General features: G+C 71.4%; 41 protein-coding genes, 1 tRNA gene and 1 pseudogene. 17 read left to right on the forward strand and 26 right to left on the reverse strand.

Annotated elements, in window-relative coordinates:
• Positions 1-101: 101 nt before the first annotated feature.
• The gene (locus tag ACIHAD_RS28425) at positions 102-1,121 is read right to left on the reverse strand and encodes a glycoside hydrolase family 26 protein (protein ID WP_397357673.1); all 1,020 of its coding nucleotides are present in this window, start codon (positions 1,119-1,121) and stop codon (positions 102-104) included.
• A 348-nt stretch (positions 1,122-1,469) separates the two neighbouring features.
• Here ACIHAD_RS28425 and ACIHAD_RS28430 point away from each other — a divergent pair, with 348 nt between their 5' ends.
• Genes ACIHAD_RS28430 through ACIHAD_RS28455 form a run of 6 tightly spaced genes read left to right on the forward strand, consistent with a single transcriptional unit; the run spans position 1,470 to position 7,920 of the window.
• Positions 1,470-2,786, forward strand: a complete 1,317-nt coding sequence (locus ACIHAD_RS28430; RefSeq protein ID WP_397357674.1) for a Wzz/FepE/Etk N-terminal domain-containing protein — start codon at positions 1,470-1,472, stop codon at positions 2,784-2,786.
• Entirely contained in the window at positions 2,783-4,048 is a 1,266-nt protein-coding gene (locus tag ACIHAD_RS28435; protein ID WP_397357675.1) for a hypothetical protein, read from the forward strand. Before ACIHAD_RS28430 ends, ACIHAD_RS28435 begins: the two co-directional genes overlap by 4 nt.
• Entirely contained in the window at positions 4,045-4,941 is an 897-nt protein-coding gene (locus ACIHAD_RS28440; RefSeq protein WP_397357676.1) for a hypothetical protein, read from the forward strand. The genes ACIHAD_RS28435 and ACIHAD_RS28440 overlap by 4 nt, the downstream gene beginning before the upstream one ends.
• Entirely contained in the window at positions 4,938-5,792 is an 855-nt protein-coding gene (locus tag ACIHAD_RS28445; RefSeq protein ID WP_397357677.1) for a sulfotransferase, read from the forward strand. Before ACIHAD_RS28440 ends, ACIHAD_RS28445 begins: the two co-directional genes overlap by 4 nt.
• Positions 5,780-7,033 carry a lipopolysaccharide biosynthesis protein gene (locus tag ACIHAD_RS28450; protein ID WP_397357678.1) on the forward strand — a complete coding sequence of 418 codons (1,254 nt, stop codon included), beginning with the start codon at positions 5,780-5,782 and terminating at the stop codon, positions 7,031-7,033. The genes ACIHAD_RS28445 and ACIHAD_RS28450 overlap by 13 nt, the downstream gene beginning before the upstream one ends.
• Complete coding sequence (locus ACIHAD_RS28455) at positions 7,030-7,920, forward strand: sulfotransferase (RefSeq protein WP_397357680.1); 891 nt, start codon at positions 7,030-7,032, stop codon at positions 7,918-7,920. Before ACIHAD_RS28450 ends, ACIHAD_RS28455 begins: the two co-directional genes overlap by 4 nt.
• Here ACIHAD_RS28455 and ACIHAD_RS28460 read toward each other — a convergent pair.
• The 12 genes from ACIHAD_RS28460 to ACIHAD_RS28515 all read right to left on the reverse strand — a co-directional run bounded on the left by ACIHAD_RS28460 (position 7,910) and on the right by ACIHAD_RS28515 (position 19,432).
• Entirely contained in the window at positions 7,910-8,938 is a 1,029-nt protein-coding gene (locus tag ACIHAD_RS28460) for a WecB/TagA/CpsF family glycosyltransferase (protein WP_397357681.1), read from the reverse strand. The genes ACIHAD_RS28455 and ACIHAD_RS28460 overlap by 11 nt on opposite strands.
• Positions 8,935-9,819 carry a glycosyltransferase family 2 protein gene (locus tag ACIHAD_RS28465; protein ID WP_397357724.1) on the reverse strand — a complete coding sequence of 295 codons (885 nt, stop codon included), beginning with the start codon at positions 9,817-9,819 and terminating at the stop codon, positions 8,935-8,937. The genes ACIHAD_RS28460 and ACIHAD_RS28465 overlap by 4 nt, the downstream gene beginning before the upstream one ends.
• A 5-nt stretch (positions 9,820-9,824) precedes the next feature.
• Positions 9,825-10,724, reverse strand: a complete 900-nt coding sequence (locus tag ACIHAD_RS28470; protein ID WP_397357682.1) for a sulfotransferase family protein — start codon at positions 10,722-10,724, stop codon at positions 9,825-9,827.
• Positions 10,725-10,862: 138 nt separating this feature from the next.
• Entirely contained in the window at positions 10,863-12,125 is a 1,263-nt protein-coding gene (cysN, locus tag ACIHAD_RS28475; RefSeq protein WP_397357683.1) for a sulfate adenylyltransferase subunit CysN, read from the reverse strand.
• Entirely contained in the window at positions 12,125-13,039 is a 915-nt protein-coding gene (gene cysD / locus ACIHAD_RS28480) for a sulfate adenylyltransferase subunit CysD (protein WP_397357684.1), read from the reverse strand. The genes cysN and cysD overlap by 1 nt, the downstream gene beginning before the upstream one ends.
• Positions 13,040-13,057: 18 nt before the next feature.
• The gene (locus tag ACIHAD_RS28485; protein ID WP_397357685.1) at positions 13,058-13,822 is read right to left on the reverse strand and encodes a 3'(2'),5'-bisphosphate nucleotidase CysQ; all 765 of its coding nucleotides are present in this window, start codon (positions 13,820-13,822) and stop codon (positions 13,058-13,060) included.
• Entirely contained in the window at positions 13,822-15,198 is a 1,377-nt protein-coding gene (locus tag ACIHAD_RS28490) for a sugar transferase (protein WP_397357725.1), read from the reverse strand. Before ACIHAD_RS28490 ends, ACIHAD_RS28485 begins: the two co-directional genes overlap by 1 nt.
• A gap of 236 nt (positions 15,199-15,434) precedes the next feature.
• Positions 15,435-16,019, reverse strand: a complete 585-nt coding sequence (gene pth, locus ACIHAD_RS28495; protein ID WP_397357686.1) for an aminoacyl-tRNA hydrolase — start codon at positions 16,017-16,019, stop codon at positions 15,435-15,437.
• Positions 16,020-16,078: 59 nt separating this feature from the next.
• Positions 16,079-16,702: a 50S ribosomal protein L25/general stress protein Ctc gene (locus ACIHAD_RS28500; protein ID WP_397357687.1), complete on the reverse strand. Its 624-nt coding sequence runs from the start codon at positions 16,700-16,702 to the stop codon at positions 16,079-16,081.
• A gap of 97 nt (positions 16,703-16,799) precedes the next feature.
• A complete protein-coding gene (locus ACIHAD_RS28505; RefSeq protein WP_397357688.1) occupies positions 16,800-17,777 on the reverse strand; it encodes a ribose-phosphate diphosphokinase in 978 nt (325 codons plus the stop codon).
• Complete coding sequence (gene glmU, locus ACIHAD_RS28510) at positions 17,774-19,225, reverse strand: bifunctional UDP-N-acetylglucosamine diphosphorylase/glucosamine-1-phosphate N-acetyltransferase GlmU (protein ID WP_397357689.1); 1,452 nt, start codon at positions 19,223-19,225, stop codon at positions 17,774-17,776. The genes ACIHAD_RS28505 and glmU overlap by 4 nt, the downstream gene beginning before the upstream one ends.
• A gap of 135 nt (positions 19,226-19,360) precedes the next feature.
• Positions 19,361-19,432 (reverse strand) — tRNA-Gln (locus ACIHAD_RS28515).
• 305 nt (positions 19,433-19,737) lie between these two features.
• Here ACIHAD_RS28515 and ACIHAD_RS28520 point away from each other — a divergent pair.
• The 4 genes from ACIHAD_RS28520 to ACIHAD_RS28535 are packed head-to-tail and all read left to right on the forward strand — an operon-like array spanning position 19,738 to position 24,560.
• Positions 19,738-20,676, forward strand: a complete 939-nt coding sequence (locus ACIHAD_RS28520) for an acyl-CoA desaturase (protein WP_397357690.1) — start codon at positions 19,738-19,740, stop codon at positions 20,674-20,676.
• A 43-nt stretch (positions 20,677-20,719) separates the two neighbouring features.
• Positions 20,720-21,622 carry a TetR family transcriptional regulator gene (locus ACIHAD_RS28525; protein ID WP_397357726.1) on the forward strand — a complete coding sequence of 301 codons (903 nt, stop codon included), beginning with the start codon at positions 20,720-20,722 and terminating at the stop codon, positions 21,620-21,622.
• 54 nt (positions 21,623-21,676) lie between these two features.
• The gene (locus ACIHAD_RS28530; RefSeq protein WP_397357691.1) at positions 21,677-23,737 is read left to right on the forward strand and encodes an RNA degradosome polyphosphate kinase; all 2,061 of its coding nucleotides are present in this window, start codon (positions 21,677-21,679) and stop codon (positions 23,735-23,737) included.
• Complete coding sequence (locus ACIHAD_RS28535) at positions 23,730-24,560, forward strand: NUDIX domain-containing protein (RefSeq protein WP_397357692.1); 831 nt, start codon at positions 23,730-23,732, stop codon at positions 24,558-24,560. The genes ACIHAD_RS28530 and ACIHAD_RS28535 overlap by 8 nt, the downstream gene beginning before the upstream one ends.
• A 4-nt stretch (positions 24,561-24,564) precedes the next feature.
• On the opposite strand, the gene ACIHAD_RS28540 is transcribed toward ACIHAD_RS28535, so the two are convergent.
• From ACIHAD_RS28540 to ACIHAD_RS28555, 4 genes are read right to left on the reverse strand one after another with little or no spacing between them, the layout of a single operon-like run.
• Positions 24,565-24,705, reverse strand: coding sequence for a hypothetical protein (locus tag ACIHAD_RS28540; protein ID WP_397357693.1), 141 nt, complete (start codon positions 24,703-24,705; stop codon positions 24,565-24,567).
• Entirely contained in the window at positions 24,702-26,189 is a 1,488-nt protein-coding gene (locus ACIHAD_RS28545; RefSeq protein ID WP_397357694.1) for a CHAD domain-containing protein, read from the reverse strand. The genes ACIHAD_RS28540 and ACIHAD_RS28545 overlap by 4 nt, the downstream gene beginning before the upstream one ends.
• Before the next feature lie 40 nt (positions 26,190-26,229).
• Positions 26,230-26,580, reverse strand: coding sequence for a VOC family protein (locus ACIHAD_RS28550; protein WP_397357695.1), 351 nt, complete (start codon positions 26,578-26,580; stop codon positions 26,230-26,232).
• Positions 26,577-27,347 (reverse strand): trans-aconitate 2-methyltransferase, encoded by a 771-nt coding sequence (locus ACIHAD_RS28555; protein ID WP_397357696.1) that lies wholly within the window; start codon positions 27,345-27,347, stop codon positions 26,577-26,579. The genes ACIHAD_RS28550 and ACIHAD_RS28555 overlap by 4 nt, the downstream gene beginning before the upstream one ends.
• A gap of 56 nt (positions 27,348-27,403) precedes the next feature.
• On the opposite strand from ACIHAD_RS28555, the gene ACIHAD_RS28560 reads away from it, so the two are divergent.
• Positions 27,404-27,907 carry a MarR family winged helix-turn-helix transcriptional regulator gene (locus ACIHAD_RS28560; protein ID WP_397357697.1) on the forward strand — a complete coding sequence of 168 codons (504 nt, stop codon included), beginning with the start codon at positions 27,404-27,406 and terminating at the stop codon, positions 27,905-27,907.
• A 166-nt stretch (positions 27,908-28,073) separates the two neighbouring features.
• On the opposite strand, the gene ACIHAD_RS28565 is transcribed toward ACIHAD_RS28560, so the two are convergent.
• Together ACIHAD_RS28565 and ACIHAD_RS28570 are read right to left on the reverse strand one after the other, a co-directional pair.
• Complete coding sequence (locus tag ACIHAD_RS28565) at positions 28,074-29,891, reverse strand: ABC-F family ATP-binding cassette domain-containing protein (protein ID WP_397357698.1); 1,818 nt, start codon at positions 29,889-29,891, stop codon at positions 28,074-28,076.
• Positions 29,892-30,056: 165 nt separating this feature from the next.
• Complete coding sequence (locus ACIHAD_RS28570; RefSeq protein WP_397357699.1) at positions 30,057-30,959, reverse strand: 4-(cytidine 5'-diphospho)-2-C-methyl-D-erythritol kinase; 903 nt, start codon at positions 30,957-30,959, stop codon at positions 30,057-30,059.
• 148 nt (positions 30,960-31,107) lie between these two features.
• On the opposite strand from ACIHAD_RS28570, the gene ACIHAD_RS28575 reads away from it, so the two are divergent.
• Positions 31,108-31,344: a hypothetical protein gene (locus ACIHAD_RS28575; RefSeq protein ID WP_397357700.1), complete on the forward strand. Its 237-nt coding sequence runs from the start codon at positions 31,108-31,110 to the stop codon at positions 31,342-31,344.
• Positions 31,345-31,600: 256 nt separating this feature from the next.
• Here the strand turns inward: ACIHAD_RS28575 and ACIHAD_RS28580 are convergent, their stop codons facing one another.
• Both ACIHAD_RS28580 and rsmA read right to left on the reverse strand, forming a co-directional pair.
• Positions 31,601-32,251 (reverse strand): NlpC/P60 family protein, encoded by a 651-nt coding sequence (locus tag ACIHAD_RS28580; RefSeq protein WP_397357701.1) that lies wholly within the window; start codon positions 32,249-32,251, stop codon positions 31,601-31,603.
• A 144-nt stretch (positions 32,252-32,395) separates the two neighbouring features.
• Positions 32,396-33,235: a 16S rRNA (adenine(1518)-N(6)/adenine(1519)-N(6))-dimethyltransferase RsmA gene (gene rsmA / locus ACIHAD_RS28585; protein WP_397357727.1), complete on the reverse strand. Its 840-nt coding sequence runs from the start codon at positions 33,233-33,235 to the stop codon at positions 32,396-32,398.
• A 68-nt stretch (positions 33,236-33,303) separates the two neighbouring features.
• Here rsmA and ACIHAD_RS28590 point away from each other — a divergent pair, with 68 nt between their 5' ends.
• Together ACIHAD_RS28590 and ACIHAD_RS28595 are read left to right on the forward strand one after the other, a co-directional pair.
• Complete coding sequence (locus tag ACIHAD_RS28590; RefSeq protein WP_397357702.1) at positions 33,304-35,409, forward strand: protein kinase; 2,106 nt, start codon at positions 33,304-33,306, stop codon at positions 35,407-35,409.
• Positions 35,406-36,650 carry an FG-GAP-like repeat-containing protein gene (locus ACIHAD_RS28595; RefSeq protein ID WP_397357703.1) on the forward strand — a complete coding sequence of 415 codons (1,245 nt, stop codon included), beginning with the start codon at positions 35,406-35,408 and terminating at the stop codon, positions 36,648-36,650. Before ACIHAD_RS28590 ends, ACIHAD_RS28595 begins: the two co-directional genes overlap by 4 nt.
• A gap of 80 nt (positions 36,651-36,730) precedes the next feature.
• Here the strand turns inward: ACIHAD_RS28595 and ACIHAD_RS28600 are convergent, their stop codons facing one another.
• Positions 36,731-37,567 carry a ubiquitin-like domain-containing protein gene (locus ACIHAD_RS28600; protein WP_397357704.1) on the reverse strand — a complete coding sequence of 279 codons (837 nt, stop codon included), beginning with the start codon at positions 37,565-37,567 and terminating at the stop codon, positions 36,731-36,733.
• A 155-nt stretch (positions 37,568-37,722) separates the two neighbouring features.
• Entirely contained in the window at positions 37,723-38,577 is an 855-nt protein-coding gene (locus ACIHAD_RS28605) for a TatD family hydrolase (protein WP_397357705.1), read from the reverse strand.
• 18 nt (positions 38,578-38,595) lie between these two features.
• Here ACIHAD_RS28605 and ACIHAD_RS28610 point away from each other — a divergent pair, with 18 nt between their 5' ends.
• Positions 38,596-41,787, forward strand: coding sequence for an ATP-binding protein (locus tag ACIHAD_RS28610; RefSeq protein ID WP_397357706.1), 3,192 nt, complete (start codon positions 38,596-38,598; stop codon positions 41,785-41,787).
• Positions 41,788-41,866: 79 nt separating this feature from the next.
• Entirely contained in the window at positions 41,867-42,853 is a 987-nt protein-coding gene (locus ACIHAD_RS28615) for an FAD-dependent monooxygenase (RefSeq protein ID WP_397357707.1), read from the forward strand.
• On the opposite strand, the gene metG is transcribed toward ACIHAD_RS28615, so the two are convergent.
• On the reverse strand, positions 42,798-44,579 hold the full coding sequence (metG, locus tag ACIHAD_RS28620; protein WP_397357708.1) for a methionine--tRNA ligase: 1,782 nt from the start codon (positions 44,577-44,579) through the stop codon (positions 42,798-42,800). The two genes, ACIHAD_RS28615 and metG, sit on opposite strands and share 56 nt — an antisense overlap.
• Positions 44,580-44,699: 120 nt before the next feature.
• Positions 44,700-45,920, reverse strand: a complete 1,221-nt coding sequence (locus ACIHAD_RS28625) for a glycosyltransferase (RefSeq protein WP_397357709.1) — start codon at positions 45,918-45,920, stop codon at positions 44,700-44,702.
• A gap of 100 nt (positions 45,921-46,020) precedes the next feature.
• Between ACIHAD_RS28625 and ACIHAD_RS28630 the strand changes: the two genes are divergently transcribed.
• Positions 46,021-47,568 (forward strand): hypothetical protein, encoded by a 1,548-nt coding sequence (locus tag ACIHAD_RS28630; protein ID WP_397357710.1) that lies wholly within the window; start codon positions 46,021-46,023, stop codon positions 47,566-47,568.
• Here the strand turns inward: ACIHAD_RS28630 and ACIHAD_RS28635 are convergent.
• Positions 47,504-48,229, reverse strand: a pseudogene (locus tag ACIHAD_RS28635) (phospholipid carrier-dependent glycosyltransferase); the annotation flags it as partial. The gene ACIHAD_RS28630 and the pseudogene ACIHAD_RS28635 overlap by 65 nt on opposite strands.

The following is a 48,229-nucleotide window of genomic DNA, read 5'->3' on the forward strand; positions in this document are numbered from 1 at the left end:
CCGGCGCCTGGAGGAGCGGCGGGAGCGCAGCGACCAGAGCGGGGGAAGGCGGCGGCGTGAGGCGACCGAGCCCGCCTCACGAAGTGAGGCCATGAACACTGTCAGGGCCGCGGCACGCGGGTCGAGCGGAAGTAGCGGTCGCGGGCGAGCTGGGTGAAGGCGCGGGCCGCGCCCGGATCGGAGTCGAAGCTCGTGTTGCCGCGCGGCGCCCGCGGCGAGTCGAAGTACAACAACGCCTTGATCTGCGGATACCGCTTGATCTGTCTCAGCACCGACTCGAAGAACCGCCGTTTGAACGCCCGGTCGGCCGGCCGCTCGAACACCCCCCACTCGGCCACCATGACCGGCTTGCCGGGGAAGCGGGCCTGCATCCACCGGTAGAACCCCGGCCACTGCCCGTACTCCTTGCGGGTCTTGTTCACCAGCCCGTCGAAGTCGTGCACCCGGTCGTCGGCGTACGGGTCCATGGCCACCCAGTCCACCACGTCGTCGCCCGGGTAGAGGTCCTCGAACCAGGGCTTGGCCGCCCAGTTGGGCGCCCCCATGTACGTCATGACCGTCACGGCGTTCTTCACCCCGCGCTCGCGCAGCCTGAGCACGACGTGCCGGAACATCGCCGCGTAGTCGGTGGCCTGCATGCCCGACCCCGAGCGGGCGTTCACGTCGTTCTCCGGCTCGTGGTGGAGGGTGAGGAAGAAACGTTCGGGGAAGGTGCGCCTGAGGTAGGCGGCCAGGCGGTCGATCCGGCGGTCGAGCGCGCCGTCGGCGATCTCGGCCCAGGTGCGGTCGAACGACGGCTTCCAGTTGATCATGAGCAGCCTGGGCCGGGCAGGGTCGCGGGCCAGGCCAACCTCCTGCGGGGTGGGGAACAGCTCGCTGCCGCGGTGGTAGACGTGCAGCACGTCGGCGCCGACGCCCATGCGGGACTCGGCCCCGCGCAGCGCCTCGGCCACGGGTGCGCCGGCGAAGACCTCGGGCGCCACTCCCCACCAGGCGCCGCAGGAGGGGATGAGCCTGGCGGTGACCGCGCAGGAGGGCGCGCCGGCCAGTTCGGCCGTGCTGGTGTCGACCCGGGCGGGCGCGCCCTCGGCCGTCGAGCAGGCGGCCAGGAGGGTGAGCACCGCGCAGATGATTGCGGTTTTCGTCGCGAAATGAGAAAAGCCCCGATGCTGCAACGCCTTCCAACCCCCTTGTCGACGGACCCCCGCCTTTCAAACCTGAACCTTGCCATGCCATTCCTCGAACTTCAGCCAGTGTGCTCGTCTGCCCAGCTCAACCCCACCGCCTACCCGCCCACCTTTTCTGGAAATATCCATTTAAAAAGGGGCAACCTGGCGGCCGTACCGGAAAAAATCTTCAGTATTCGACTTGGGTAATATCCGTCCGGCCTATAGTGGGCGCACACTGCGGCAAGTGACGCAGCGTTGCCCACCCGCGACAGCGCGCATCCCCTCCAGGAGACCGTCCTCATGAGCCCGTCGCCGGATCTCCAGGCGCGCCGCCCGCCGGGCGCCGACCTGGACGAGCACCTTTCGCTGCTGCGCAGGCGGTGGCTGCTCCTCGTCGGCTGCGTCGTGGTCGGCGGCACCGCCGGGCTCGCCCTGATGCGGGCCACCCCGCCGGCCTACACCGCGATCACCCAGGTCCTGGTCACGCCCGTGGACGGCCAGGACCAGGGCAACCAGGTGAGCAACCGGCAGCGCGAGCCGCTCAACCTCGACACCGAGGCCCAGATCGCCCAGTCGGCGGTGGTCTCCGCCCGGGTCGCCCAGGCCCTGCGGATCACCGCGCCCCGGCCGGTCGAGGTCTCGGTGCCGCCCAACTCCGCCGTGTTGTGGATCTCCGTGACCGACGCCGACCCCGTGGCCGCCGCCGCGCAGTCCCGCGCCTACGCCGACGCGTACCTGGCCAACAGGCGCGAGAGCGCGAAGGCCGCGATGGCCGAGCGGCAGCAGGCGGTGCTGGCCAAGCTCAAGCAGGTCGACACGGGCCTCGACACGGCCATCAAAGAGGTCGGCCGCCTGCCCAAGGGCAGCGCCGAGCACGCCATCGCCACCCAGCGCCAGAGCGTGCTCAACCGGCAGGCCGCCAGCCTGGCGCTCAAGTACGACGCGCTGCGCACGGTCGCGGTGACCCCCGGCTCGGTCATCAGCGAGGCGCTGCCGCCGACCCGGCCCAGCTCGCCCAGCCTGCCGCTCTTCCTCGGTACCGGCCTGATGGCCGGCCTGCTGCTCGGCGCGGCGGCAGCCTACGCCCGCGACCGGCTCGACACCCGGCTGCGCACGGCCGCCGACGTCGAGCGGCTGACCGGGCTGCCCGTGCTGACCGACCTGTCCGCCTCCCGCGAGCACGGCGTGCTGCACGAGCTGGCCTGCGCCGTGGTCGCGGCCTGCCCCGGCCAGCGGCTGCTGGTCCGGTCGCTGCCCCCCGACCTCTACGCCTCCTCGCTGGCCGAGCCCCTGGCGATCAGCGCGCCCCTGTCGGTGCTCGACGGCTCCGACGTCCGCGATCTGGCCAGGGCCGACGCGGCGCTGCTGCTGGTCGGGCTGGGCCGGGTCGGCGCGCCGGAGGTGACGGCGGCGGCCCGGCAGCTGGAGCGGCACGACGTCCCGGTCGTCGGCGTGGTGACGGCCACCGACGCGGTGCCGGAGTTCGTCCCGCTGCTGGAGCCGCGTACCCACACCTCGCTCGGCAAGCTCGTCGCCACCGGCGAGCTGGAGGTGAGCCTGGCGGCCGAGACCACGCCCATGCAGTCGTTCCACCACCGGCAGCGCAAGCAGACGTGACAGGACCAGCCTGGCCGATCGCGGCGCTCCTGCTCGGCTACCCGATCTGGTGGGCGCTGGGGTTCGGCGGCCTGTCGGTGATCGTGCTGGCCGTGCCGATGGCGGTGATCCTGTGGCGGCGCCGGCCGGTCCGGGTGCCCCACGGGTTCGGCCTGTGGCTGCTGCTGCTCGCCGGCTACCTGCTGAGCGCGATGATGCTGGACGAGCTGCCGCCCGGCACGTACGGCGACCTCAGCAGCGGCCGCCTGATCGGCTGGGCCATGCGCCTGGCCCTGTACGTGTCCGTCCTGGTCATGGTGCTCTACCTGGGCAACCTGACCGAGCGCGAGCTGCCGCAACTGCGCCTGGTGCGCTGGCTCGGCGTGCTGTTCCTGACCACGGTCGCCGGCGGCCTGCTCGGCATGGTCTTCCCGCACTTCGGCTTCACCTCGCCGGTGGAGCTGCTGCTGCCCGGCTGGATCAGCGAGAACTCCTTCGTCCAGAACCTCATCCATCCCACGGCCGCCCAGACCCAGAAGGTGCTCGGCTACTCCTCCCCCAGGCCGGAGGCGCCCTTCGAGTGGGCCAACGCGTGGGGCAGCAACGCGTCGGTGCTGCTGATCTGGTTCGTCGTCGGGTGGTGGACGTACGGCGGGCGGGGGCGCCGGGTGCTGGCGGTCCTGGTGATCGCCCTGGCCGCGATCCCGGTCGTGTACTCGCTCAACCGCGGCCTGTGGATCGGGCTCGGGCTGGCCGTGGCGTACCTGATCGTGCGGGTGGCGGGCCGGACCAGGGTCGCGCTGTGCGCGGCGGTGGCCGCCGGGCTGGTGGTGTTCGCGCTCAGCCCGCTGGCCTCGGTGTTCGCCCAGCGGCTGGACAAACCGCACTCCAACGACGTCCGGGCCTTCACCATGACCGCCACGGTCGCCGCGGCCCGCCACTCGCCGGTCATCGGCTACGGCAACACCCGCAACTCGCTGGGCAACCACCGCTCGATCACCACCGGCAAGACCCAGTGGTGCGCGGCCTGCGGGCACCCGCCGCTCGGCAGCGACGGGCAGCTCTGGCTGCTGCTGATCACCCAGGGCTTCACCGGGGCCGCCCTCTACGTGGCCTTCTTCCTCGGCGCCATCCGCCGCCACTGGGCCGACCGCTCCCCGATCGGGCTGGCCGGGGTGCTGGTGATGGGTCTCGTGCTGCTCTACATGTTCGTCTACGACGGCCTGGTGACGCCGCTGAGCCTGTATCTCATCTCGTTCGCCCTGCTGTGGAGGAACGCATGAAGGACGCCTCCGCGCGGCTCGGATACCTCCGTGAGACCGTGCGCCTGCTGTATCCGGGCACCGGGGCGCCACGGCCGTACTCGGTGCTGCCGCACCGGCTGCTGCCCCGGCGGCTGGCCCCGCGGCGCTGGTGGCACGTGGGGGGCGCGGTCACCGTGCCGGTCGAGGACTCCATCGCGGCCTACCTGGGCGAGGTGTTCGACGCGCCCGTGGAGACCGTGCTGCACGTGCGTCCCGCGCTGCGGCCCAACCGCAAACCGGTGCTGGAGGCGCGTACCGGGGGGCGGCTGCTGGCGTTCGTGAAGGTCGGCGACGGCCCGCTGGCCCGTGAGCTGGTCGGCCGCGAGGCGGCCGCCCTGCGCGGTCTGGCCGGGACGCCGCTGAAGACCGTCGTCGTGCCCGACGTGCTGCACCACGGCGAGTGGCGCGGCCTGCCCGTGCTGGCGCTCTCGCCGCTGCCCGTACGGCGCGGCCGGGTGCCTCCGTCCCTGCTGCACGCCGCGATCAGGGAGATCGCCGTCACCGGCGGCCCCGAGCCGGCCTGGCACGGCGACCTGTCCCCGTGGAACATCTGCCCGTCCGCCGACGGCCGGCTGCTCGTCTGGGACTGGGAGCGGTACGAGACCGGCGTCCCCTACGGCCTCGACGCCGTGCACCACTTCTTCCAGCGGGCGCTGCGCAGGATGGACCCGCCCACGGCGGCCCGCGCCTGCGTGGCCAGGGCGGCCCGCGAGCTGGCCCCGCTCGGCCTGTCGTCGGCCGCGGCCAGGCGCACGGCGCTGCGCTACCTCATCGTGCTGGCCGACCGGCACGCCGCCGACGGCCACTACCCGCTCGGGCCGCCCGAGACCTGGCTCAACCCGGCCGTCGACCACGAGGAGCTGCTGCCATGAGGACGATGAAGCGGCCGGTGTTGTCCTTCTCACGCCTGGCGGGCCGGTTCACCTCGGGCGCGCGGGTGTTGCCGTCGTTCCTCATCGTGGGGGCGCAGCGGTGCGGCACGACCTCGCTCTACCGGGCGCTGGCCCAGCACCCGCTGCTGCTCAAGCCCGTCCTGCACAAGGGCGTCCACTACTTCGACGTCGGCTACCACCGGCCGATGGCCTGGTACCAGGCGCACTTCCCGCTGCGGGCGGGCGCGGCGCTGCTCGCCCACCGGTACGGCGGTCGCACCCAGGCGTTCGAGTCGTCCCCCTACTACCTGTTCCATCCGCTGGCCGGGGAGCGGATCGCCGCCGACCTGCCCGGGGTCAAGCTGATCGTCCTGGTCCGCGACCCGGTGGCGCGGGCCTGCTCGGCCCACGCCCACGAGCTGGCCAGGGGCTTCGAGTCCGAGTCGCACTTCGAGTCCGCCCTGGAGCTGGAGGCCGAGCGGCTGGCCGGGACCGAGGAGGGCCTGCGCGTGTCGCCGTTCGCCGAGCACCACTCGCACCGCCACCACGCGTACGTGGCCCGCGGCCGGTACGCCGACCAGCTCGACCGCCTCGAACCGCTCTTCGGCCGGGACCGTCTCCTGGTGCTCGACAGCCACCGGTTCTTCGCCGAGCCCGAGACCGCCTACGACCGCGTGCTGGAGTTCCTGACGGTGCCGCACCTGGGCTATCCGGCGTTCGAGCGGCACAACGGCAGGCCGCTGCCCCGGCCCGTGCCGCGCGTGCTGGAACAGGCGCTCAGGGACCATTTCGAGCCCTACGACGCGCGGCTGACGCGCTGGCTGGGCGGTGAGCCGTCGTGGCGCCGGTGATGGTGCGGCGCGGGATCGCCGGGCTGACCGGGGCCGGGGTGAGCGCGCTGGCGCAGTTCCTGGTGGCCGTGGTGGTGACCAGGGCGTTCAGCCCGGCGCAGGCCGGGGCGTTCTTCAGCGTGACGGCCCTGGCCCTGATGGCGGCCGGCATCGCCAAGCTGGACGCCGGCAACGGGCTGGTGTACTTCATCGCGCGGGCGAAGACGTACGGCTATCGCGGCATTTCTGGATATTTCCGGGCGGCCATGGTGCCGTGCGCGCTGGCCGCCTGCGGGGCCGCGGTGCTGCTGGAGCCGCGCATCGGGCTGCTGGCCTGGGCCCTGCCGGTCATCGTGCTCGGGGACGTCGCCCTGGCCGCCACCCGCGGGTTCGGCTCGATGCGGCCCACCGTGCTGCTGGACGGCGTGCTGCTGCCCGCCGCGCAACTCGTGCTCGTCGCCTGGGCGGCTCTCGCGCACGCGCCGGAATGGCTGCCGGCGGCCTGGGCGCTGCCCTTCCTGCCGCTGCTCGTCCTGGCCCTCGCCGATCTGCGCGGACGGGCGCCGCGCACGCCGTACCTGCCGGGGACCGGGCGTGACCTGTGGCGGTACACCGCGCCGAGGTCCGTCGCCGGCGCCATCCAGGCCGTGTTCCAGCGGCTGGACATCGTGGTCGTCGCCTGGCTGGGCGGGCCGGCCCAGGCCGCCGTCTACACGGCCGCCACCCGGTTCCGGGTCGTCGGGCAGCTCGCCAACCAGGGGCTGGCGCAGGCCGTACAGGAGCGGCTGGTCCGGGCGCTGGCCGACGGGGAGCTGGGCCGGGCGCGCGAGCTGTACCAGGCCACCACGATCTGGCTGGTGCTGCTGACCTGGCCGGTGTGGCTGGGCTACGCCGTCCTCGCGCCGTGGCTGCTGCGCGTCTTCGGCCCCGCGTACGGCGCCGCCGCCCCCATCGCCCTCGTCCTGGCCGGGACGATGCTGGTGGCCACGGCCTGCGGCATGGTCGACGTCGTCCTGACCGCCGCCGGCCACACCCTGGCCAGCCTGCTCAACCTCCTGGCCGCGATCGCCTGCACGGTCGCGCTCGACCTGGTCCTGATCCCCTCCCACGGCGCGTTCGGCGCGGTCGTCGGCTGGTCGTGCGGGGTGATCGTGAAGAACCTGCTCCCCCTGTGGCAGCTCCACCACCGCTACGGCCTGCGCCCGTTCGGCCGCCACACCCTGCCCGCCCTGCGCCCGCGCACCTGGGCGACGGTCGCGTGAACGCGCCCGTCCTGGTCACCGGCCTGCCGAGGAGCGGCACGAGCTGGGCCGGCAAGATGCTCACCGCCGGGGGCGGCCTGGTCTACGTCAACGAGCCGCTCAACCCGCAGCACCCGCCCGGCCGCTGCCCCGGCGTGCTCCGGGCCGAGGTCACCCACAGGTTCCAGTACATCTGCGACGACAACGCCGCCGACTTCCTGCCCGCCTTCCACGACACGGTCGCCCTGCGCTACCACTGGCTCCCCGAGCTGCGCGCCAACCACTCCCCCTATGACCTGGCCCGCCTGGCGCGTTACGGCACCGCGTTCGTGTTCGGCCGCCTGACCGGGCGCCGGGCGCTGCTCGACGACCCGTTCGCGGTGCTGTCGGCCGGGTGGTTCGCCCGGCGGCTCGGCTGTGCGGTCATCGTCCTCGTCCGGGATCCGGTGTCGTTCGCGGCGAGCTGGCGGCGGCTCGGCTGGCGGTTCGACGTCCGCGACCTGCTGGGCCAGCCGCTCCTCGTCCGCGACCATCCCGGCCTGCTGGACCTGCGCCCGCTGCTCGGCTCCGCCGACGACCTGGCCACGACCGCCGCCCTGTGGCGGGCCGCCCGGTCGGTGCTGGCCGCCACGCCCGGCGTCCTGATCAGCTCGTACGAGTCCCTGGCCGAGGACCCGGTCACCGGCTTCAAGAGCCTGTACGCCCACGCGGGCCTGCCCTGGACGCCGTCCGCCGAACGCCGGATCGTCCGGGCCTGCACCACGCCGTCCCGCCGGTCGGCGGCCTTCGCCTGGTCGGGCCTGTCCCGTACGGCCTTCCGCCCGATGGACTCCCGTCACGCCCTGGCGACGGCGGCCCGGGGACTCACCGCGCAGGAGGCGGCCCGCGTCCGGGCGCTCACCGCCTGAGCCTGGTCAGCAGGCAGCCGGTGAGCAGGCGTACCGCGAAGGGGAGGTCGTCCACGAGGTAGCGCCGCGCCAGCCGTCCGGGCTCGCTCACCAGCCGGAACGCCCACTCCAGCCCGGCCCGCCGCATCCAGCGCGGGGCCCGCTGGACCGTCCCGGCGGCGAAGGCGATGGCCGCCCCGCATCCCACGAACCACGCCTCGGGCAGCTCCTCGCGCAGCTCAGCGATGAGCAGGTCCTGCCGGGGGAAGCCCAGCCCGACGAACACCAGGCGGGGCCGCGCCGCGACCACCCTGCGCCGCACCCGCTCCCTCCCCTCCGCCGTGTCGTCGAAGTGGTACGGCGGCGCGTGCACCCCCGCCACCTTCAGCCCGGGACGGCAGCTCCTGAGCTCGTCGGCGGCCAGCTCGGCCACCCCCGGCGGCCCGCCGAGCAGGTACACCGGCCAGCTCCGGGCCGCGGCCACCTCGCTGAGCGACCAGATCAGGTCGGCCCCGGTGACCCGTCCGGGCAGCGGGGTGCCGAGCAGCCTGGCCGCCCACACCAGCGGCATCCCGTCGGCCACCACGATGTCGGCCGAGCGCACGAGCTCCTGGAGGGCGGGGTCGCGGGCGACGGCCCGGCAGATGTCGACGTTGGGCGTCACGATGCGCCCGCCCCGGCCGGCCGCCGCCTCCGCCGCCACCCACCGCACCACGTCGGCCTCGGCGACGACGTCCACCCCGACCCCGCCGACCTGCACCCGCTCCCGGGCTTCCCGCTCAGGAGGGCTTCCCGCGCTCCCGCCCCGGGCAGGAGCAGCCGGCCCAGGACCGGCCAGGCCCAGCCGGGCGCCCCCGGCCGCGAATCCACGGGCCCTGACGGCACCGGACTCGGGGGCGTGGGCCCTGGCCGACGCCGACTCGGGGCCGTGGGGCCGCGCGGAGGCGGGTTCGGGGGTGGAGGGGTGGGTGGGGGTGGGTTTCGGGGTCGGGGGGCGTTGGGCGGGGACGGCCGGGGTCCGGGTTCTCGGCGGGGTCATATGCCGCGCCCCCGTCCGTGCAGCAGCCCGAGCACGGTCGCGGCCGGGACGAGCCCCGCCGCCACGGCCAGCGCGATCGGGGCGCGCGGCTCACCCGGCCGCGCCCCGAACGTCCGCAACGCCCACCGGACCGCCGCGCGCCGCCGTCCGAGGGCCGCGTACGCGAAGGCGAGCTGGCCGTAGACCCGTGCCGCGCCGCGCCGGTCGGCGGCCAGTTCGGGGTGGCGGGCGAGCATCCACTCGAGCCCCGCGATCCGGTCCGCCCAGCGGGCCGCGTAGTGGGACGTGCCGCCCCACCGCACGCGGACGAGCGGCCGGTCGACGTGCGTGATCGGCCGCCGCCGGGCCGCGCGCAGGGCCAGGTCCCAGTCCTCGTTCTGGCCGCCGGGGGCGCTCTCGTCGGCCCACAGGGCCCCGCGACGGAACAGGAACGTCGAGGAGTGCACCATCACCATGCGCGACCGTACGAGGTCGGCCGCGGTCACCGTGTCCGTGCCCGCGAGCCTGACCACCCGGCGCCGCCCGTGCTCGACCTCGATGGCGCAGCTCGCGAACTCGCCACCGGTGGCGGCCAGCGCCCGCGCCTGGGCGGTGAGCTTGCCCGGCAGCCAGAGGTCGTCGTCGTCGCAGAAGGCGACGAGGTCGGTGTCGAGGGCCGCGATGCCGGTGTTGCGCGCCCCCGGAAGCCCAGGGGTACGGCTGTTCGCCAGAACGGGCACGCCCAGCGCCGGCAGCGGATCAGGGCGACCGCGCACCCCGTCGGCGACGACGACCACGGCGAGCCGCCCCGGATAGTCCTGGGCCAGCACGCCCGCCACGGCCTCACGCAGCGGCCCGGACCGGTCGCCACAGGTCGGGATCACCACGCCCACGGACGGCATCGCGGTCACGCGGCGGCCTCCCGGTAGCCGTACCGGACCCGGAGCGGCCAGGTGAGCGCGGTGACCAGCCGCCGGTCGCGGACCGGCAGCCCCGAACGCCACGAGTCGTCGCACCGCAGCCGGATCCCCCCGACCTGGAAGCGCATCGGGTTGCCGGACGCGGTGTGCGCGGGCCCGAGCCGCGCCGTCGTGCCTTCCAGGAACGGCAGGCCGGGGACGTCGAGCCCGAGGAAGCCCGCCAGCGCGGTCAGCGTGGGCTCCGGGTGGGCGATCAGGTCCTCGTAGCGCACCCGGGTCACCAGGGCCCCCTGGCGGGCGAGGAGCTCAAGGCCGGCGTTCTGGGCCGTCCAGTGGAGGGCCGTGCGCAGCGGCCCCCAGCGGGTCATGGGACGCCCGTCCTCGGGCCGCTCGACGGTCCTGCGCCAGGAGTGCGCCACCGCCCGCGGATCCCTGACGACGTGCACGACGCGTACGTCCATCCCGGCCGCGACCAGGCAGTGGGCGAGCGAGGCGTGCTTGCTGGAGTCGATCACGACGGGCGCGCCGGTCGCCTCGTAGATTCTCCGGTAGGCCCGCGCGTACTCGGCCAGGTCGGGATGCGCGATGCGCCCCATCCGGTGGGTGCGATCGACCCGCTGCCGCAACGTGAGCATGCGCTCGGCCAGCGAAGGCCGCCATCCGCCGAACGCCGCCCGGCCCACCTGCCGCCAGAAGTCGCAGGAGGCGAAGGCCGCGCCGCAACCGCAGGGCTCCCCGGCCAGCACCCCCCTCGACCACAGGTGGACCACCTCGCCGAGCGCCACCACATCGGGCAGCTCCGCGAGCAGCCGCTCCAGCAGAGTGGTACCACTACGGCCGAGGCCCCCGAGGAAGATCACTCGGGTGGCGGATGCGCGATCGGTCACAGGGAAGGGCCTTCACGTCGCCGACACGGAACGCGACGACCCTAGCGCGGAGGGTAATCGAATGGTCAGGGAACCCCGCAAAGATCTACCGAAAAGGCGAACGGCCCGGCGTGGCGTCGCCGGGCCGTTCGGAACGGTTCAGCTGGCGTCGAGGATCATCCCGGCGCCGACCGTGCCGTTGGTGGCCTCGTCCACGAGGATGAAGCCGCCCGTCAGGCGGTTGCGGGCGTAGTCGTCGACGAACAGCGGCTGGGTGACCCGCAGCGACACCCGGCCGATCTCGTTCAGGCCGAGCGAGGTGGCCTCCTCGTCGCGGTGCAGCGTGTTGACGTCGAGCCGGTAGTGCAGGTCGCGCACCAGCGCCCGCGCCGTACGGGTGGTGTGCTTGATCGTCAGCTTGGTGCGCGGGGCCAGCTTGAGGCCGTCGGCCATCCAGCAGACCATGGCCTCGAGCTCCTGGGCCGCCTGCGGCTGGTTGTTGGGCCTGGCGATCATGTCACCGCGCGAGATGTCGAGGTCGTCCTCGAAGCGCAGCGTGACCGACATGGGCGGGAACGCCTCCTCCACCGGCCCGTCGAACGTGTCGATCGAGGCGATCCGCGTGTTCAGCCCGGACGGCAGGTGCGTCACCTCGTCGCCCGGCTTGAGCACCCCGCCCGCGACCTGGCCCGCGTAACCGCGGTAGTCGTGGAAGGCGTGGTCGGTGGCCTTCTGCGGCCGGATCACGTACTGGACGGGGAAGCGCACGTCGACCAGGTTGCGGTCGGAGGCGATGTGCACGTTCTCCAGGTGGTGGAGCAGTGAGGTGCCGAGGTACCAGGGCATGTTCTCCGAGCGCGAGACGACGTTGTCGCCGTTGAGCGCGGAGATCGGGATGAACGTCAGGTCGGTCACGTTGAGCTTGGAGGCGAAGGAGGTGAACTCCTCCCGGATCTCCTCGAACCGCTCCTGCGAGTAGTCGACCAGGTCCATCTTGTTCACGGCCAGCACCAGGTGCGGCACGCGCAGCAGCGAGGTCAGGAACGCGTGCCGGCGCGACTGCTCCAGCACGCCCTTGCGCGCGTCGATGAGGATGATCGCCAGGTCGGCCGTGGAGGCCCCGGTGACCATGTTCCTGGTGTACTGGATGTGGCCGGGCGTGTCGGCGATGATGAACTTGCGCTTGGGCGTGGCGAAGTAGCGGTAGGCCACGTCGATCGTGATGCCCTGCTCGCGCTCGGCCCGCAGGCCGTCGGTCAGCAGCGACAGGTCGGTGTACTCGGTGCCGCGGTCGCGGGAGGTACGCTCGACCGCTTCGAGCTGGTCCTCGAAGATGGCCTTGGAGTCGAAGAGCAACCGTCCGATGAGGGTGGACTTGCCGTCGTCGACGCTTCCCGCAGTGGCAAAGCGAAGAATGTCCATCAGAAGTAGCCCTCTCGCTTGCGGTCCTCCATGGCGGCCTCGGACGCGCGGTCGTCGGCCCTGGTGGCCCCCCGCTCGGTGATCCGGGTGGCCGCGATCTCCTCGATGATCTCCTCGACCGTGGCGGCCTTGGACTGCACGGCGCCGGTGCAGGTCATGTCCCCGACCGTGCGGTAGCGGACGACCGCCTCGAACAGCGGCTCGTCGTCGCCGCGCGACACGACGTCGGAGTCGGGCAGCAGCATGCCGTCGCGCTCGAACACCTTGCGGGTGTGCGAGAAGTAGATGGAGGGGATCTCGATGCCCTCGCGCCGGATGTAGTCCCAGATGTCGAGCTCGGTCCAGTTGGACAGCGGGAAGACCCGGATGTGCTCGCCCTTGCGGATGCGGGAGTTGTAGAGGTTCCACAGCTCGGGGCGCTGGTTCTTCGGGTCCCACTGGCCGAAGTCGTCGCGGAAGGAGAACACGCGCTCCTTGGCGCGGGCCTTCTCCTCGTCACGCCTGGCCCCGCCGAAGACGGCGTCGAACTCGTGCTCCTCGATCGCGTCGAGCAGCGTGGTGGTCTGCAGGCGGTTGCGCGAGGCGCGCCGCCCGGTCTCCTCGACCACCCGGCCGCTGTCGATCGACTCCTGCACGCTGGCCACGATCAGGCGCGCGCCCAGCTCCTCGGAACGGCGGTCGCGGAACTCGATGACCTCGTCGAAGTTGTGCCCGGTGTCGACGTGCATCAGCGGGAACGGGATGGCCGCGGGCCAGAACGCCTTCTCCGCGATGCGCAGCATGACGATCGAGTCCTTGCCGCCGGAGAAGAGCAGACACGGCCGCTCGAACTCCGCCGCCACCTCGCGCATGATGTGAATGGCCTCGGCTTCGAGTACGTCGAGCTGCGACGTCGTGTAGTCGCGCTGGAGCATGGGCGCTTCCTCCGGCGGTTAGCGATGCAGGTCCCGAATTCCGGCGAGCAGGGATGTCGCCAGCTCCGGTAGGGAAACCAGGATATCCGGTAGTGACGGGTCGGCTTGGTTGTAGGTCAGCTCCGAACCGTCGACGCGGCTGGCGAACGCCCCGGCGGCCTGCGCGACGGCGACGGGGGCCGCGGAATCCCACTCGTACTGGCCACCGGCGTGCACGTACGCCTCGACCTCGCCGGTGAGCACCGCGGAGATCTTCGCCCCCGCCGAGCCGATCGGCACCAGGTCGGCCCCCAGCAGGTAGGCCAGCTTCTGGACGAACTCCGGCGGCCGGGTACGGCTCACCGCGATGCGGAAGCGGCCCTTCTCGAACTCCGGCAGCGCGGGCGGCTCGGCGGTCGTCAGCGTACGGCCCTGCGCGGGCAGCGCCACGGCGCCCGCGGTCAGCTTGCCGCGCTCCCACAACGCGACGTGCACGGCCCAGTCGGACCGGCCCTCCTCGGAGAACTCGCGCGTGCCGTCGAGGGGATCGACGATCCACACCCGCTCGGCGCCCAGCCTGCGGGGGTCGAGCCGCTCCTCGCGGGTGGCCTCCTCGGACAGGACACTGTCACTGGGACGCAACCGCGCCAGCGCCTCCATGAGGAACACGTGCGCGGCCCGGTCGCCCTCCGCGCGCAACGCGGCGGAGTCGGCGAACCCGGTGTGCTCGCGGACCCGCAGCAGCCTCTCGCCCGCCTCTGTCGCCAGGTCGCCGGCCACAGCATGGTCGTCACGAATCGTCATCAATATGCTCCTTGCCCGCGGGCGACGGCCGACCAAGTCTTCCACAGGATCTGGAGGTCCAGCGTGAGGGACCAGTTCTCCACGTAACGCAGGTCGAGACGGACGGATTCCTCCCACGATAGGTCAGATCGTCCGCTCACTTGCCACAGCCCGGTCAGCCCCGGGCGCACCAGAAGCCTTCTGCGCACGTCGTCACCGTAGCGCGCCACCTCCTCGGGAAGCGGCGGGCGGGGGCCGACGAGCGACATGTGTCCGAGGAGCACGTTGATGAGCTGGGGCAGCTCGTCGAGGGAGTGGCGGCGCATCAGCGTGCCGAGCGGCGTCACGCGCGGATCGTTGCGGATCTTGAACAGCACCCCGTCGTGGTCGCTGACCAGGGTGATCTTCTGCTGCTCCGAGCCGCGCCGCATGGTACGGAACTTCAGGATCGTGAACGGCCTGCCGTCTTTCCCGATCCGGACCTGGCGGAACAGCGCGGGCCCCGGACTGGTGCCGCGTACGGCCACGGCCAGGGCCGCCAGCAGCGGCGACAGCAGCACCAGCAGCACGGCGGCGACGACCCGGTCGAAGACGTTCTTGACCAGTTGCCGGGCGCCGGTGAGCTCGGGGTGCTCGACGTGCAGCAATGGCAGCCCGGCGGCCGGCCGGATCATCGTGCGGGGGCCGGCGACGTCCATCAGGGCGGGGGCGACCACCAGCTCGGTGTGGGTGCGCTCCAGGCGCCAGGCCAGCCGGCGCAACGCGTCGCCGTCCATCTCGGGGCAGGCCAGCACGGCCACGGTGTCGGCGCGGACCTGGTCGACGACCAGCGGCACGTCGCCGAAGTCGCCCGCCACGGGCACCTCGGTCAGCACCCCCGGCGGCTCGCCGTAGGGCAGGCAGGCGGCCACGACGTCCATGCCGTGGTGGCGTTCCCTGCGGAAGAGGTGGACCAGTTCGGCGATCGAGGCCGGGTGGCCGACCGCGACCACCCGGCGCATGCAGGCCCCGGCTGCCCTGCGCCGGTTGAGCGAGCGCCGCAGCAGGTAACGCGCGACCAGGGTGAGCAGCGTGACCAGGGGCAGCGCGAGCACGACGTAGCCGCGGGCGACGTCGGTCTTGGTGACGTACGAGCCGATGGCGGTGGCCGCGGTCAGCGCCACGCCGGCGTGCACGACGCGGCGGAACTCCTCGGAGCCGACGCCGATCATGCGGGGCTCGTAGGCCCGGTTGAGGGCGACCGCGCAGATCCACACCCACGGCAGCACCACGCTGACCAGCAGGTACGGCAGCACGTAGGGGGTGAACCCGCCGAACCTGCCGCAGAAGGCAGCGGCGGACCCGATGCCCGCTCCGCACAGGTCGCCCACGACGGCACGCAACCGGTAAGAACGCATCCACGCCGGAGTCACCGGGCTGACCCGCCACGAGAGGGCCGCGCCGGACTTCACGAGCTCTCCTGCCTCACTCCGTGAGGCGGCCTCGGTCGCCAAATGCCGTCTTCCCCCGCTCCGCTCCCGCCGTTGCTCCGGGCGGTGGCACGCACGCCTCTGTGTGCCCGTTCCCGAACGGACAGTCACCGATGCTAGCCGCGCGTGCGCCGCGACAGGCGGCGAACGGTTCTATGCGGCGATCAGCGCGGAGGGCCGGAAATGTGCAGATCAGCCCGGTGGAAGTCGTTCTGGGTGGCTTCCAGGCCACGGGCCATGAGCGACTCGACGACGTCGGCGCCCCGGTCGACGAGGAAGGGCAGATCCTTGCGCTCGACGGTGACGAAGTCTCTGAGCACGAAGGTGGCCGGGTCCATGCGGCCGGGCGGCCGGCCGATGCCGAAGCGCACCCTCAGGTAGTCGCGGGTGCCGAGGACCTTGGTGATGGACTTGAGCCCGTTGTGGCCGTTGTCGCCGCCGCCGAGCTTGGCGCGCAGCGCGCCGTAGGGGACGTCGAGCTCGTCGTGGACGACGATCAGCCGGTCGGGGCCGATCTTGTAGAAGTCGGCGAGCGCCTTGACCGGCCCGCCCGAAAGGTTCATGAACGTCAGCGGCTTGGCCAGCACCGCGGCCCGCGTCTCCAGCACCTCGGACCTGCTCTTGTGCGCCTTGAAGCGCCCGCCGGCCCGCGCGGTCAGCTCGTCGAGCACCATGAAGCCCGCGTTGTGCCTGTTGCCCGCGTATTCGGGCCCCGGATTGCCCAGTCCGACGATCAGCCAGCGGTCCATGTGCTCCCCTTGCAGCGGAACGGGGGCGGCCTCGCGCCACCCCCGTTCGCGGGACGTGCTTACTCGGCGGCGGCCTCGGCGCTCTCGCCCTCGGCGGCCCCGGCGGCCTCGCCCTCGGCGGCCTCGGCCTCGGCGGCGGGCTCCTCGGTCGGCTTGCCGATGACGTGGAGGACCACGGCCTCGGGGTCGGCGGCCAGCGTGGCGCCCGACGGCAGCTGGAGCTGCGCGGCGGTGATCACGGTGCCGACCTTCATGCCCTCGACGTCGACCTCGACGCCGGTGGGGATGTGGGTGGCCTCGGCCTCGACGGCCACCGAGACGAGCTGCTGGTCGAGCAGGCCCTCGGAGTTGACGTCGCCGGTCGTGGTGACCGGGATCTCGACGGTGACCTTCTCGCCGCGCTTGACCAGGAGCAGGTCGACGTGCTCGACGAAGCCCTTGATCGGGTCGCGCTGCACGCCCTTGGGCAGGGCCAGCTCGTCGACGCCCTCACCCTGGAGGCGGATCAGCACGTTGGGCGTGCGGAGGGCGAGCAGCACCTCGTGACCGGGCAGGGTCAGGTGCTTGGGGTCGATGCCGTGCCCGTAGAGGACGGCGGGCACCTTGTCGGCGCGGCGGATCTTGCGGGCGGCGCCCTTGCCGAACACCGTGCGCGGCTCGGCGGCGATACGTACTTCAGACATGACATCTCCTAGGGATGCAGAGATCGGCTTGTGAGGCGCTCCCCCTCACCCGCCCTAGCGGAAGGCGTTACGAGCGCAACCCGTACAGCTTACTCGCTCAGGTGTCGCCCTCGAACAGGCTCGTGACGGAGCCGTCGGTGAAGACCTCGGTGACGGCGCGGGCGATCAGCGGGGCGATCGAGAGCACCGTCAGCTTGTCGAACCTCTTGGTCTCCGACAGCGGCAGCGTGTTGGTCACGATGACCTCGGAGATGCGGGAGTTCTTCAGCCGGTCGACGGCGGGGTCGGAGAAGACCGCGTGGGTGGCGGCGACGATCACGTTGGTGGCGCCCTGCTCGTAGAGGGCGTCGGCGGCCTTGCAGATCGTGCCCGCGGTGTCGATCATGTCGTCGATCAGCACGCAGGTGCGGCCGCTGACCTTGCCGACGACCTCGCTGACCTTCACGGAGTTGGCCACGTCGAGGTCGCGGCGCTTGTGGATGAAGGCCAGGGGCGTGCCGAGGGTGTCGGCCCAGCGCTCGGACAGGCGGACGCGGCCGGTGTCGGGCGAGACGACGGTCGTGTTCTCCAGGTCGAGCTTGTTCTTCAGGTAGCTCTCCAGGACGGGCATCGCGAACAGGTGGTCGACGGGACCGTCGAAGAAGCCCTGGATCTGCGAGGTGTGCAGGTCGATCGACATGAGCCGGTCGGCGCCCGCGGTCTTGAACAGGTCGGCCATCAGCCTGGCCGTGATGGGCTCGCGGCCGCGGCCCTTCTTGTCCTGGCGGGCGTAGCCGAAGAACGGCATGACCACGGTGATGCGCTTGGCGGAGGCCCGCTTGAGCGCGTCGACCATGATGAGCTGTTCCATGATCCACTTGTTGATGGGGCCGGTGTGGCTCTGGAGCACGAAGGCGTCGCAGCCGCGGACGGACTCAAGGTAGCGGGCGTAGATCTCGCCGTTGGCGAAGTCGATCAGTTTGGTGGGGGTGAGCGAGACGCCGACGTGCTCGGCAACCTCTTCGGCCAGCTCTGGATAGGCCCGGCCGGAGAAGAGCATGAGGTTCTTCTCGCCCGGCTGTTTGATGCTGGTCACTGTTCGTTCTCCTGCTGTGCTCGCTCGGCCAGCGCCCGTTCGGCGGCTGCGGCCGACTTCGTGCCCGCGCGCTTGCGCAAGACCCATTTCTCGATGTTGCGCTGTCGCGCCCTGGCCACGCCCATCGCCCCTGGGGGTACGTCGCTGACGATCACGGATCCGGCCGCGGTGTTGGCGCCGTCGCCGATCGTCACGGGGGCGATGAGCATGGTGTCGCAGCCGACGAACGCGCCGTCGCCCACGGTGGTGTGGTGCTTGTCGACCCCGTCGTAGTTGACGAAGACGGTGGAGGCGCCGATGTTGACGTCTTCCCCGATGGTGGCGTCGCCGGCGTAGGTGAGGTGGGGCACCTTGGAGCGCTCGCCGACCTTGGTGTTCTTCATCTCGACGAACGTGCCCGCCTTCGACCTGCGGCTGAGCACGGTGCCGGGGCGCAGGTAGGCGTAGGGGCCGACGTTGGCCTCGGGGCCGATCTCGGCGTTGTCGCAGACCGAGTTGCGCACCACGGCGCGCTCGCCGACGCGGGTGTCGGTCAGCGTGGTGGCCGGGCCGACCTCGGCGCCGGCGCCGAGGACCGTGCGGCCGTGGAGCTGGGTGCCGGGGTGGACGACGGCGTCGGGCCCGATCTCGACGCCCACGTCGACCCACGTGGCGGCCGGGTCGATGACGGTGACGCCGGCGCGCATGTGCTCCTCCAGCAGCCGCCGGTTGAGCACCTCGCGGGCGAAGGCGAGCTGGACGCGGTCGTTGACGCCCTCGACCTCGACGTAGTCGGCGGCCACGCAGGCGCCGACCCGGTGGCCGTCGCCGCGCAGGATGCCGAGGACGTCGGTGAGGTACTCCTCGCCCTGGGCGTTGTCGGTGGACACGCGCTTGACGGCGTCGGCGAGCAGCAGGCCGTCGAAGGCGTAGATGCCGGAGTTCATCTCCTTGATCGCGCGCTGCTCGTCGTCGGCGTCCTTCTCCTCGACGATCTCCAGCACGGCGCCGGAGGGGTCGCGGATGATCCGGCCGTAGCCGGTCGGATCGGGCACCTGGGCCGTCAGCACGGTGACCGCGTTGCCGTCGGCGGCGTGCTTGTCGAGCAGGGTGGCAAGGGTACGGGCGCGCAGGAGCGGCACGTCGCCGTAGGTGACCAGGATCGTGCCGGCGATCGTGCCGACCTCTTCGAGCACGGTACGGACGGCGTGGCCGGTGCCGCGCTGCTCACGCTGGACGACGGCGCGCGCGTCGGGGCTGGTGGCGGCCAGATGACCGCCGACCTGTTCGAGCGCATGGCCGATGACCACGATGAGCCGTTCGGGACCGAGGTCGCGGGCGGCGGCGAGCATGTGGTCGACCAGCGCGCGGCCGCACAGCTCGTGCAGGACTTTCGGGGTCTGGCTCTTCATCCGGGTGCCCTCGCCCGCGGCGAGGACGATGACGGCTGCCGGGCGCGGCACACTCACGGACTGAGACTCCCTGTGACTGGACGGATCAGGGTCGTCGGCGCGGCTACCGCACCGCAACCCTCCCGACACCGTGAGGATACCTGCCCGGTTCAGAACTCTCTCGCGCGGGGAGTCGCGGGATGACTGTCAAGGCTCCCGGAAGAGGACTCGAACCCCTACAAAGTGGACCAAAACCACTTGTCCTGCCGATTAGACGATCCGGGATGGACCGGACACCGTGGCGTCCGACACACAGCCCCTACGATACCGAGCCCGCGCGGGCGTATGCGCCCTCAATTCTCTCGCACATCTCCAGTGGCCGCGAATACCAGGCGCGTGCAGGGGTAGGCGGCACGCTGCGTACTTAACAGACCACCCCAAAAGCCGCAAGGTACGAAACCCACTCACCTCGCCGGGCCGGCCGTCAGCTATGTGACATCCACAGCTTAGGGCTTCCTTACTTACGATGGCGTAGGTTACGGTGGCGTAGCCTGGACATTCATCCTCATACATGTCGTCGGAGGTAGCCCATGACCGTTCTCGCCGAGCGTTCCTCTCCCACGCCGAAGCCCGACTTCGAACCCGAACCGAAATCCAAGGCAGAGCTCGTCACGTTCGCGCTCGTGGTGGGGCTGCCCCTGATCGCGATCGCGGCCGCGGTTCCCCTGGCGTGGGGATGGGGACTCGGCTGGACGGACATCGCCATCGCCTTCGTCTTCTACGTCGTCTCAGGGCTCGGCGTCACCGTCGGGTTCCACCGCTACTTCACGCACGGCTCGTTCAAGGCCAAGCGGCCACTGAAGATCGCGATGGGCATCGCGGGCAGTCTGTCGCTGGAGATGTCCGTCCTGGACTGGGTGGCCACGCACCGCAAGCACCACAAGTTCTCCGACAAGGAGGGCGACCCGCACTCGCCGTGGCGCTTCGGCCCCGGCTTCAAGTCGATGTCCAAGGGCCTGCTGTACGCCCACATGGGCTGGCTGTTCGAGAGCGAGCGCACGAACCGCGAGAAGTACGCCCCCGACCTGTGCAAGGACGAGGACATCCAGAGGCTGCACAAGTGGTTCCCCACGCTGGCCCTCACCTCGATCCTGCTGCCCGGCGTGCTCGGCCTGCTGCTGACCTGGTCCTGGCAGGGCGGCCTGACCGCGCTGTTCTGGGGCTCGCTGATCCGCATCGGCCTGCTGCACCACGTGACCTGGTCGATCAACTCGATCTGCCACGTCTTCGGCGAGGAGTCCTTCCAGGTGCGTGACAAGTCGCGCAACGTCTGGTGGCTGGCCCTCCCGTCCTTCGGCGAGTCCTGGCACAACCTGCACCACTCCGACCCGACCTGCGCCCGGCACGGCGCGCTCAAGGGCCAGATCGACCTCAGCGCCGGCCTGATCCGCCTCTTCGAACGGGCGGGCTGGGTGTACGACGTGCGCTGGCCGACGCCAGAGCGCCTGGCGGCGAAGCGCATTGCCTGACGAGAATCAGCCGATGAACGGCCATTCGTCCGTGGCCGTCATTATGGAAACCGTGACCGAACCCCGATCTCGCAGGCGCATGTCCGGTAGAGAGCGCAGAGAGCAGCTGATCCTGATCAGCCGCACGCTGTTCGCCGAGAAGGGGTTCGACGGGACCTCCATAGAGGAGATAGCCGCCACCGCGCAGGTGTCGAAGCCCGTGGTGTACGAGCATTTCGGCGGCAAGGAAGGCGTCTACGCGGTCGTCGTCGACCGCGAGATGCAGAAGCTGCTCGGCATGATCACCTCCGCCCTCGCCGCCTCCCATTCCCTCATCAAGCTGGAGCGGGCCGCCCTGGCCCTGCTGCAGTACATCGAGGAGAGCAGCGAGGGCTTCCGCATCCTGGTGCGCGACTCGCACGCGGCCTCGGGCACGGGCACGTTCGCGAGCCTGATCAGCGAGATCGCCAGCCAGGTCGAGGACGTCCTGGCCGACGAGTTCGTGGACCGCGGCTACGACCCCAAGCTCGCCCCGATGTACGCCCAGATGCTCGTCGGCATGGTCGCGCTGACCGGCCAATGGTGGCTCGACGTGCGCAAGCCGGGCCGCGAGGAGGTCGCCGCCCACCTGGTGAACCTGGCCTGGAACGGCCTGACCGGGCTGAACCCGAGCCCGGTCATCTCCCTGGCCACCCGCAACCAGGCCGCCGCCGCCAAGCCGCGCGTCAGCGACAAGGAGCTGCGCGACTTCGAGAAGGCGCGCGAGAAGGAGCTCAAGGAGGCGGAGAAGCTGCGCCAGCGCGAGTTGCGTGACGCGGAGAAGGCCAGGGTACGAGAACTGAAGGAGCGCGAGCGGCTGCTGAAGGAGGCGGAGAAGGTTCGCGAGCGCGAGGAGAAGATCCGTCAGCGGGAGGCCAGGCTCGCCGAGCGCGCCGCACGCCTGGAGCAGGCCGACCATCCGGAATGAGTCGTTGCGGCTACGTTAACGTTCCGTTCAACCAATCGGGGCAATATAGGCCATATGTCCGCGGAACCGCTGCAATCGGGAAACGACCTGCCCCTGCCACAGGAGCGGTTCCTCAACCGCGAGGAAAGCTGGCTCCAGTTCAACGAGCGCGTCCTCGAACTGGCCGAGGACCCGTCGCTCCCGCTGCTCGAACGGGTCCGCTTCCTGGCCATCTTCGCCAGCAACCTCGACGAGTTCTTCCGCGTACGGGTGGCCGGCCTGAAGCGGCGCATGGCCACCGGACTGCTCCTGCGCACCAAGAGCGGGCTCAAGCCGCGCGAGGAGCTGGCCAGGATCGCCACGATCGCCGACTCCCTGGCCAAGCGGCACGCCGCCGCCTTCCACGACCGGGTCTGCCCCCAGCTCGCGACCGAGGGCATCGAGATCGTCCGGTGGGACGACCTGGGCCGTGAGGAGCGTACGGAGCTGCGCAAGCTGTTCAGGGAGCGGATCAGGCCGGTGCTGACGCCGCTGGCGGTCGATCCGGCCCACCCGTTCCCCTACATCTCCGGGCTCAGCCTGAACCTGGCCGTGCTGGTGCGCAACCCGATCACCGACCACACCGTGTTCGCCCGGGTCAAGGTGCCCTCGCAGCTCCCCCGGTTCGTGCCGGCGTCGAAGGACCGGTTCGTGCCGCTGGAGGACGTCATCGCGGCGCACCTCGGGCAGCTCTTCAAGGGCATGGAGATCCTCCAGCACCACGTCTTCCGCGTCACCAGGAACGAAGACCTCGACGTCGACGAGGACGTCACCGAGAACCTCATGCAGGCGCTGGAGAAGGAGCTGCTCAAGCGGCGGTTCGGGCCGCCCGTGCGGCTGGAGGTCGAGGAGACGATCACGCCGGAGGTGCTGGCCCCGCTCATCGAGGAGCTGGAGCTGGCCCCGCACGAGGTCTACCGGCTGCCCGGCCCGCTCGACCTGACCGGCCTGCACGCCATCGCCGACCTCGACCGCGGCGAGCTGAGCTTCCGGCCGTTCGTGCCTGCCGAGGTGGTCAACGCCGAGGACGACATCTTCACCACGCTGCGCGAGCGCGACGTGCTTCTGCACCACCCGTACGACTCGTTCGCGACCAGCGTGCAGCGGTTCATCGAGGAGGCCGCGGCCGACCCCCGGGTGCTGGCGATCAAGCAGACCCTCTACCGGACCAGCGGCGAGTCGCCCATCGTCGACGCGCTGATCGACGCGGCCGAGGCGGGCAAGCAGGTCGTCGTGGTCGTGGAGATCAAGGCCCGATTCGACGAGCACGCCAACATCTCCTGGGCCAGGAAGCTGGAGCGGGCCGGCTGCCACGTGGTCTACGGCGTGGTCGGCCTGAAGACCCACTGCAAGCTGGCCCTCGTCGTACGCCAGGAGCCCTCGGGCGAGCTGCGCCGCTACTGCCACATCGGCACCGGCAACTACAACCCCAAGACGGCCCGCCAGTACGAGGACTTCGGCCTGCTCACCGCCGACCCGCTGGTCGGCGAGGACGTCACCGACCTGTTCATCCACCTGACCGGCTACTCCAACCACTCGGCGTACCGGCGGCTGCTGGTCGCGCCGCACTCGATGCGCAGCGGCCTGCTGGCCAGGATCGACCGGGAGATCGCCCACCAGCAGGCGGGCCGCCCGGCCCGGATCAGGATCAAGACGAACTCGCTGGTGGACGAGCCGATCATCGACGCGCTCTACCGGGCGTCCAAGGCGGGGGTGCCGGTGGACCTGTGGGTGCGCGGCATCTGCATCCTGCGCCCCGGAATCCCCAACTTGTCAGAAAATATCCGCGTAAGGTCGGTTTTGGGGCGCTTTCTTGAGCACTCCCGCGTGTACGAGTTCGGCCTCGGCAGGCGTCCCGAGGTGTGGATCGGCAGCGCCGACCTGATGCGCAGGAACCTCGACCGCCGCGTCGAGGCCCTGGTCAAGGTGACCTCCCAGCAGCACAAGGCGTACCTGATCGAGCTGATGGACCTGGCTATGGCCGACACCACGAACGCGTGGTGGCTCAACTCCGACGGCAACTGGATCCGCCACCCCGGCGAGGACCTGCAGAGCCATCTCATCGGCACCAGGCGTTGGAGGACCGTTGATGACTGACCTGCTCCGGGCCGCCGGAGCCGTGATCTGGAGGGGCGAGGAGAGCAGCCCCGAGGTGGCGGTGATCCACCGCCCGCGCTACCACGACTGGACCTTCCCCAAGGGCAAGCTGGAGAGCGGCGAGCACGTGATCGCCGCCGCCCTGCGCGAGGTCACCGAGGAGACCGGCCTGACGGTCGTCCTGGGCCGGGCTCTGCCGCCGATCCACTACCTCAGCGGCGGCCGGCTCAAGCGGGTCGACTACTGGTCGGCGCGGGTCGCCTCCGACGCCGGGTTCGAGCCGGGCGAGGAGGTCGACGAGCTGCGCTGGCTGCCGCTCGACCAGGCTCGCGAGCTGCTGACCTACGAATGGGACGCCGGGCTGCTGCGCGCCCTGACCGCCGCGCCGCTCGTCACCGTGCCGCTGGTGCTCGTACGGCACGGCTCGGCCGGGTCCAGGAGCGCGTGGGACGGCGACGACGCGCTGCGCCCACTGGACGCGAACGGCGGCTCCCAGGCCGCCGCCCTGGCCACCGCGCTGCCCGCGTACCGGCCCGAGCTGCTGGTCAGCTCGCCCAGCCGGCGCTGCGTCCAGACGCTGGAGCCGTACGGGACCGGCATCAGGACCGAGCCGCTGCTCAGCGAGGAGGGCCAGGACCCGCGCAAGACGCCGGACCTGGTCGGCGAGCTCGCCGTGCCCGCCGCCGTGTGCAGCCACGGCAAGGTCCTGCCGCACCTGATCCACGCGCTCAGCGGCAAGGACGTGCACCTGCGCAAGGGCGCGTTCGCGGTGCTGCACCGGCTGGACGGGCACGTCGTCAGCGTGGAGCGCTACGCGACCTGACGGCTCACCAGGTGACGGGCAGGCGGGCGAAGCCCTGCGTGAGCCTGCCCTCGTCGCGCGGCAGCCGGGCAAGGGGGACGGCCAGGCACAGGCCGGGGAAGCGCTGGAAGAGCCGCGCTGCGCGCCTTGCCGGAAGGTTGGTCATAGAACCTTCTTGACCGCCTTCACGGTTTCCGCCCAGACTCTGGGGAAATCGGCCTGGGCGCGTTCCGCCGTGTTGCGTTCGATGCCGATCAGCAGCCCGTACGTGAAGGTGTCCTCGCCCGCCTGCCGGGCGCCCTCGGCCTCCTTGGCCAGCCTCTCCTGGGCGACCACGCCGTCCCGGTGGGCCCCCAGGATCTCCTGGACGTTCTCGGCCAGCTCGGCGAGCTTGGCCATGTCCTTGCCGAGGGTGGGTTCGAGCGCTTCGGCGGTGTAACGAGCGCGTTTGGCCGCCTTGCGGACGTCGTGCAGGGCGGTCTCGCGGCGTTCGGCGTCCTCGACGGTCCGCGCGGTCTCGTACGCCCTGGTCACGCGGTCCCAGCCCGAGGAGGCGACGGCGGTGAGCTTCTCCTTCGCCGGCTTGGCGGCGGACTTGCCCAGCTCGGGGGTGGCGATCAGCGCGTCGAGGGCGTCCAGGAGGGTGTAGTAGCGGTCGCCGCTGAGGGCGTCCTTGATGCGCTCGTACGCCTCCTGCTCGCGTTTGTGCAGATCCGAGCCGAGACGGGTGCGGATGGGGCCGGTGACTAGCTCGGGGGCGAGGCCGGCCAGCTCCTCGGCGAACCTGGCCCTGATCACCTCAAGGTCGCGGGCCTCGCCGAGCACCGTGCCGAGCCAGCGCAGCTCCTCCTGGACCGTCTCCGTACCGGTCACCACCGATTTGAACGCCTTGAGCGCGCTGCGCAGCCTGCGCGAGGCCACCCGCATCTGGTGGACGGCGTCCTCCTCGGCCCTGCGTACCCGGGGATCCTGACCGAGCAGGGCGGCGACCTGGCTCGACAGGTAGTCGATGACGGTCTCGGCGGCCGTACCGGGCTCGGTGGCGGCCCTGGCGGGCGGGGTGGGGCCGAGGAGCCGGGCGAGCTTGCTGGCGCTCCCGGCGGGGGTCGCCCCCGCCTTGCGCAGCCGCTTGCCGACCTTGGCCAGCAGGTCCCGCCGGTCCTCGGCCAGGAGCTCGGCCTCGACCTCACGCCACCGGAGGACCGTGCCGTCCCGGTGGACGGTGCCCTTCACCCGGTCGTCGGCGATCTCGACCAGGCGGGTGCCGCCGTCGTGCAGCATGGTGACGCTGCGGCGGGTGTCGAGCTCGGCGACGACCTGGAGCTCCGCGCCCCTGGCGTAGGCCCGGACGAGTTCGGCCAGCTCCGGCGGCACGATCCTGGTGCTGCGGGTGAGCGGGCACGTGATCTCCTGGCGCACGCCCTTGGCCTGGGGCAGCTTCAGGTGCCAGCCCGCGTCGTCGCCGCCGCGCCTGCGTCTGAGCGTGACGCCCCGCGCGGCCAGCCGCAGATCGGGCGTGTCGTAGTAGAGCGCCACGAGCTGATGGCCGCGCGGGCCCGTGACCTGGGCCAGTCCGCTCAGGTCCGGGATCGTGTAGTCGGATGGAACGTCGAACTTGTCCTCGATCTCGATGCCCACTGCACCTCGCAAGTGTCCGATTTCGGACCATGATGCCACCTGGAGATGAACATCACACAGCTTGCAGGAGCTCGATCCGGTTGCCCACGGGGTCGGTGACGTAGATGCGGCGGTAGCCGGTGAACAGGTCGTCGGGCACGGCGTCAGGGATCTTGGCGGCGTACGCGTCGAGGTCGTCGACCAGGAACGCCGGGTGGGCCTTGCGCGCGGGCCTGAAGTCGTCCTCGATGCCGAGGTGGATCTCCACCCCGTCGCCGCGGAACCAGGCGCCGCCGCGTTTGGCCAGCTCCGGGGGCTTGGGGACCTCGCGCAGACCGAGCACACCCGTGTAGAAGGCGCGCAGTTCGGGCTCGCTGCCCGCGGGCGCGGCGAGCTGGACATGGTGCAGGGCTCTGATCGTCATTTCTGGGCCACCACGAAGATCCGTCGGAAGGGGAAGGGGGTGCCGTAGCTCCTGGCCGGGTAGGCCTCGGCGAGCGGTCCGGCGAGGTCGTGCTTGAACTGCCGCTGCTCCTCCGGGCCGAGCCGGTCGAAGATCGGGCGCAGGGCCGTGCCGGAGACCCAGTCGAGCACCGGGTTCTCGCCTTGGAGCAGATGCACGTACGTCGTCTCCCAGGCGTCCACCTGGCAGCCGCCGTCGTTGAGGAAGTCGAGATACTGGATCGGGTCGTCCACCGGGTTGCCTCTGTTGAGGTCGCTGAGCCGGTCGGACCAGGCGCGGGAGGCGCACAGCTCGCGGATGGCGACGTGGCTCGGGGCGTCGAAGTTGCCGGGCACCTGGAAGGCCAGCCAGCCGCCGGGGGCCAGCTCCTCCAGCCAGTGTTCGAGCACGCCGTGGTGGGAGGGCACCCATTGCAGGACGGCGTTGGAGACGATCACGTCCATGGGACGGTCGGGGTGCCAGGTGTCGACGTCGGCCACGGCGAAGTGCACCGGGGTGTCGAGCTTGCGGGCCTTCGTGATCATCGCGGGCGAGGCGTCGAAGCCCTCGACGGTGGCGCCCGGCCAGCGCTCGGCGAGCATCACGGTGAGTTCGCCGCTGCCGCAGCCCGCGTCCACGACATAATCGGGAGCCACCGCACCGACTCTGGATATCAGCTCGATGAACGGCCGCGACCGTTCGTCGGCGTAGACGGCGTACGTCACCGGGTCCCAGATATCTCTTGACATAGAGATAATTGATATCGAGAGAGATATCTCGATGTCAAGACAGTAGACTCTGTGTCATGACGCCACAGGATGACGAGGTCGACCGGCTGGTCGCGGCATGGCGGATCGAGCGGCCCGACCTCGACGTCGAGCCCCTCCAGGTCCTCTCCAGGGTGTCACGACTGGCCAAACATCTCGACCGCGCCAGGCGGGCGGCGTTCGCCGAACATGATCTGGAGCCGTGGGAGTTCGACGTGCTCACCGCTTTGCGACGGGCCGGGAAGCCGTACGAGCTGAGCCCCGGGGCCCTGCTGCGGGCCACCCTGGTCACCTCGGGGACGATGACCAACCGCATCGACCGGCTCGCGCAGGCGGGGCTGGTGCGGCGGCGGCCCGACCCGGAGGACCGGCGCGGCGTGCTGGTGTCGCTGACGGAGACGGGGGTGGCACGGGTGGACGCGGCGTTCGCCGACCTGCTCCGCCGTGAGCGCGACCTGCTCTCCGGCCTCAAGCTCGCCGACCAGCGCTCTCTCGCCGCCCTCCTGCGCCTCCTCCTCACCCCCTTCGACTCCCCCCAGTAGCCGCTCTTCTCTCCTTACGAGGTCCGTACGCGGATTTTGGCGGGGTCTTCGGCGAGGTCTTCTTCACGGTCTTGCTTTTACGCGGTCTTGCTTCTACGCGGTGCCGTGGTTGCCGGACCCGCCGTCGTCGGCGGGCGCCCATGCCGGCTCACCTACAGCTTCACTGTCAGTCGCCGAGACGGTCGGCGACTTCGAGCCATTCCGCCTCGACGGTGTCCTTCTGGGCCAGGACGTCGCGCAACCGCGCGTCGAGGGAGCCCAGCTTGGCGTAGTCGCTGGCGGCCTCGGCCATGGAGGCGTGGAGGCGGGCCTCCTGGTCGCCGAGCTTGTCGAGCTGGCGTTCCAGGCGGTTGAGTTCCTTGCGGAGCTCGCGTTCCTCCTTGGCCGACAGGCCGGGCTCCGGCTGGGCGCCGGAGGGAGCCGAGGCAGGGGCCGGAGCGCCGGACGCCGGGACAGGGGCGCTGCCGAGGCGGGCGGTCACGGCCGTGCCGGCACTGCGGCGTTCGAGGTATTCGTCGACCCCGCCCGGCAGCAGCACGAGCTTGCCGTCACCCAGCAGCGCCACGCACCGGTCGGTCACCCGCTCCAGGAAGTAGCGGTCGTGACTCACCAGGACCAGCGTGCCCGGCCAGCCGTCCAGCAGGTCTTCGAGCTCGTTGAGCGTCTCGATGTCGAGGTCGTTGGTGGGCTCGTCGAGGAGCAGCACGTTGGGGTCGTCCATCAGCAGCCGCAGCAGTTGCAGCCGGCGCCGCTCGCCGCCGGACAGGTCGCCGATGACCTTCCACTGCGCGTCGCCCTTGAAGCCCAGACGCTCCAGCAGCTGGGACGCCGTCCACTCCCGCTTGCCGAGCTGGAGGTACTTGCGGATCTCCTCCACCGACTCCAGCACCCGCCGTGACGGGTCGAGCTCGGTCAGCTCCTGGGACAGGTGCGCGAGACGTACGGTCTTGCCCCTGACCACCCGGCCCGAGTCGGGCTGGACGCTGTCGGCGAGCAACCGCAGCACCGACGACTTGCCCGAACCGTTGACGCCGATCAGCCCGATCCGGTCGCCCGGCCCGAACTGCCACGTGCAGTGGTCGAGCACCAGCGGCCCGTCGCCGGGGCCGCCCGCGTGCAGGGTGACGTCTTCGAGGTCGTAGACGGTCTTGCCGAGCCTGGCCGCGGCGAAGCGCATCAGCTCGACGGTCTCCCGCGCCGGCGGCTCGTTCGCGATCAGGGCCTGCGCCGCGTCGATCCGGAACTTCGGCTTGGACGTGCGGGCGGGCGGACCGCGGCGCAGCCAGGCGATCTCCTTGCGCATGAGGTTCTGGCGGCGTTCCTCGGCGGCCTGGGCGATGCGCGCGCGCTCGGCCTTGGCCAGCACGTACGCGGCGTAACCGCCCTCGTAGCGCTCGACCCGGCCGTCCACGACCTCCCACGTGCGGGTGGAGACCGCGTCGAGGAACCAGCGGTCGTGGGTCACGACCAGCAGAGCGCTCTTCCTGGCCGCCAGGTGGGCGGCGAGCCAGGCGATGGCCTCGATGTCGAGATGGTTCGTGGGCTCGTCGAGCATGACCAGGTCGTGGTCCTCGATGAGCAGGCGGGCCAGCGCCGTACGCCTGCGCTCGCCGCCGGACAGCGCGGCGGCCTTGGCGCTGAGGTCGAGGTCGCCGATCAGGTTCGTGAGGATCTCGCGGACCTGCTGGTCACCGGCCCACTCGTGCTCGGCCCTGTCCCCCAGGACGAGCTCGCTCACGGTGGCCTCGGGGTCGAGGGTGTCCTGCTGGGACAGGAACCCGACCCGCAGCCCGCGCGTGTGGGTGACCCGGCCGCTGTCGGGACGCACATCCCCGGCGATGACCGACATCAGGGTCGTCTTACCGCCCCCGTTGCGGCCGACGACGCCGATGCGCTCCCCGGCCTCGATGCCCAGGGAGACGTCGCTGAGGAGCGGCTTGGGCCCGTAGGCGTGGGAGACCGACTCAAGGTTGACCAGATTCATGACGTGTCCAGGGTATCGGTCCCCTCAACCGCTTCCCGACGCCCGCGACGTCCCTTGATCGTTTGCAGAGCAGGGATTGCCGGGCCGGATGCCCTCACGAGTGGCGCGCCGCGCCGCCGCGACAGGAGCGGCGGGTCCGTCTCCGGTTTTCGCGGTCCGCGGGGGTCAGAGAAGGGTGGCGCCGGTCACCGGGCCGTGGGCGGCGACGGTGGTGGTGGCGGCGCCCGTGGCGGTGAGGCTGTCGGCCAGGTCGCGGGCGTGGGTGGCGTCGATGGCCAGGAAGGCGCAGGTGGGACCGGAGCCGGAGACGATCGCGCCCAGGGCGCCGTGCTGGCGTCCGGCGTCGAGGGTGGTGGCGAGCTCGGGGCGAAGGGCCAGGGCGGCGGCCTGGAGGTCGTTGCTGAGGTGGGTGCCCAGGGAGTACGCGTCGCCGGTGCCGAGGGCCTCGATGAGCGGGGCGTCGAGCTCGGGCCAGGGCACGAGGGCGTTCGAGGCCTCGCGCCGGCGGTCGCACTCGGCGTAGACCTTGGCGGTCGAGAGACCTCCGTCGGCCAGCGCGAACACCCAGTGGAACGTGCCGCCCGTGGGCAGCTCGCTCAGCTGCTCGCCGCGACCGGTGCCGACCGCCGTGCCGCCGAGCAGCGAGAACGGTACGTCGCTCCCCAGGTCGCCGGCGATCTCCATGAGGTCCTCGAAGGGCAGGCCGAGCCCCCAGAGCTCGTTGCACGCCACGAGGGCGCCCGCCGCGTCGGCGCTGCCGCCCGCCATGCCGCCGGCGACCGGGATGGCCTTCTCGATGATCAGGTCGGCGCCGTACGAGCGGCCCGCGTGCTTGGCGAGGGCGCGGGCGGCGCGGATGGCGAGGTTGTCGTCGTCGACCGGCACCTGGTCGGACCATCTGCCGTTGACCGTGACGGTGATCGACTCGGCCTCCTTCGCGACCACCTCATCGAAGATCGACACTGCGTGGAAGACGTTGACCAGGTCGTGGTAGCCATCTTCCCGGAGCGGGCCGACTGAAAGCTGCACGTTGACCTTCGCGGGCACACGTACGGTCACCGAACTCATCGATCTTCTGCCACTTTCATCGCTTGCCGGGGTCAAGGACACTCGATGTTATCCGGGTGGGGTGCGTTGACATGCGGTTCTCGGAATTCTGCCGTCCACCGAGGTCGTCGGCACGGTCAGGGATCCGCTGGGCAGGAAAGGGCTGTCGGTGGACTTCGGCGGAACCGGGAGCCAGGTGTTGTCGCCGGGCAGGACGGTGACGGTCCGCGACAGGCACATCCGCGATCCCGGGACGGGCCAGACGCTCGCGTCGGTCTCGTACGCGGCCCGTACGGGTGCGGGGGTGGGCGAGGGTGAGGTCGTGAGCCATCGGGCACACGGCCCCGAATCCGGCTGGACCGGCCCGCCGGCTCCGGCGCCCAAGAGGTGCAAGCGGGCCAGATGACCAGGCCGGGAGTGGCTCCTTGGTGCTGGTCGTAGTGGGGCCCACCCGCCGTGCTGGTCGTGGCGGGTGGGCCGCCCAGAGTGTCGGTCGTGGTGGGTGGCCGCCCAGGGTGCCGGTCGTAGTGCGGGTCGCCCGGCGAGCTCGTGGCGCAGGGGGCACCTGGGCGGCGGTTGGGATGGGGCCGCGGCTGGAGGGGCGTCGGGCGCGGCCGGGGTTGGCCGGCGCCCGAGGTCGGGGGTGGGCGGGTTGGCGGGGATCAGGCGGGGCGGACGGTTCCTCGGTAGGCGGTTCGGTAGTAGGGGGAGTTCAGGAAGTTGGTTCTGCGGACTACGTCGCCGGTTCGGGGGGCGTGGATCATGACGTTGTCGCCGAGGTAGAGGGCTACGTGGGTGGGATCGCCGGTGCCGCCGAAGAACAGGAGGTCGCCCTTGCGCCTGGCGGCGAGGGGAACTCTGCGGCCTTGGCGGAACTGGGTGCCGGTGTAGTGGGCCAGCCTCACTCCGGCCTTGGACCAGGCGTAGAGGGCGAGGCCGCTGCAGTCGAAGCCCCTCGTGTGCGCGCCGGTGCCCACGCCGACGGTGGGGCCTCTTGAGGAGCCGCCGCCCCAGGAGAACGAGACGCCCAACTGGGTCAGGGCTGCGGCGGCCGCGATTTCGCCCTTGTGCCTCGGGCGCTTCCGAGGTTTCCCGGGGTTCCCGGGTTTCCTGGGCTTGGGTTTCTTGGGGTGGTGGAGAGCCGGGCACCGGGTGGTGGCGGTTGCCTCGGCGCCCGCCGCGGGGAGCGTGAGGGTGGCCCGGAGGCATGAAGCCGGTGTGGCCCGGGCGAGGGCGGGATGGGCGCCCGTGACGGTCAGGAGGCCGCCGGTGAGGATGATCGACAGCCGGGTGGCGTGGCGGCGAGCGGTCATGAGTGGCTCCTTCGTCGTGAGAGGGACGGGAGCCAGGATCATGCGAGCAAGCGGGGGGCGGAGGGGCCGAACGGCGTTCTGTGGACAGGCGCTCGTTGAGCACCGAGGGTTGTGGACAGTCGCGACGCGGCGAAGTACTGGAGGTCAGGGCTTCTGTTCGGCGATGCGGGCGAAGGATTCGACGGCGAGTTGTTCACCTCGGGCGGAGGGGTCCACGCCGGCGGCTCGCAGTGCCGTTTCGGCCTGGGACGGGCTGCCGGCCCAGGACGCCAGGGCGGCTCTCAGGGTCTTGCGGCGCTGGGCGAAGGCGGCGTCCACGACGGCGAACACCTCTTCCCTGGTGGCCGTGGTGGACGGGGGTTCGCGGCGGGTGAGGGAGACCAGGCCGGAGTCGACGTTGGGCACGGGCCAGAAGACCGTGCGGCCGACGGGCCCCGCACGGCGTACGTCGGCGTACCAGGCGGCCTTGACCGACGGCACGCCGTACACCTTGGAACCGGGACCGGCGGCGAGGCGGTCGGCGACCTCCAGTTGCACCATGATCAGGCCCTTGCGCAGCGAGGGCAGCGTCTCCAGGAGGTGGAGCACCACGGGGACGGCCACGTTGTACGGGAGGTTGGCCACCAGGGCCGTGGGGGTGTGACCGGCGAGGTCGTCGAGGGTGATCCTCATGGCGTCGGCGTTGACGACCGTGAGCCGGTCGGACGGGCCGCGGTCGGCGACGGTGAGAGGCAGTTGGGTGGCCAGGACCGGGTCGATCTCGACGGCCACCACGTGCGCGGCCTCGGGCAGGAGCCCCAGGGTGAGCGAGCCGAGGCCGGGCCCGACCTCGATGACCACGTCGTCGGACGACAACTCGGCCACGCGGACGATGCGCCGGACGGTCCCCGCGTCGATCACGAAGTTCTGGCCTAGCTTTTTCGTGGGGCGAAGATCTAGCTTGTTCGCCAAAATACGTATTTCTGCAGGGCCCAACAGCCTCATCATCCAACCAGTCTCCCGCATCGAAGAACCTGCGATGGCGGATGGGGGAGACCTAAGGAGAGGATGGCGTGGAACAGGAAGGGACGTCCCTGATGGAGCCAACGGGCGCCGCGCCGCTCCGTCCCACCGATCTGCGCGAGATCGGGCCGTACCGGCTGCTCGGACGGCTCGGTGAAGGCGGCATGGGGACCGTCTTCCTCGCCAGGGCCCCGACAGGGCGGTTCGTCGCGGTCAAGGTGGTGAAGGCGGAGTTCGCCAACCAGGAGGGGTTCGCCGGCCGCTTCCACGCCGAGGTGGACAACGCGCGCCGGGTGGCGTCGTTCTGCACGGCCCAGGTGCTCGACAACGGCGACACCGGCGACGGACGTCCGTACATGGTGACCGAGTACATCGCGGGCACTCCCCTTTCCGACCAGATCACGACCTTCGGGGCGCTCGACCCGGGGCCGCTGCACGGCGTCGCGCTGGGGGTCGCGGCGGCGCTGGCGGCGATCCACGTGGCCGGGCTGGTGCACCGGGATCTGAAGCCCGCCAACGTCATCCTGTCGCTGTCCGGGCCGCGGGTGATCGACTTCGGGATCGCCAGGGCCCTGGACAGGGAGACGGGGTTCACGCTCTCCGGCGAGCTGATCGGCAGCCCTGGGTGGTGGGCTCCCGAGCAGGTGCGCGGCGAGCTCGTGTCCCCGGCGGCCGACATCTTCGCCTGGGGGTGCCTGGTGGCGTACGCGGGCAACGGGCGGCATCCGTTCGGGCGGGGCGATCCCATCACGATGGCGACGCGCGTCCTGAACTCGCCGCCCGAGCTCGGCGCGCTCCCCGCGCCGCTCAACGAGCTGGTACGCCGGGCCACCGCCATGGACCCCGCCCATCGGCCCACGGCCCAGGAGCTCCTGATCGCGCTGGTGGGCGGGAGCACCCCGGTGATCGCCGACAATCCGCCCACGCTGGTCGCCACCGAGATGCTGACCGAATGGGAGCCGCCACAGAACGTCCTGGACGAGCCGGACATCACGGCCACGTTCACGACGCCGCCGCCGAGCGACGCGACGGGCGCGCGAAGCCCCGGCCCCGGGGCCGGTTCAGGCTCTGGCGCCGATGCCGGCGCCGGTGCCGGGGCGGGGCCGCGGCCGGGTGCGGGGTTGGGGACGGCTACGGGGTCTGGGGCGGGTACGGGGTCTGGGGCGGGGTCAGGGTTCGGAGAGAGGTCAGGGCGGCCCAAGGTGCCCGGGGCGTTCGGGGCGTTCGGGGCGGGGGCGGCGCCCGATCCCCAGAGCGCTTCAGGGGCCGGCTTACCTCAGGAGCAGGCGTCCCTGGAGGAGCTGGCGCGGCGCGAGGAGCAGGCCGCCCGCGAGGAGCTGGCCCGCTGGGAGGCGCAGGCGCAGGCTCGCCGCCAGGAACAGGAGCGCCAGTTGGAGCAGGCCCGCCTGCTGGCGCGCAGGCAGGCCGCCTCGGGTGAGCAACCGTCCCGGTCCCGGCCGGGCACCGCAGGCACCGGTGGCGCCGCGAGCACTCCGCCTACCGGAAGGACCGAAAGCACCGGAAGCACTAGAGGCACCGGAAGGACCGAAAGCACCGTGCGCCGGACCGGCGAGGGCACGGATCCGGGCGTCCTGACGTACGTCCCCAACGAACCGGACACCCTGGGCGGCACCCGTACGAAGGGCACCCGCTGGCTCATCGCCGCCGCCGCGGCCGTCCTGGCGATCGTGGTCACCGTCACGGTCCTGATCGTGAACTCCAGCCGCAACTCCTCCGGCGTGGCCGGCTCCAACAGCCCCTCCCGGGCGGTGACGACCCCGCGTACGGGCGACGTGGGCCGCAGGTTCGCCCTGGGCGGGAACTTCGACGACCCGGTCGTGGTCGTGCCGGAGGCGCCGGAGTGCGGGCTGAAGGAGTTCGAGGGGCGAACCACGACGAAGGGGCAGCTCTGCGTGGTCCACTGGACCATGATCAATCCAGGCGGCGAACGCCGTCCGCTCGGCCGGCCCGTCGTCACGATGGTCGACGACAAGGGCGGCGAGCACGCCCCCGCCCCGGTCACCCTGCCCCCGGCCGTCCAGCCGGGCGAGCGCGTGGACGGCGCCTTCGTGTTCGACCTGGCGCCCTATCGCAGGCCCGTGAAGCTGACCGCGACCATGCTGGAGAACGGCCGACAGATCGAGGTCGCCCTGTGAGCCCCGTACGACCGACCCCCGCCGGACCCGTCAGGACGGCCGTGGCGATGGCCATCGTGCTCGCCGCCGCCGTCCCGCTGCCCGCGCACGCCACAACGACGGAAGCCGCAGAAGGGGCGGCGGCCTGCGCCGGAGCCGCCGACTTCGACGGTGACGGCGCGGACGACGTGGCCGTGGGCGACCCGTTCGGCGACGGCCAGAAGGGGTCGGTCCACCTGCTGTCGGGCGACAAGGTGATCCCCGTCGCCGTGCCGGGGCCGGTCAAGGGGGACGGGCTGGGCTGGTCCGTACGGCTGGCCGACGTCAACGGCGACGCCTGCGCCGACCTCCTGGTCGGCGCCCCCTTCGCGGACGTGGACGGCGAGCAGGACGCGGGCAGCGTCTACGTCGTCTACGGCGGCAAGGCGGCGCCCCCGCAACGCCTGACCGCCCCGCAACCGCAGCGGTCCGCGCACTTCGGCTGGTCGCTGGCGGCCAGGGGGAACCTGACGGTGATCGGCGCGCCCTACGAGGACGACGGCCAGATCCAGGACGCCGGCGCGGTCTACGTACGCCAGGGCACGAACGCGCTGCGCCGCATCAGCCAGGAGACCGTGGACGTGCGCGGCAACAGCGAGGTCGGCGACCAGTTCGGCTGGTCGCTGGCGATCGGGCCGAAGAACGGCCTGGTCGTGGGCGTCCCGTACGAGAACGACGACGGCGCGGGCCGGCAGATCCAGACCGGCAAGATCGATTCGGGGTCGGTGGTCTTCATCGACGACGTACTGGCTCCCCGGATCGTGAGCCTGAAGCTCGACTCCCCCACCAAGACCTCCGGCGACCGGTACGGCTACGCGGTCGCCTACGCCGAGGGCCAGGGGTACGCGATCAGCGCCCCCGGCCCCGGTTACGTGCAGTTCCTCGACCCGGCCAGGAAGCAGACGCGGATGGTGAAGCAGGGCGGCAAGCAGGCGTTCGGCTTCTCGATGGCCGCCTCCTCCGACGGCAGGCTGGCCGTCGGCGCGCCCTATGGCGGCGGCGTCCAGGTGTTCTCGTGGCGGAACCCGGCCGACGACCGGAAGCTTCCGGCTGCGGAGGGGCTGTTCGGCTGGTCGGTGGCGTTCAGCGGGAACAAGCTCTTCGTGGGCCAGCCGGACGGCCCGCCGTACGGGAAGGTCGCGGTGGCGCCGCGCAACGCCGACGACCTCCAGTCGGTGCAACCGCCCAAGGGCACCGACTTCGGGACCTCACTGGCGGGGTGAACCGCCCCCTCCCCGACGGGCGGACGGGCGAGCAGGGCGGGCGAGCAGCGCCAAGCCAACCAGCCAGCCAGCCGGGCCGGTCAGCTGAACAGGTGGCCGCCGCAGTTCGGCCACTGGGTCTGCCACCGGCCGCCGACCCGCTGGTAGAGGAGTTGCGCCCGGTAGGTCTGCTCCTCCTCCGGCCAGGCGCTCGGCAGGCCCACACCGCCCACCGCCTGCCACATGGCCAGGCTGAACTGGTACATCCCGTAGTAGGGACCGTCGGGGTTGTAGGCCAGGGGGTCGCCGCGCGCCACGCAGTAGGCCAGCGCCTGCCAGTCGAGCCTGGTCACCTCCCATGGGATCTGTACGGCTCGCGGCGGCATGACCGTGATGACCGTCCCGTCCTTGGGGAAGGTGCCGAGCGGCGGTCGCACCATGGACCCGCGCCGGACGGCGACGCGCTCCTGCCTGAGCACCTGCCGCACGGTACGCGCCGTGGTGCGCGCGGCGAGCCGGGTGGCGCCCGCGACCACGTAGACCCTGCGCTCGGTGTACGCCGTGAGCGACATGCCCGACAGCGGCACCGGGCGGCCGGGCGGCGCGGACAGGCTGCCGGCCGCCGCCTCGACGTCGAGCTCGGCCAGGGCGTCCCGGACGTTCGTGGCGGTGACCAGGTGGGTCGTGGTGCGGCCGTCGAGGGTCAGGGTGATCAGGCGGGCGTGGCGTACCTCGATGGTGGAGCCGTCGGCGAGGACGGCGCTCAGGGCGGGACGCACGACGTCGCCCTGTCCCACGGGCACGCCGGCGTCGGCGAGCGCGTCGGCCACCCGCCCGGCGAAGCTGCGGACCGCGACGGGCGTGCCGTCGACGATCACGACGACGTCCTTGACCAGGTACGAGACCGCGACCAGCAGGCCGGCGGCCAGCGTACCCACGACGCACACCACCGGCGTCCACGGAGAACGCCAGGGGATCCGCGGACGCGGCGCACGCCTCCTGCCTCGCACGAACCACCTCCGGATACGGTCAGGGACCGCCCGAACGCTAGCGGCGGCGGCGCGCCCGCCTCCACCGCTTCACGGAAAGATGGTCACCACTCGCCGAAGACCGTGACTCCGTTCGTGCTGATCGCCTCGCACAACCCGTCCGGATGGACGCCCTTGACCTCGGCGAGGCAGCGCAGGGTGAGCGGGATGAGGTAGGGGGCGTTGGGCTTGCCCCGGTACGGGACCGGCGGCAGGTAGGGGGCGTCGGTCTCGACGAGCATGAGCTCCATGGGGGCGACGGCGGCGGCCTCGCGCAGGTAACCGGCGTTCTTGTAGGTGACGGGCCCGGAGAAGGACATGAAATATCCGGCTTCGGCGCACTTTTTCGCCATTTCGGCGTCGCCTGAGTAGCTGTGGAACACCACCTTGTCCGGCGCGCCCTGCTCGGCCAGCACCTTCAGGACGTCGTCGTGCGCGTCCCGGTCGTGGATGACCAGCGCCTTGCCGGTGCGCTTGGCGATCTCGATGTGGGCGCGGAAGCTCGTGTGCTGGTCGTCCTTGCTCGCCCAGTCGCGGAAGTAGTCGAGCCCGGTCTCCCCCACCGCGCGGACGTCGGGCCGGCCGGCCAGCGACTCGATCTCGGCCAGGACCTCGGGGGTCGCCTCGTGGGCCTCGTTGGGGTGGATGGCGACCCCGGCGTACACGCCTTCCTGCTCGGCCGCGACCTCGGCGTTCCAGCGCGAGGAGGGCAGGTCGTACCCGATGGTGACGAGCCTGGTCACGCCGACCTCGCGCGCGTCCCGCAGGATGGTCCGTACGGTGGCCGACGCCGCCTGGGCGGCCTGGGCCACCGGGTCGCCCGAGGACGCCTGCCTGTTGCCCACCATGATGTCCAGGTGGCAGTGGCTGTCGAACACCGGTGCGGAAAGCGGCTCGGGCGCGGCGGGAATCTTGCTCACGGATCTAAAGTAGCCTCCATGCGCTTCGGCATTCTCGGCAGCACCCGGGCATGGGACGCGGCCGGCGTCGACGTACCCCTGGGTGGTCCGGCCAGGCGCGCGCTGCTGGCGTTGCTGCTCGTCCGTCCGGGCGAGATCGTCAGCCAGGACCGCCTCGTCGACCTCCTGTACGGCGACCGCGCGCCGAAGAACGCCCAGCACGCCCTGCACTCCCAGGTCTCCCGGCTGCGGGGCGACGGGATCCCGGTCGAGCTGACCGCCGCCGGCTACCGGCTGGCGGTGGACCCCGAGGACATCGACGCCGGCCGTTTCCTCCGCCTCGCCGACACCGGCCGCGCCGCCCTCCTCGGCCACCCGGCCGCCGGCGCGTCGTGGGGGACGGGCCAGGCGGACGGCTCCGGGAGCGATCCGGTGCTGGCCGGTGGGCTGTTGCGAGAGGCGCTGGCCCTGTGGCGGGGGCCCGCGTTCGCCGACCTCGACCCCGTGCACGGCGCGCCGCTGGAGGAGCGCCGCCTGGCCGCGCTGGAGGACCGGATCGAGGCCGACCTGCGGTGCGGCGGCCACCGGGGCGTCGTCCCCGAGCTGGGCGAGCTGGTCCAGCGCCACCCGCTGCGCGAACGGCTGCGCGGCCAGCTCATGCGGGCGTTGCGTGCCGACGGCAGGCAGGCCGAGGCGCTGATGGTCTACGAGGAGACGCGGCGGCTGCTGGCCGAGGAACTGGGCGCCGACCCCTCCCCCGAGCTCGCCGCCCTCCACCAGTCCCTCCTGCGCGGCACCCCGCCCCCGGAGCCGCCCCCGCTCCCCCAGGCGCCGCAGGCGGGGACGGCGGTGCCGTTGCCGGGCAGGCTCACGAGCTTCGTCGGCCGCGACGGCGACCTGGCCGAGGTCGGAGCGCTGCTGGCCGCCGCCCGTCTCGTAACGCTGCTCGGCCCCGGCGGCGCGGGCAAGAGCCGGCTCGCGGTCGAGATCGCCAGGGAGCACCACGACGCCGTCCTGGTCGAGCTGGCTCCCCTCAGCCCGGGGGCAGACCTCGCGCGGGCGGTGCTCGCCGCGCTGGGCGTACGCGACGGCGCCTTGCTGGGCGGCCCGGCGCTGGGCGCGGAGCCCGATCCGCAGGCCCGCCTGGTGGCGGTCCTCGCCGGCCGCCCGGCCCTGCTGGTCCTGGACAACTGCGAGCACGTCGTCGGCGAGGCCGCGGCGCTGGCCGAGCGGCTGCTGTCCGCGTGCCCGGCGCTGCGCGTCCTGGCCACGAGCCGGGAGCCGCTCGCGATCACCCCCGAACACCTGTGGCCGGTACGCCCCCTCGCCCCCTCCGACGCCCGCACCCTCTTCACCGACCGGGCCAAGGCCGTACGCCCCGGTTTCACCCCTGGTGAGCCGGTCGAACGCATCTGCGCCGCGCTCGACGGCCTCCCGCTGGCCATCGAGCTGGCGGCCGCCCGCATGCGCACGCACGAGGCCGGCGAGCTGGCCGAACGCCTCGCCGGTCAGGGCCGGTTCAGCCTGCGCGGCAGCCGTACCGCCGACGCCCGGCACCAGACGTTGCGCGCGGTCGTCGCGTGGAGCTGGGAGCTGCTCACCGAGCCCGAGCAGGCCATGGCCATGCGCCTGACCGTCTTCTCCGGCGGGGCCACCGCGACCGCCGCCGCGGCCGTCTGCGGCCTGCCCGAGCACCTGCTCGACTCGCTGGCCGACAAGTCGCTCCTGGAGGTGGCGGACGGCCGCTACCGCATGCTGGAGACGATCCGGGCGTTCTGCGCCGACCGGCTCGGCGAGCAGGCCGCGCGCTTTCGGCGGGCGCACGCCGCGTACTTCCTCGCGCTGGCCGAGGAGGGCGATCCCCGGCTGCGGGGCGCGGAGCAGTTGCCGTGGCTGGCCCGGTTCGCCGCCGACCACGACAACCTTCAGGCGGCGCTGCGCTGGACGGTGGAGCAGGGCGAGGTGGCGCTCGGGATGCGGCTGCTGGCCGCGCAGACGTTCTCGTTGTGGATGCGCGGCATGCGCACGGTCCCGGCCAAGGCGGCGGCGGCCCTGCTGGAGGCGGCCGGTCCGCGGCCCGACCCCGCGCTGGGGGACGCGTACCTGCTGACCCTGCTCACGGCGGCGGGCGAGCGGCGCGAGCTGTGGGAGCGCCACAAGATCGACGCCGAGGCGATGATCATCGCGGACGGCCTGCGGAACCCGATCGTCACGTGCCTGTGGCCGATGGTCACCTCGGCGGCGGTCGACCCCAGCGCCACGATCGCGCTGATCAGGCGCGGCGAGCGCGGCTCTGACGCGTGGGAGCGGGCCGCCACCCGGCTGATCTGGGCCTATCCGCGGATGGCCGCGGGCGAGTTCGCCGCCGCCGAGGCGGACCTGGAGGCGGCGCTCCAGGGCTTCCGCGGGCTCGGCGAGCGCTGGGGCTCGGCGATGACGCTCGACGCGCTGGCCTGGCTGGCCAGCACGTGCGGCGACGAGGCCACCGCCCTGGCCCGCACCGAGGAGGCCATCACGCTGGCCGAGCAGCTCGGCGCGGAGGAGGACCTGGCCGACCACTACTGCAACCGGGGCGACTACCGCATCAGGCACGACCTGGCCGGCGCGCGGGCCGACTACGAGCGCGCGGCCGAGCTGGCCGGGCGTACGGGCGGCACGATCCTGCCCGCGGCCCTGCGCGGCCTGGGCGACGTGGCGGTACGCGAGGGCGACCTGGCACGGGCCCGCGAGCTCTACGAGGACGCGTTGCGGCGATCCGACCCGATCTGGGTGAAGACGTCCGGGAACATGGCCAGGCTGCTCGTCGGGCTCGGGCGGCTGGCCGCGGCCGAGGGGGATGCGGCCGCGGCGCGGGCCTCCTACCTGCGGGCGGTGGAGAGCACGGTCACGTCGGGCGCGCTGTCGGAGAGCGTCAGGGCGATCGAGGCGCTGGCGGCACTGGCCTCCGACGACGACCCGGCGGCGGCGGCCACGCTGCTCGGGGCCGCCATCGCGATCCGCGGCATCGACCTGCCCGAGGACGACGACCTCGCCGGGCTGTCGCGGCGGCTGCGCGAGGCGCTGGGTGAGCAGGCGTACGCGGGGGCGCGGCGGGCGGGCGCGCGGCTCTCCCACCGGGAGGCCCTGATGCTGGCCGGCGTCCCGGCGGAGGTCATCGACGCCTCCCCCCTGCGCTCGATGGACGACTTCCCGGCCGAACCCCCGCTCGGCCCCCCGGTGACCACGGGCTGAAGCACGCGGGCAGGCGGCCGAGCGCGGCGGTGAGCGTACGGTGAGGGGGCGCTGAACGGGCCCGGGCAGGCTCTGGGGCATGGACATCCTGATCTCCGGCGCGAGCGTCGGCGACGTCGAGATCCTGCGCGGCGACCTGGCCCGCATCCTCTACGACGCCACCAAGGACCGCACCGAGTACGTCTTCGGCGACTCCATCGCCTCCCTGGCCCAGGACGCGGACGGGGTGACGGTGACGTTCGAGCGGGGCGCGACGCGCAGGTTCGACCTCGTGGTGGGCGCGGACGGCCTGCACTCCAACGTGCGCTCGCTCGCCCTCGACGCGCCGGAAGCCGCCGTCACCAGCCACCTCGGGCTCTACTGCGCGGTGTTCACGCTCGACAACTACCTGGACCTCGACCACACCGGCCTGCTCCACAGCACGCCCGGCAAGACGGTCGGCCTCTACAGCGCCAGGAACAACACCGAGGCCAAGGCCATGTTCTACTTCGGCTCCCCGCCGCTGGAGCACGACCGCCGGGACGTGACCCGGCAGAAGGAGCTGCTGGCCGAGGCGTACCGAGGGGTCGGCTGGGAGACGCCCACGCTGCTGCGGAAGATGTGGGAGGCCGACGACTTCTACTTCGACTCGACCAGCCAGGTGCACCTGGACTCGTGGTCGCGGGGCCGGGTGGTGCTGATCGGCGACGCCGCCTGCTGCCCGTCGCCGCTGTCGGGCATGGGCACGGGCCTCGCCCTCGTCGGCGCGCACGTGCTGGCGGGCGAGCTGGCCGCGGCGGGCGGCGACCACCGGACCGCGTTCGCCCGCTACGAGCAGGAGGTGCGCGGCTACGCCACCGGCTGCCAGAAGTCGGCGGTGGGCGTCAGCAAGTTCATGGTGCCGGAGAGCCGGCTGATGGCCTGGTTCATGAACCAGAACTACAAGATCATGCCGTATCTGCCGTGGAAGGGCGTGATGGCGAAGTCCGTCAGGAAGACGGCCTCCGCCATCACGCTCAAGGACTACGGCCTCAGTCGGCCAGCCGGCCAAGCTCCTCTTCGACGACCTTCTGGTCGAGCTTCTTGAACAGCGGCACGGGCGGCGCGAGCGGGGTGCCCGGCTTGATCGGCCGGTGCTCCCAGCGCGCCGCGCCGTCGTACTCGCCGGTGATGACGGGGTAGGGGGTGCCACCGTCCTCGTCGACCTCGCGGATCTCCGGCATGCCCGCCCAGACGCCCTCGCCGCCGAGCATCGCGAAGACCTTGTTGGAGGAGCCCGGCAGGAACGGCGTGAGCATCGTCTTGGCGTCGTCGACGACCTGGAGGGCGACGTGCAGGATCGACTTCTGCCGCTCGATGTCGTCCTTGAGCTTCCAGGGCTCCTGCTCGGCCAGGTATTTGTTGGCCTCGCGGACGACGTCGAACGCCTCGGTGATCGCGTTCTTGAACCGCGACCTGCCCAGCTCCGCGCCCACGGGGGCGAACGCGTTGCGCGAGCGCTCCAGCATGGCCCGGTCGGCGTCGGTCAGGTCGCCGGCCTCGGGCACGACGCCGAAGTTCTTCGACGCCATCGAGATCGACCGGTTGACCAGGTTGCCCCAGGCGGCGACGAGCTCGCCGTTGTTGCGGTTGACGAACTCCTGCCAGGTGAAGTCGGTGTCCTGGTTCTCGGGGCCGGCCACGGCGATGTAGTAGCGCAGGGCGTCGGCGTCGTAACGCGCCAGGAAGTCGCGTACGTAAATTACTACTTGCCTGGAGGAGGAGAACTTCTTGCCCTCCATGGTCAGGAACTCGCTGGAGACCACCTCGGACGGCACGTCGAGCGCGCCCAGCCCGCCGGGCGAGCCGCCGCGCGCGCCGATGCCGCTGTAGCCGAACAACATCGCCGGCCAGATCTCGGCGTGGAAGACGATGTTGTCCTTGCCCATGAAGTAGTAGCCGCGGGCGTCGGGGTTCTGCCACCACTGACGCCAGGCGTCGGGGTCGCCGGAGCGCCGGGCCCACTCGATGGAGGCCGACAGGTAGCCGATGACCGCGTCGAACCACACGTAGAGGCGCTTGTTGGGCTGGTCGCGCCACCCCTCCAGCGGGATCGGCACGCCCCAGTCGAGGTCGCGGCTGATCGCGCGGGGCTGGAGGTCGCCGAGCAGGTTGAGCGCGAACTTCAGCACGTTGGGCCGCCACTCGCCCTGCTTGGACTGCAGGTAGGAGCCCAGGACCTCGGCGAAGGCGGGCAGGTCGAGCATGAAGTGCTCGGTCTCGACGAAGACGGGGGCCTCGCCGTTGATGCGGCTCTTGGGGTTGATGAGCTGGATCGGGTCGAGCTGGTTGCCGCAGTTGTCGCACTGGTCGCCGCGCGCGCCGTCGTAGCCGCAGATGGGGCAGGTGCCCTCGATGTAGCGGTCGGGCAGGGTACGGCCGGTCGAGGGGGAGATCGCGCCCATCGTGGTCTTGGGGAAGATGTAGCCGTTGTCGTACAGGCCCTTGAAGATCTGCTGCGTGACGGCGTAGTGGTTCTTCGTCGTGGTCCGGGTGAACAGGTCGTAGGAGAGCCCGAGACCGGTCAGGTCTTCGGCGATCACCCGGTTGTACCTGTCGGCCAGCTCGCGGGCGCTGACGCCCTCCTTGTCGGCCTGCACCTGGATCGGAGTGCCGTGCTCGTCGGTGCCGGACACCATCAGCACCTTGTTGCCCGCCATCCGCTGATAGCGGCTGAAGACGTCGGACGGCACGCCGAAACCCGAGACGTGCCCGATGTGGCGGGGGCCGTTAGCGTACGGCCACGCGACGGCGGTCAAGATGTGCTGGGACATGACCTAAGCCTACGGGGCGCGGCCCTGCTCCTCGTCCAAACCCCCAACCCCAGCGCGGAAAGGCGAGAGCCGGCGGCGGCACACGGCCGGCGCCGGCTCTCACCGGGGACGCGGAGGCCCCTAACGCTTGGACTCCTCCAGGGAGACCGCCTCGGCGGCCTCCTCGGCCGCCTTGGCGGCCACGTCGATCGAGCTCTCCTTGGTACGGCGGATGCCCAGGATGCTGATGAACAGCGAGGCGAAGATCGTCTGGAAGCTCATGATGAGCGCCGTGGCGGCCGGGACGACCATGCGCAGCGACTCGCGCGGGTCGAGCGCGCCGAAGCTGCGCACCTGCCAGTGGACCAGCGACATCACCAGGCCGACCAGACCGGCCAGCGCCAGCAGGCCGCCGACCACGAGGCCCTTCTCCAGCGTCACGATGTCGATGATCTTCCGGATCCGCCGCGACTCGGGCAGGAAGCCCTCCTCGGCCGCGTAGACCTTCGTGAACACCGCGAACAGCGCCGCCTGGAAGCCGATCACGACCAGCGCCGACGACCCGACCAGGGTGTCGACGTCGAAGGCCAGCTCGCCGATCTCCACCGGGCCGAACGTCAGCGCCGTGCCCGCGATCAGGCCGAGGACCATCAGGAACACGCCGGGGTAGAAGAACAGCCACTTGGGGCTGTAGAGCAGCAGGAAGCGCAGGTGGCGCCAGCCGTCGCGCCAGGAGCGCAGGTGCGGCGGGCGCGAACGGCCGTCGGGCGCGAGCGTGGTGGGCACCTCGCGCACGTCGAGGCCGGACAGCGTGGAGCGGACGACCATCTCCGAGGCGAACTCCATGCCGCCGGTCTGGAGGTGGAGGCGCAGGATCGAGTCGCGGCGGAAACCCCGCAGGCCGCAGTGGAAGTCGCCGATGGCGGACGGGAAGAACAGCCGCCCGACGAACGACAGCACCGGGTTGCCCAGGTAGCGGTGGAGCGGGGGCATGGCGCCGGGGGCGATGCCGCCCTTGAAACGGTTGCCCATCACGAGGTCGGCGCCGTCGCGGAGCTGCTCGACGAACGGGAGCAACGAGGTGAAGTCGTAGGAGTCGTCGGCGTCGCCCATGATGACGTACTTGCCGCGCGCGGCGCGGATGCCGCCCATGAGGGCGTTGCCGTAGCCCTTCTCGTCGACGTGGACGACACGGGCACCGGCATCACGAGCGAGCTGCTGCGAGCCGTCCGTGCTGCCGTTGTCGGCGATCAGGACCTCCCCTTCGATTCCGTGCTCCTCCATGCACGCCAAAGCCTTGCGCACACAGACTTCCACGGTCTCCGCCTCGTTGAGGCAGGGCATGACCACCGTCAGTTCCACGTCTCAACCCTTCAGTAATAAGGCTCTTCCAGTGAACCATCATGCCCTGTGCCCGGCGTGCTCGGGTCAAGACCTAAAAACGACTGGCATTCTTTACAGCATGGTGAGCGTCGCGGAGATTACCCCTGTGGACCACTCCGCTCCTGGCCGGACAGCTCGCGTGCTGTCCCTGGTGCGCCGTCATCGCGTGTTCGCCGTGGCCTTCGGCGTCGGCGCCGTGCTGCGGCTGATCACCATGCTCGGTTACGGCCCGGCGATGTGGTTCAACGACTCCTACGAGTACGTCAACGTGGCGCTGCACCCCAGGCCCCATCCGATCAGGCCCGACGGCTACAGCTTCTGGCTGATGCTGCTCAAGCCGTTCCACAGCTTCACGCTGGCCATCTTCACACAACACCTGATGGGCCTGGCCGCGGCCGCGCTCATCTACGCCCTGCTGCGCTGCAAGTTCGCGCTGCCCAAGTGGGGGGCGACGCTGGCGGCGGCGCCGGTGCTGTTCGACGCCTACCAGATCCAGCTTGAGCAGATGGTCATGTCCGACACCCTGTTCACGCTGCTGGTCGTGGGCGTGGTGACGCTGGTGCTGTGGAAGCGGCGGCTGTCCTGGCGGGCCGGGATCGTGGTCGGGCTGCTGCTCGCGCTGACCTGGCTGACCCGGTCGATCGGCATGCCGATCCTCGGGCTCGTGGTGCTCTACCTGATCGTCCAGCGCACGGGGTGGCGGCCGATCGTGGCGGTGATCGCGGCGTGCGCGCTTCCCGTCCTCACTTACATGGGTTGGTTTTCCACAAATTACGGAAAATTCGCTATGACCAACAGCGACGGGCTGATCCTTTACATGCGTACCGCGATCTTCGCCGACTGCGGCAAGATGAAGATCGACAAGTACAAGGAGGTCCAGCTCCTCCTGCTGTGCATCAACGATCCGGTCAACCAGCGCAAGGACTACGCCCAGTGGTACCTGTGGGGCCAGGGCAACGGCGACGGCACGGGCACCGGCGAGGTGCTCCACCGGTGGGGCATCGCCAAGAAGTTCAGCGGCATCACCAACGACGCGGCCAGCGCGTTCGCCACGCGGGCGATCCTGTCCCAGCCGGGCGACTATCTGAAGGTGGTCGCGCGCGACTTCTTCCGTTCCTTCCACTGGGGACGGCCGCGCTTCCCGGACGAGTCGACGTACAACATGTACCAGTTCAAGCCCTATTACGAGGTCGACGACACCGGGCGGCCCAAGCGGCTGCCGAAGTGGTCCTCCTACGGGGGCGGCCACACCGACACCGACGCGTTCAGCTACGAGCAGGGCCCGCCCGAGACCAGGATCGTCCACCCGTGGGCCGACATCATGAGCGGCTACCAGAAGGTCTTCTACCTACGCGGCATCATGCTCGGCGGCATCATGCTGATCGGCCTGTACGGCATCGTCGTCCGCTGGCGCCGGTTCGGCGGCCCGGTGGCGCTGCCCTGGCTGGGGGCGTTCGGGCTGTTGCTGGCCCCGGCGGCGACGGCCGAGTTCGACTACCGCTACGTGCTGCCGGCCGTCCCGCTGGCCTGTGTCGCGGCGGCCATCACGCTGCGCAAGGGCGTCACTTGGGGGCGGCGGTCACCCAAGAGCGCATCAGCATCCGAGCCCACCACTGCGTCTGCGTGACCGTCTCGGCCGTGAGCACCGGCTGCAGCCACCAGAAGTTGATCAGCACGATCATCGCGAACGCGCCCACGAACGCCGCCCCGACGGCCCTGCGCGTGGGCGGCCCGTCCGCCCGGCCGAGCACGAGCCCGGCCATCAGCACGACCGCCAGCACCATGAACGGCACGACCGGGAGCATGTAGAACAGGTACATCGTGCGGTCGTCGGCCACGGCGTAGTAGAACCAGGGCAGCCAGCCCATCGCGTACCCGATCAGCACCGCCCCGGCCCGCCAGTCGCGTGTCCTGGCGTACAGGACGGCGGTTCCCACCAGCGCGAGCAGCGCGCCGTACCAGAGGGCCGGGGTGCCGACGCCGTGGATCGCCTGCGCGCAGGAGGAGGCCCCGCACGCCGACGGCGGCACGTTCGCCGGGTAGTAGAACGACACCGGGCGGACGAGCAGCGGCCACGTCCAGGGGTCGGACATGTACTGGTGATACTCGTGCACCCCGTTGTGGAAGGTGAAGACCTGCCACTGGTAGTGGATCCAGGAGCGCATGGAGTCGAACAGGAAGAAGAAGGGGCCCGAGGAGGTGGCCTGGTCCCAGTTGCGGCCGTAGCCGTTGGCGGAGGCGAACCAGCCGGTCCAGGTGGCCATGTAGGCGATGAAGGGGACGACGGT

The organism is Nonomuraea sp. NPDC052265 (assembly GCF_044547985.1).
Lineage (GTDB): Bacteria > Actinomycetota > Actinomycetes > Streptosporangiales > Streptosporangiaceae > Nonomuraea.

Excerpts from the sequence above, each read along its gene's own strand:
- ACIHAD_RS28430 (WP_397357674.1), top strand. The coding sequence starts at position 1,470 with ATGAGCCCGTCGCCGGATCTCCAGGCGCGCCGCCCGCCGGGCGCCGAC.
- ACIHAD_RS28440 (WP_397357676.1), top strand. The coding sequence starts at position 4,045 with ATGAAGGACGCCTCCGCGCGGCTCGGATACCTCCGTGAGACCGTGCGC.
- ACIHAD_RS28445 (WP_397357677.1), top strand. The coding sequence starts at position 4,938 with ATGAGGACGATGAAGCGGCCGGTGTTGTCCTTCTCACGCCTGGCGGGC.
- ACIHAD_RS28460 (WP_397357681.1), bottom strand. The coding sequence starts at position 8,938 with ATGACCCCGCCGAGAACCCGGACCCCGGCCGTCCCCGCCCAACGCCCC.
- ACIHAD_RS28465 (WP_397357724.1), bottom strand. The coding sequence starts at position 9,819 with ATGCCGTCCGTGGGCGTGGTGATCCCGACCTGTGGCGACCGGTCCGGG.
- cysN (WP_397357683.1), bottom strand. The coding sequence starts at position 12,125 with ATGGACATTCTTCGCTTTGCCACTGCGGGAAGCGTCGACGACGGCAAG.
- cysD (WP_397357684.1), bottom strand. The coding sequence starts at position 13,039 with ATGCTCCAGCGCGACTACACGACGTCGCAGCTCGACGTACTCGAAGCC.
- ACIHAD_RS28485 (WP_397357685.1), bottom strand. The coding sequence starts at position 13,822 with ATGACGATTCGTGACGACCATGCTGTGGCCGGCGACCTGGCGACAGAG.
- ACIHAD_RS28490 (WP_397357725.1), bottom strand. The coding sequence starts at position 15,198 with ATGCGTTCTTACCGGTTGCGTGCCGTCGTGGGCGACCTGTGCGGAGCG.
- pth (WP_397357686.1), bottom strand. The coding sequence starts at position 16,019 with ATGGACCGCTGGCTGATCGTCGGACTGGGCAATCCGGGGCCCGAATAC.
- ACIHAD_RS28500 (WP_397357687.1), bottom strand. The coding sequence starts at position 16,702 with ATGTCTGAAGTACGTATCGCCGCCGAGCCGCGCACGGTGTTCGGCAAG.
- ACIHAD_RS28520 (WP_397357690.1), top strand. The coding sequence starts at position 19,738 with ATGACCGTTCTCGCCGAGCGTTCCTCTCCCACGCCGAAGCCCGACTTC.
- ACIHAD_RS28525 (WP_397357726.1), top strand. The coding sequence starts at position 20,720 with ATGGAAACCGTGACCGAACCCCGATCTCGCAGGCGCATGTCCGGTAGA.
- ACIHAD_RS28530 (WP_397357691.1), top strand. The coding sequence starts at position 21,677 with ATGTCCGCGGAACCGCTGCAATCGGGAAACGACCTGCCCCTGCCACAG.
- ACIHAD_RS28535 (WP_397357692.1), top strand. The coding sequence starts at position 23,730 with ATGACTGACCTGCTCCGGGCCGCCGGAGCCGTGATCTGGAGGGGCGAG.
- ACIHAD_RS28540 (WP_397357693.1), bottom strand. The coding sequence starts at position 24,705 with ATGACCAACCTTCCGGCAAGGCGCGCAGCGCGGCTCTTCCAGCGCTTC.
- ACIHAD_RS28550 (WP_397357695.1), bottom strand. The coding sequence starts at position 26,580 with ATGACGATCAGAGCCCTGCACCATGTCCAGCTCGCCGCGCCCGCGGGC.
- ACIHAD_RS28555 (WP_397357696.1), bottom strand. The coding sequence starts at position 27,347 with ATGTCAAGAGATATCTGGGACCCGGTGACGTACGCCGTCTACGCCGAC.
- ACIHAD_RS28560 (WP_397357697.1), top strand. The coding sequence starts at position 27,404 with ATGACGCCACAGGATGACGAGGTCGACCGGCTGGTCGCGGCATGGCGG.
- ACIHAD_RS28565 (WP_397357698.1), bottom strand. The coding sequence starts at position 29,891 with ATGAATCTGGTCAACCTTGAGTCGGTCTCCCACGCCTACGGGCCCAAG.
- ACIHAD_RS28570 (WP_397357699.1), bottom strand. The coding sequence starts at position 30,959 with ATGAGTTCGGTGACCGTACGTGTGCCCGCGAAGGTCAACGTGCAGCTT.
- ACIHAD_RS28580 (WP_397357701.1), bottom strand. The coding sequence starts at position 32,251 with ATGACCGCTCGCCGCCACGCCACCCGGCTGTCGATCATCCTCACCGGC.
- rsmA (WP_397357727.1), bottom strand. The coding sequence starts at position 33,235 with ATGAGGCTGTTGGGCCCTGCAGAAATACGTATTTTGGCGAACAAGCTA.
- ACIHAD_RS28610 (WP_397357706.1), top strand. The coding sequence starts at position 38,596 with ATGCGCTTCGGCATTCTCGGCAGCACCCGGGCATGGGACGCGGCCGGC.
- ACIHAD_RS28615 (WP_397357707.1), top strand. The coding sequence starts at position 41,867 with ATGGACATCCTGATCTCCGGCGCGAGCGTCGGCGACGTCGAGATCCTG.
- metG (WP_397357708.1), bottom strand. The coding sequence starts at position 44,579 with ATGTCCCAGCACATCTTGACCGCCGTCGCGTGGCCGTACGCTAACGGC.
- ACIHAD_RS28630 (WP_397357710.1), top strand. The coding sequence starts at position 46,021 with ATGGTGAGCGTCGCGGAGATTACCCCTGTGGACCACTCCGCTCCTGGC.